This is a genomic window from Bacillus crepusculi (assembly GCF_014764715.1).
Taxonomy (GTDB): domain Bacteria; phylum Bacillota; class Bacilli; order Bacillales; family Bacillaceae; genus Bacillus.
This window is the reverse complement of sequence record NZ_JACXXE010000003.1, coordinates 115,344-173,014: the sequence shown is the minus strand read 5'-3', so window position 1 is coordinate 173,014 and position 57,671 is coordinate 115,344. Positions and strand designations below refer to the sequence as shown.

57 protein-coding genes, 2 pseudogenes and 3 riboswitches (2 of these 62 cut by a window edge) are annotated in these 57,671 nt (G+C 40.9%); of the genes and pseudogenes, 43 read left to right on the top strand and 16 right to left on the bottom strand.

Annotated elements, in window-relative coordinates; translation table 11 throughout:
* The 3 genes from IEE86_RS07680 to IEE86_RS19540 all read left to right on the top strand — a co-directional run.
* Nucleotides 1–1,561 carry the 3' portion of a PAS domain-containing sensor histidine kinase gene (locus IEE86_RS07680; RefSeq protein WP_191096676.1) on the top strand. It extends 650 nt beyond the left edge of the window, so only the last 1,561 of its 2,211 coding nucleotides appear in the window; the start codon falls outside the window, past its left edge; it ends in the stop codon at nucleotides 1,559–1,561.
* Between the two features lies 1 nt (nucleotide 1,562).
* Nucleotides 1,563–2,054: a methylated-DNA--[protein]-cysteine S-methyltransferase gene (locus IEE86_RS07675; protein WP_191096675.1), complete on the top strand. Its 492-nt coding sequence runs from the start codon at nucleotides 1,563–1,565 to the stop codon at nucleotides 2,052–2,054.
* 90 nt (nucleotides 2,055–2,144) lie between these two features.
* Nucleotides 2,145–2,279, top strand: coding sequence for a hypothetical protein (locus IEE86_RS19540; RefSeq protein WP_263479574.1), 135 nt, complete (start codon nucleotides 2,145–2,147; stop codon nucleotides 2,277–2,279).
* Nucleotides 2,280–2,303: 24 nt separating this feature from the next.
* On the opposite strand, the gene mtnA is transcribed toward IEE86_RS19540, so the two are convergent.
* Together mtnA and mtnK are read right to left on the bottom strand one after the other, a co-directional pair.
* Nucleotides 2,304–3,365 carry an S-methyl-5-thioribose-1-phosphate isomerase gene (mtnA, locus tag IEE86_RS07670; RefSeq protein WP_191096674.1) on the bottom strand — a complete coding sequence of 354 codons (1,062 nt, stop codon included), beginning with the start codon at nucleotides 3,363–3,365 and terminating at the stop codon, nucleotides 2,304–2,306.
* A gap of 6 nt (nucleotides 3,366–3,371) precedes the next feature.
* Complete coding sequence (mtnK, locus tag IEE86_RS07665) at nucleotides 3,372–4,565, bottom strand: S-methyl-5-thioribose kinase (protein ID WP_191096673.1); 1,194 nt, start codon at nucleotides 4,563–4,565, stop codon at nucleotides 3,372–3,374.
* 80 nt (nucleotides 4,566–4,645) lie between these two features.
* Nucleotides 4,646–4,803, bottom strand: a riboswitch (SAM riboswitch).
* Nucleotides 4,804–4,966: 163 nt separating this feature from the next.
* Between mtnK and IEE86_RS07660 the strand changes: the two genes are divergently transcribed.
* From IEE86_RS07660 to IEE86_RS07635, 6 genes are all read left to right on the top strand, one after another.
* Nucleotides 4,967–6,157, top strand: coding sequence for a pyridoxal phosphate-dependent aminotransferase (locus tag IEE86_RS07660; protein ID WP_191096672.1), 1,191 nt, complete (start codon nucleotides 4,967–4,969; stop codon nucleotides 6,155–6,157).
* 44 nt (nucleotides 6,158–6,201) lie between these two features.
* Nucleotides 6,202–6,303: riboswitch (SAM riboswitch) on the top strand.
* A gap of 101 nt (nucleotides 6,304–6,404) precedes the next feature.
* Complete coding sequence (mtnW, locus tag IEE86_RS07655) at nucleotides 6,405–7,625, top strand: 2,3-diketo-5-methylthiopentyl-1-phosphate enolase (protein ID WP_191096671.1); 1,221 nt, start codon at nucleotides 6,405–6,407, stop codon at nucleotides 7,623–7,625.
* Nucleotides 7,626–8,321 carry a 2-hydroxy-3-keto-5-methylthiopentenyl-1-phosphate phosphatase gene (locus tag IEE86_RS07650; RefSeq protein WP_191096670.1) on the top strand — a complete coding sequence of 232 codons (696 nt, stop codon included), beginning with the start codon at nucleotides 7,626–7,628 and terminating at the stop codon, nucleotides 8,319–8,321. It begins immediately after the preceding gene.
* Entirely contained in the window at nucleotides 8,285–8,923 is a 639-nt protein-coding gene (locus IEE86_RS07645) for a methylthioribulose 1-phosphate dehydratase (RefSeq protein ID WP_191096669.1), read from the top strand. The genes IEE86_RS07650 and IEE86_RS07645 overlap by 37 nt, the downstream gene beginning before the upstream one ends.
* Nucleotides 8,924–8,939: 16 nt before the next feature.
* A complete protein-coding gene (locus tag IEE86_RS07640; protein WP_191096668.1) occupies nucleotides 8,940–9,470 on the top strand; it encodes a 1,2-dihydroxy-3-keto-5-methylthiopentene dioxygenase in 531 nt (176 codons plus the stop codon).
* A gap of 300 nt (nucleotides 9,471–9,770) precedes the next feature.
* Nucleotides 9,771–10,013, top strand: coding sequence for an aspartyl-phosphate phosphatase Spo0E family protein (locus IEE86_RS07635; protein ID WP_191096667.1), 243 nt, complete (start codon nucleotides 9,771–9,773; stop codon nucleotides 10,011–10,013).
* 46 nt (nucleotides 10,014–10,059) lie between these two features.
* Here IEE86_RS07635 and IEE86_RS07630 read toward each other — a convergent pair whose 3' ends face one another.
* A complete protein-coding gene (locus IEE86_RS07630) occupies nucleotides 10,060–11,565 on the bottom strand; it encodes an ATP-binding protein (protein ID WP_191096666.1) in 1,506 nt (501 codons plus the stop codon).
* Between the two features lie 204 nt (nucleotides 11,566–11,769).
* Here IEE86_RS07630 and mhqR point away from each other — a divergent pair, with 204 nt between their 5' ends.
* Nucleotides 11,770–12,225, top strand: coding sequence for a MarR family transcriptional regulator MhqR (mhqR, locus tag IEE86_RS07625; RefSeq protein ID WP_191096665.1), 456 nt, complete (start codon nucleotides 11,770–11,772; stop codon nucleotides 12,223–12,225).
* 29 nt (nucleotides 12,226–12,254) lie between these two features.
* Here mhqR and motB read toward each other — a convergent pair whose 3' ends face one another.
* The 3 genes from motB to IEE86_RS07605 form a co-directional block, all read right to left on the bottom strand.
* On the bottom strand, nucleotides 12,255–13,019 hold the full coding sequence (gene motB / locus IEE86_RS07620; RefSeq protein WP_191096664.1) for a flagellar motor protein MotB: 765 nt from the start codon (nucleotides 13,017–13,019) through the stop codon (nucleotides 12,255–12,257).
* Nucleotides 13,012–13,806 carry a flagellar motor stator protein MotA gene (motA, locus tag IEE86_RS07615; RefSeq protein WP_191096663.1) on the bottom strand — a complete coding sequence of 265 codons (795 nt, stop codon included), beginning with the start codon at nucleotides 13,804–13,806 and terminating at the stop codon, nucleotides 13,012–13,014. Before motA ends, motB begins: the two co-directional genes overlap by 8 nt.
* A gap of 385 nt (nucleotides 13,807–14,191) precedes the next feature.
* Entirely contained in the window at nucleotides 14,192–16,294 is a 2,103-nt protein-coding gene (locus IEE86_RS07605; RefSeq protein WP_191096662.1) for an ATP-dependent Clp protease ATP-binding subunit, read from the bottom strand.
* A 245-nt stretch (nucleotides 16,295–16,539) separates the two neighbouring features.
* Between IEE86_RS07605 and IEE86_RS07600 the strand changes: the two genes are divergently transcribed.
* From IEE86_RS07600 to IEE86_RS07575, 6 genes are all read left to right on the top strand, one after another.
* Nucleotides 16,540–17,583, top strand: a complete 1,044-nt coding sequence (locus tag IEE86_RS07600; RefSeq protein ID WP_191096661.1) for a YkvI family membrane protein — start codon at nucleotides 16,540–16,542, stop codon at nucleotides 17,581–17,583.
* Between the two features lie 71 nt (nucleotides 17,584–17,654).
* Nucleotides 17,655–17,699: riboswitch (PreQ1 riboswitch) on the top strand.
* Between the two features lie 158 nt (nucleotides 17,700–17,857).
* A complete protein-coding gene (gene queC / locus IEE86_RS07595; protein ID WP_191096660.1) occupies nucleotides 17,858–18,514 on the top strand; it encodes a 7-cyano-7-deazaguanine synthase QueC in 657 nt (218 codons plus the stop codon).
* Nucleotides 18,515–18,955 carry a 6-carboxytetrahydropterin synthase QueD gene (queD, locus tag IEE86_RS07590; protein ID WP_191096659.1) on the top strand — a complete coding sequence of 147 codons (441 nt, stop codon included), beginning with the start codon at nucleotides 18,515–18,517 and terminating at the stop codon, nucleotides 18,953–18,955.
* On the top strand, nucleotides 18,948–19,679 hold the full coding sequence (gene queE / locus IEE86_RS07585; protein ID WP_191096658.1) for a 7-carboxy-7-deazaguanine synthase QueE: 732 nt from the start codon (nucleotides 18,948–18,950) through the stop codon (nucleotides 19,677–19,679). The genes queD and queE overlap by 8 nt, the downstream gene beginning before the upstream one ends.
* Nucleotides 19,680–19,694: 15 nt before the next feature.
* Nucleotides 19,695–20,192 carry a preQ(1) synthase gene (gene queF, locus IEE86_RS07580; protein WP_191096657.1) on the top strand — a complete coding sequence of 166 codons (498 nt, stop codon included), beginning with the start codon at nucleotides 19,695–19,697 and terminating at the stop codon, nucleotides 20,190–20,192.
* Between the two features lie 273 nt (nucleotides 20,193–20,465).
* Nucleotides 20,466–20,684 (top strand): hypothetical protein, encoded by a 219-nt coding sequence (locus IEE86_RS07575; RefSeq protein WP_191096656.1) that lies wholly within the window; start codon nucleotides 20,466–20,468, stop codon nucleotides 20,682–20,684.
* A gap of 124 nt (nucleotides 20,685–20,808) precedes the next feature.
* Here IEE86_RS07575 and IEE86_RS07570 read toward each other — a convergent pair whose 3' ends face one another.
* Nucleotides 20,809–20,997 (bottom strand): YkvS family protein, encoded by a 189-nt coding sequence (locus IEE86_RS07570; RefSeq protein ID WP_003211747.1) that lies wholly within the window; start codon nucleotides 20,995–20,997, stop codon nucleotides 20,809–20,811.
* A gap of 167 nt (nucleotides 20,998–21,164) precedes the next feature.
* Here IEE86_RS07570 and IEE86_RS07565 point away from each other — a divergent pair, with 167 nt between their 5' ends.
* The 6 genes from IEE86_RS07565 to IEE86_RS07540 all read left to right on the top strand — a co-directional run bounded on the left by IEE86_RS07565 (nucleotide 21,165) and on the right by IEE86_RS07540 (nucleotide 27,712).
* On the top strand, nucleotides 21,165–21,359 hold the full coding sequence (locus tag IEE86_RS07565) for a hypothetical protein (RefSeq protein ID WP_191096655.1): 195 nt from the start codon (nucleotides 21,165–21,167) through the stop codon (nucleotides 21,357–21,359).
* A 306-nt stretch (nucleotides 21,360–21,665) separates the two neighbouring features.
* Complete coding sequence (locus IEE86_RS07560) at nucleotides 21,666–22,328, top strand: cell wall hydrolase (RefSeq protein WP_191096654.1); 663 nt, start codon at nucleotides 21,666–21,668, stop codon at nucleotides 22,326–22,328.
* Between the two features lie 112 nt (nucleotides 22,329–22,440).
* The gene (locus IEE86_RS07555; protein ID WP_191096653.1) at nucleotides 22,441–23,757 is read left to right on the top strand and encodes a polysaccharide biosynthesis protein; all 1,317 of its coding nucleotides are present in this window, start codon (nucleotides 22,441–22,443) and stop codon (nucleotides 23,755–23,757) included.
* A gap of 54 nt (nucleotides 23,758–23,811) precedes the next feature.
* Nucleotides 23,812–24,300, top strand: coding sequence for an endospore biogenesis thiol-disulfide oxidoreductase StoA (stoA, locus tag IEE86_RS07550; protein ID WP_191096652.1), 489 nt, complete (start codon nucleotides 23,812–23,814; stop codon nucleotides 24,298–24,300).
* Between the two features lie 295 nt (nucleotides 24,301–24,595).
* The gene (locus IEE86_RS07545; protein WP_191096651.1) at nucleotides 24,596–26,515 is read left to right on the top strand and encodes a heavy metal translocating P-type ATPase; all 1,920 of its coding nucleotides are present in this window, start codon (nucleotides 24,596–24,598) and stop codon (nucleotides 26,513–26,515) included.
* 102 nt (nucleotides 26,516–26,617) lie between these two features.
* Nucleotides 26,618–27,712 carry a M24 family metallopeptidase gene (locus tag IEE86_RS07540; RefSeq protein ID WP_191096650.1) on the top strand — a complete coding sequence of 365 codons (1,095 nt, stop codon included), beginning with the start codon at nucleotides 26,618–26,620 and terminating at the stop codon, nucleotides 27,710–27,712.
* A gap of 54 nt (nucleotides 27,713–27,766) precedes the next feature.
* Here IEE86_RS07540 and IEE86_RS07535 read toward each other — a convergent pair whose 3' ends face one another.
* Nucleotides 27,767–27,910 carry a hypothetical protein gene (locus IEE86_RS07535; protein WP_180275569.1) on the bottom strand — a complete coding sequence of 48 codons (144 nt, stop codon included), beginning with the start codon at nucleotides 27,908–27,910 and terminating at the stop codon, nucleotides 27,767–27,769.
* A 93-nt stretch (nucleotides 27,911–28,003) separates the two neighbouring features.
* Between IEE86_RS07535 and IEE86_RS07530 the strand changes: the two genes are divergently transcribed.
* The 11 genes and pseudogenes from IEE86_RS07530 to IEE86_RS07485 all read left to right on the top strand — a co-directional run bounded on the left by IEE86_RS07530 (nucleotide 28,004) and on the right by IEE86_RS07485 (nucleotide 39,561).
* Nucleotides 28,004–28,993: a LacI family DNA-binding transcriptional regulator gene (locus IEE86_RS07530; RefSeq protein ID WP_191096649.1), complete on the top strand. Its 990-nt coding sequence runs from the start codon at nucleotides 28,004–28,006 to the stop codon at nucleotides 28,991–28,993.
* A gap of 55 nt (nucleotides 28,994–29,048) precedes the next feature.
* Nucleotides 29,049–29,903 carry a glucose PTS transporter transcription antiterminator GlcT gene (glcT, locus tag IEE86_RS07525; protein ID WP_318010265.1) on the top strand — a complete coding sequence of 285 codons (855 nt, stop codon included), beginning with the start codon at nucleotides 29,049–29,051 and terminating at the stop codon, nucleotides 29,901–29,903.
* A 202-nt stretch (nucleotides 29,904–30,105) separates the two neighbouring features.
* Nucleotides 30,106–32,205 carry a glucose-specific PTS transporter subunit IIBC gene (gene ptsG / locus IEE86_RS07520; RefSeq protein WP_191096648.1) on the top strand — a complete coding sequence of 700 codons (2,100 nt, stop codon included), beginning with the start codon at nucleotides 30,106–30,108 and terminating at the stop codon, nucleotides 32,203–32,205.
* Between the two features lie 93 nt (nucleotides 32,206–32,298).
* Entirely contained in the window at nucleotides 32,299–32,565 is a 267-nt protein-coding gene (locus IEE86_RS07515; RefSeq protein WP_003211078.1) for a phosphocarrier protein HPr, read from the top strand.
* Nucleotides 32,565–34,283 (top strand): phosphoenolpyruvate--protein phosphotransferase, encoded by a 1,719-nt coding sequence (ptsP, locus tag IEE86_RS07510; protein ID WP_191096647.1) that lies wholly within the window; start codon nucleotides 32,565–32,567, stop codon nucleotides 34,281–34,283. Before IEE86_RS07515 ends, ptsP begins: the two co-directional genes overlap by 1 nt.
* A gap of 114 nt (nucleotides 34,284–34,397) precedes the next feature.
* Entirely contained in the window at nucleotides 34,398–34,625 is a 228-nt protein-coding gene (locus IEE86_RS07505) for a transcriptional regulator SplA domain-containing protein (protein ID WP_003211490.1), read from the top strand.
* Between the two features lie 82 nt (nucleotides 34,626–34,707).
* Nucleotides 34,708–35,736 (top strand): spore photoproduct lyase, encoded by a 1,029-nt coding sequence (gene splB / locus IEE86_RS07500; protein WP_191096646.1) that lies wholly within the window; start codon nucleotides 34,708–34,710, stop codon nucleotides 35,734–35,736.
* A 115-nt stretch (nucleotides 35,737–35,851) separates the two neighbouring features.
* Nucleotides 35,852–36,874 (top strand): annotated as a pseudogene (locus tag IEE86_RS19655) (cache domain-containing protein); the annotation flags it as partial.
* Complete coding sequence (locus IEE86_RS19650) at nucleotides 36,866–37,813, top strand: methyl-accepting chemotaxis protein (protein WP_411955688.1); 948 nt, start codon at nucleotides 36,866–36,868, stop codon at nucleotides 37,811–37,813. The pseudogene IEE86_RS19655 and the gene IEE86_RS19650, both read left to right, overlap by 9 nt.
* 76 nt (nucleotides 37,814–37,889) lie before the next feature.
* Nucleotides 37,890–38,675 carry an SDR family oxidoreductase gene (locus IEE86_RS07490; RefSeq protein WP_191096644.1) on the top strand — a complete coding sequence of 262 codons (786 nt, stop codon included), beginning with the start codon at nucleotides 37,890–37,892 and terminating at the stop codon, nucleotides 38,673–38,675.
* A gap of 13 nt (nucleotides 38,676–38,688) precedes the next feature.
* On the top strand, nucleotides 38,689–39,561 hold the full coding sequence (locus IEE86_RS07485) for an NAD(P)-dependent oxidoreductase (protein WP_191096643.1): 873 nt from the start codon (nucleotides 38,689–38,691) through the stop codon (nucleotides 39,559–39,561).
* Nucleotides 39,562–39,763: 202 nt separating this feature from the next.
* Here the strand turns inward: IEE86_RS07485 and IEE86_RS07480 are convergent, their stop codons facing one another.
* Nucleotides 39,764–40,564, bottom strand: coding sequence for a CAP domain-containing protein (locus IEE86_RS07480; protein WP_191096642.1), 801 nt, complete (start codon nucleotides 40,562–40,564; stop codon nucleotides 39,764–39,766).
* Between the two features lie 337 nt (nucleotides 40,565–40,901).
* Between IEE86_RS07480 and IEE86_RS07475 the strand changes: the two genes are divergently transcribed.
* Together IEE86_RS07475 and IEE86_RS07470 are read left to right on the top strand one after the other, a co-directional pair.
* Nucleotides 40,902–43,028, top strand: coding sequence for a peptidoglycan D,D-transpeptidase FtsI family protein (locus IEE86_RS07475; protein ID WP_191096641.1), 2,127 nt, complete (start codon nucleotides 40,902–40,904; stop codon nucleotides 43,026–43,028).
* 155 nt (nucleotides 43,029–43,183) lie between these two features.
* Nucleotides 43,184–45,013, top strand: coding sequence for a PAS domain-containing sensor histidine kinase (locus tag IEE86_RS07470; RefSeq protein WP_191096640.1), 1,830 nt, complete (start codon nucleotides 43,184–43,186; stop codon nucleotides 45,011–45,013).
* Between the two features lie 25 nt (nucleotides 45,014–45,038).
* Here IEE86_RS07470 and IEE86_RS07465 read toward each other — a convergent pair whose 3' ends face one another.
* Entirely contained in the window at nucleotides 45,039–46,211 is a 1,173-nt protein-coding gene (locus IEE86_RS07465; RefSeq protein ID WP_191096639.1) for an aminotransferase A, read from the bottom strand.
* Between the two features lie 297 nt (nucleotides 46,212–46,508).
* On the opposite strand from IEE86_RS07465, the gene IEE86_RS07460 reads away from it, so the two are divergent.
* Nucleotides 46,509–47,393, top strand: a complete 885-nt coding sequence (locus IEE86_RS07460) for a cation diffusion facilitator family transporter (protein ID WP_191096638.1) — start codon at nucleotides 46,509–46,511, stop codon at nucleotides 47,391–47,393.
* 64 nt (nucleotides 47,394–47,457) lie between these two features.
* Here the strand turns inward: IEE86_RS07460 and IEE86_RS07455 are convergent, their stop codons facing one another.
* Entirely contained in the window at nucleotides 47,458–47,610 is a 153-nt protein-coding gene (locus IEE86_RS07455) for a hypothetical protein (protein ID WP_191096637.1), read from the bottom strand.
* Nucleotides 47,611–47,911: 301 nt separating this feature from the next.
* Here IEE86_RS07455 and IEE86_RS07450 point away from each other — a divergent pair, with 301 nt between their 5' ends.
* The 3 genes from IEE86_RS07450 (at nucleotide 47,912) to IEE86_RS07440 (ending at nucleotide 50,869) form a co-directional block, all read left to right on the top strand.
* Entirely contained in the window at nucleotides 47,912–48,451 is a 540-nt protein-coding gene (locus IEE86_RS07450; protein WP_191096636.1) for an RDD family protein, read from the top strand.
* Between the two features lie 125 nt (nucleotides 48,452–48,576).
* Nucleotides 48,577–49,887 carry an MFS transporter gene (locus IEE86_RS07445; RefSeq protein WP_191096635.1) on the top strand — a complete coding sequence of 437 codons (1,311 nt, stop codon included), beginning with the start codon at nucleotides 48,577–48,579 and terminating at the stop codon, nucleotides 49,885–49,887.
* Nucleotides 49,888–49,960: 73 nt separating this feature from the next.
* Nucleotides 49,961–50,869: a chemotaxis protein gene (locus IEE86_RS07440; RefSeq protein WP_191096634.1), complete on the top strand. Its 909-nt coding sequence runs from the start codon at nucleotides 49,961–49,963 to the stop codon at nucleotides 50,867–50,869.
* Between the two features lie 36 nt (nucleotides 50,870–50,905).
* On the opposite strand, the gene IEE86_RS07435 is transcribed toward IEE86_RS07440, so the two are convergent.
* A complete protein-coding gene (locus tag IEE86_RS07435; RefSeq protein ID WP_191096633.1) occupies nucleotides 50,906–51,367 on the bottom strand; it encodes a YkyB family protein in 462 nt (153 codons plus the stop codon).
* Between the two features lie 253 nt (nucleotides 51,368–51,620).
* Here IEE86_RS07435 and IEE86_RS07430 point away from each other — a divergent pair.
* Nucleotides 51,621–51,858, top strand: a pseudogene (locus IEE86_RS07430) (EamA family transporter); the annotation flags it as partial.
* 244 nt (nucleotides 51,859–52,102) lie between these two features.
* On the opposite strand, the gene IEE86_RS07425 reads toward IEE86_RS07430, so the two are convergent.
* Nucleotides 52,103–52,318, bottom strand: a complete 216-nt coding sequence (locus IEE86_RS07425; RefSeq protein WP_191096632.1) for a hypothetical protein — start codon at nucleotides 52,316–52,318, stop codon at nucleotides 52,103–52,105.
* A gap of 188 nt (nucleotides 52,319–52,506) precedes the next feature.
* Between IEE86_RS07425 and IEE86_RS07420 the strand changes: the two genes are divergently transcribed.
* Nucleotides 52,507–52,683, top strand: coding sequence for a hypothetical protein (locus IEE86_RS07420; protein WP_191096631.1), 177 nt, complete (start codon nucleotides 52,507–52,509; stop codon nucleotides 52,681–52,683).
* Nucleotides 52,684–52,757: 74 nt separating this feature from the next.
* Here the strand turns inward: IEE86_RS07420 and IEE86_RS07415 are convergent, their stop codons facing one another.
* The 3 genes from IEE86_RS07415 to IEE86_RS07405 all read right to left on the bottom strand — a co-directional run bounded on the left by IEE86_RS07415 (nucleotide 52,758) and on the right by IEE86_RS07405 (nucleotide 55,620).
* The gene (locus IEE86_RS07415) at nucleotides 52,758–54,035 is read right to left on the bottom strand and encodes an MFS transporter (protein WP_191096630.1); all 1,278 of its coding nucleotides are present in this window, start codon (nucleotides 54,033–54,035) and stop codon (nucleotides 52,758–52,760) included.
* Nucleotides 54,036–54,108: 73 nt separating this feature from the next.
* Nucleotides 54,109–54,606, bottom strand: a complete 498-nt coding sequence (locus IEE86_RS07410) for a L,D-transpeptidase family protein (protein WP_191096629.1) — start codon at nucleotides 54,604–54,606, stop codon at nucleotides 54,109–54,111.
* Nucleotides 54,607–54,762: 156 nt separating this feature from the next.
* Nucleotides 54,763–55,620 carry a metallophosphoesterase gene (locus IEE86_RS07405; RefSeq protein WP_191096628.1) on the bottom strand — a complete coding sequence of 286 codons (858 nt, stop codon included), beginning with the start codon at nucleotides 55,618–55,620 and terminating at the stop codon, nucleotides 54,763–54,765.
* Nucleotides 55,621–55,759: 139 nt separating this feature from the next.
* Between IEE86_RS07405 and fadH the strand changes: the two genes are divergently transcribed.
* A complete protein-coding gene (fadH, locus tag IEE86_RS07400) occupies nucleotides 55,760–56,524 on the top strand; it encodes a 2,4-dienoyl-CoA reductase (protein ID WP_191096627.1) in 765 nt (254 codons plus the stop codon).
* A 67-nt stretch (nucleotides 56,525–56,591) separates the two neighbouring features.
* On the top strand, nucleotides 56,592–57,671 hold the 5' portion of the coding sequence (locus IEE86_RS07395) for an EAL domain-containing protein (protein ID WP_191096626.1). Its footprint extends 141 nt past the window's final position; 1,080 of the gene's 1,221 nt are visible here — the first part of the coding sequence; the start codon lies at nucleotides 56,592–56,594; the stop codon falls past the right edge of the window.

The window sequence follows — 57,671 nt, the reverse complement described above, 5'->3', positions numbered from 1 at the left end:
AGAAACAGGGAAAGCAAAGGGAGAGCTGCCCGTTACCCTTCAATCTGGTCAGCACAAATTATTCGAACTGACGATTACATCAAATGTCATGAGCGGTTTTTATATGTCTATCATGCGGGATATTACAGAAAAAAGGTTAATGGAAGAGAAGCTGTTAAAAAGTGAAGAACGCTTTAGAGAAATTTTCGAAAATGCAATGGATGCCATCATCATATGGGCGGACGATGGAGAGATTGTGAGAGCCAACGAATCGGCCTGCCGTATATTTGAATTACCAATGCATCAGCTGATTGGCAAGAAACTGACAGACTTTCTCGTCAAGTCTGATAAAAGATATAGACCGACAAGAAGACGTTATATGAGGCATCATGAAATAAGAGAAGAACTCCTGTTTAGAATGGCCAATGGTCAATTTAAAGAGCTTGAGTTCACCTCAAAGCATGCGGTATTAGAGGGGCAGCACTTAACCATTTTACGTAATGTAAGTGATCGAAAAAGAATGGAGCAGGAGCTGCGTGAAAGTGAGCTCAAATTCCGTAAAGTATTTAATGGATCAATGGATGGCATTGTTCTTTTCGATAATCAATACCAGATTATTGATGTCAATCCTTCCGCAAGCGAACTGTTAGAACTAAAGGACGATCATTTAACTGAAATGAATCTCTTTCATATACTTGCGCCATATCAGGTTGAACATTTGGCGCAGCCCGCTCAGGAAATGTCATTAGATGAGATGGATAATGAAGTTCCGTTTGTGCTGAACCATCCAGATCAGCGCATACTTGAATTCTCCTTTAAACGCAATATTATTCATAACATGAATCTAGCGATCTTTAGAGATGTGACAGAGCGGAAGGAATTAGAAGAACGTGTGAGAAAATCAGATACACTTCATGTGGTCGGAGAGCTTGCCGCTGGCATTGCACATGAAATTAGAAACCCGATGACAGCATTAAAAGGCTTTATTCAGCTGCTTAAAGGAAATATTGAAGGGGAGTATTCGCTCTATTTCAATGTCATCACATCAGAGCTGAAAAGAATTGAATCCATCATTACAGAATTTTTAATTTTAGCGAAGCCACAAGCCATTGTGTATGAAGAAAAAAATGTCGTGCAAATTGTAAAAGACACGATGGATCTTCTGCACGCACAGGCGAATCTTGGTAATGTCCAAATGCACCTCAATGTGATGGATGAGATTCCGCCGATCTACTGTGAACAAAATCAATTAAAACAAGTCTTCATTAACATTTTAAAAAATGCAATTGAAGTGATGCCGCGGAAAGGAAATGTATACGTGAGCATTCAGCGGAAGGGCGAGGAGCATATTATCATTTCACTGCGTGATGAAGGCTGCGGAATGACAGAGGATAAGCTAAAGCGTCTTGGCGAACCATTTTATACAACGAAAGAACGAGGAACTGGACTTGGTCTAATGGTTAGTTATAAAATTATTGAAGAGCATCAAGGAACCATTGAGGTAGAGAGTGAGGAAGGTGTAGGGACGGTCTTCCATCTCACGCTGCCACTTAGGCAACAGAAACAAGAAGGAGAGCTTTAATGTGTATTATACAGTCTATCACGCACCAATCGGGGCATTATACATACTAGAAAAAGACGGTGTCATCATTGAAGTGAAGTTTGATGATGAACCGTTTTTGGCAAAAAAGCAGACAGCCGATCTTAAAAAGGAAGATACACCGGTCTTGCGAGAAGCAAAAAAACAGCTTGATGAGTATTTCAAGGGTGATCGTAAAGTATTCGATCTCCCGCTCAAGCAAGCTGGCTCTCCATTTCAAGAGCAAGTATGGGAGGCCCTTTCAGCTATTCCATACGGTGAATCAAAAAGCTATGCAGACATTGCAGAAGCGATCGGCAACCCAAAGGCTGTCAGAGCCATTGGACAAGCCAACAGGCGCAATGCTTTGCCTATTTTCATCCCGTGCCACCGGGTCATTGGAAAAGACCGGACTCTCACGGGCTATGCAGGAACGAAGACAGACATGAAAGCGGTTCTACTTGAATTAGAAGGCATCCCATTTGTTCAAAAATAAATCGATTGACCTGTTCCAAATGTTTATCAAGCGACATATCCTTTTACTAAGCTAAAAAAGTTGGTTGAGGGAAAAAAGGGGGCCGCTAGGATGTTTTGGGGCAAAAAGGATAAAGTGTATGCCATCACGTCACTATGTGTCAAAATGAACGTCTTGACAGAGGAACAAAAGAACGACATATTAGCCAAAACAATCGAAATAAAAAAGCGCGGTGCTCTTAAATGATGAGAACATCGCGCTTTTTTCATATTAGTGGGAGATGCTTTCAGTGAAAAGGGCATCAATCTCCTCTGTATAATTGGAGGTGATGATTCCTTTCTCTGTAATGATGCCTGAAATGAGATGGTGGGGAGTGACATCAAAGGCGGGATTAAATACCTGGACATCAGGCGGTGCAATTTGTACGCCGTTTAATTCCTTTACTTCCAGTGGATCGCGCTCTTCAATCGGAATATCTGCCCCTTCGCGTGTTGATACATCAAAGGTTGAAAGCGGTGCTGCTACAAAAAACGGGATGTGAAAATGATTAGCTAAAATGGCAAGACCTAACGTGCCAATCTTATTCGCCGTATCCCCATTACGGGCAATGCGATCAGCTCCAACAATGACAGCAGAAATTTGTTTTTCTTTCATCGTATGGGCAGCCATGTTATCTGTAATGAGTGTCACATCTACGCCGCCCTGCATGAGCTCCCATGTCGTTAGCCGAGCGCCTTGAAGAACGGGCCGTGTTTCACAAGCATAAATGTGAAGATCGAGATTTTTCTTTTTGGCTAAATAAAATGGAGCAAGCGCTGTTCCGTACCGGCTTGTTGCGATGGAGCCTGCATTACAAATGGTCATAATGCGGTCACCTGATTTAAAGAGCTGGAGGGCATTTTGACCGATTTGTTTGCATGTTTCTTCATCTTCAATTTGAATTTGAATGGCTTCATGAACAAGGTCTGTTTTGGCTGCATTCACAGAGGAGGCACGTTCAATACGCTGAAGCAGCCGGTCTAATGCCCAGGCAAGGTTCACGGCGGTTGGACGAGCACTGTTTAAATATTCCTTTAGCCGAGTGACTTCTTGTTGAAAGACATCAATATCTTCTGTCTCAATCTCTTGGGCACTGAGCGCAAGTCCAAAAGCGGCTGTAATGCCAATCGCAGGTGCTCCGCGCACTTTTAACGTCACAATCGCATCATATACATCCTCTTTAGTAGACAAATGCTCAAATACGGTGTCGGCCGGTAATTTTTGCTGATTCAATATTTTAATATGATTTCCTTCCCATTCGACGGAACGGGGAACTTCAAATTCTTTAGACAAAACCCGTCACTCCTTTACAGATTGCTGGAATAATGCGACGAGGTCAGACGCTGTTTCCACTGCATGATATTGTTTGATGAATGTTTTTCCGAGCGTAAGTGCTGCTTTTTTCTGCTGAATTCGTTTAGTAGGTGATGGAATCGCATCAAGATCAGCCGCATGAGCAAGACCAATGGTTCGGCGGATAAGCTCACAGCCGGCAAAACCTGTCGCTTCTTTTAAAATACGGTCAAAGGTTGTTTCTAAAAAGCTGTTTGATACACTAAACGCTTCAATGCTGTCTTCTTTCCAGGCCTTTGTAAACACTTCTTTAAATGTTGCCCATACATGAACAATATGATCAAAAAGGTGCTGCTGATCCTGCTCATTCTCATGAGATAAAGCATTCAGGAGCAGATTGGCAATAAAGTGACCGATATCGAATCCAAAGGGACCGTAAAAAGCAAATTCTGGATCAATGATCTTTGTTTCAGTCTCGCTTGCAAAAATACTGCCTGTATGAAGGTCTCCATGAACCAGTGTTTCCGCTGAGGTTAAGAAAATACGCTTCAGCTCTGCGGCTTTGGCTTGCACTTCAAGATCGCTCCAAAGCGCTTCGGCATCTTCTCTTAATTCCTCTTCGAAGTCATTCGTTTCGCTGTCAAAGAAAGGGTCTGTGAAGACAAGTTTTTCTGTGATATCACAAAGATCAGGATTCGTAAACTGCTTCACGAATTGTTTTTTTATTTTAGGATTGATGGCAAAGTCAGAGGTGTAAAATAGTGTTTTGCCTAAAAATTCACCGACATGATCTGATAAATGTGGATATTGTTTTCCGGCAATTAGCCCTTTTCTGACGATTTCTAGGTGTGATAGATCCTCCATTGCCGTCACAGCAAGAGCTGTATCAGAATAATAGACTGCTGGTACGAGGTGCGGCGTATATTCTGACTGCTTGATCAGTGCGGCACTTTCTATTCTTGCACGGTCTAATGTCAGCGGCCAGCTCTCTCCAACCACCTTTGCATAGGGCAGTGCCTGCTTAATGATCAATCCTTTTTCAAGTTTGTGATCAAAAATATGAAAGACGTAATTTAAATTCCCGTCACCGATTTCAGTACATGTCAAATGACTGCTTTCTTCGATCAAACCAAGTCTAATTGCGAGTGCAACTGCCGAGCTTTCTGTTAATTCTTCATATGATGCCGTAAGTGTAACCAATTGCTTCCCCTCCAAATCATATAAAAAAGCCTCTTTCTCCTGAGAGAAAGAGGCTTGATAGCATGTATGCTCAAAGCCTCTCTTATCTCTCAGCACATACGTCTGATGGAATTAGCACCGTGCCCTATAAGACAATTGTCTTGGCGCTTTACTTGCTGCGCCCCACTTCACAGTGGTATTAACGGTCGGTTGCTGTTGGGGTCAAAAGGCCAAATCCCTCGCCCAACTCTCGATAAGAGAAATCAATATGTCATTGTTTTGTCTGTGTGTATTTCTTAATTCAAGATATTATCAGAGCTGTGCTTCACATGTCAATCTTTTTTCAAAATTGCTTTACAATTCATAAAACGATCTATTACAGTGATTGTATTGTCATGTAACTTGAAGAGAAGGTGAAGAAAATGGAATTTCAGCAATCAGATGTGTTGAAACAATTACCGAAACAATTTTTTGCGTCGCTTGTCCAAAAGGTGCAGAAAAAAATGCAGGAAGGGGCCGATATCATTAATTTAGGTCAGGGAAATCCTGATCAGCCAACCCCGCCGCACATTGTAAAAGCCATGCAGGAAGCGGTAGCAAAGCCTGAAAATCATCAATACTCCTCATTCCGCGGGACAGCGAAACTAAAAAAGGCCGCCGCCGCCTTTTATGAAAGAGAATATGGCGTCACGCTTGATCCGAAGACAGAGATTGCCATTTTATTTGGGGGGAAAGCGGGACTAGTCGAATTGCCGCAATGCTTACTAAATCCAGGTGATACACTACTTGTTCCAGATCCAGGTTATCCTGATTACTGGTCAGGTGCTGTGCTTGCCGGGGCTCATATGGTCACAATGCCTCTTCTTGAACAAAATGATTTTTTACCTGACTACCAACAACTGTCAGAGGATGATAAGAATAAAGCAAAATTGATGTACTTAAATTACCCCAATAATCCTACTGGTGCGACTGCAAGCCGTGCATTTTTTGAGGAAACTGTTGCGTTTGCAAGTGAACACAGCATGTGTGTGGTACATGACTTTGCATATGGCGGCATTGGATTTGATGGGAAAAAGCCAATCAGCTTCCTGCAAATAGATGGAGCGAAAGAGACTGGTATTGAAATTTACACATTATCTAAAACGTATAACATGGCCGGATGGAGAGTCGGTTTTGCAGCAGGAAATTCCTCTGTCATTGAAGCCATTGAGCTTTATCAGGATCATCTGTTTGTCTCGCTGTTTAAAGCCACTCAAGATGCAGCAGCGGAAGCCCTTTTAAGCGATCAAACGTGTGTACAGGTGCAAAATGATCGATATGAGAAAAGGCGAAATGTGTGGATCGCTGCCTGCAAGGAGATAGGGTGGGACGTCAGTGCACCAAAGGGATCATTTTTTGCTTGGCTAAAGGTGCCAGAAGGATTTACATCTGAATCCTTTTCTGACGTATTGTTAGAAAAAGCACATGTTGTCGTTGCACCGGGGAATGGTTTCGGTGCTCACGGTGAAGGCTACGTCAGAGTAGGGCTTTTAACAAGTGAAGAGCGGTTAAAAGAAGCCGCCCGTCGCATCGCTGCCTTGAAGCTGTTTGAAAAAAAGCCATTGACAACATAAAAAAATGGTGCGATAATTCAGGCAATATTTAAGGAAATTGAATATTCTTATCAAGAGTAGGCAGAGGGACTAGCCCAATGAAGCCCGGCAACCGACTTCCATGAAGCACGGTGCTAATTCTTGCAGCAAGCGCTGAGAGATAAGATTCGGATGAACGACACGAAACAACCTCTTTAAGGCGCAGATGTAGCACTTGAAGAGGTTTTTTTATTGAACATATAAGGGCAGAAGCGAAAGGGGATTCCTAGTGAGTGAATTACTGGCAACATACGTATTAACACATCGAGAGAATGAACAAATGGACCGAAAAGCGGAGCAGATCGCGCTTGGATTAACAGTTGGATCATGGACGGATTTGCCGCAGCTTCAAAAGGATCAGCTTCAAAAGCATAAAGGCCGAGTCGTGAACGTGACAGAAAAGATTGCTTCAGCCGAAAATGGCTTGTATCAATCAGAGGTGACCATTGCTTATCCTGAGGCTAACTTTTCAACAGATTTACCAGCTGTTTTCACGACAATTTTCGGAAAGCTGTCATTAGATGGAAAGGTAAAGCTTGTTGATATAGCATTTTCGGAAGGGTTTAAAAGAAGTCTGCCTGGACCGGTATTTGGAATAGAGGGGATACGAAAGAGGTTAGGTGTGTTTGATCGTCCATTATTGATGAGTATTTTTAAAGGTGTGATCGGCCGTGATATGGCAGATTTAAAAGAGCAGCTCCGTTTGCAGGCATTAGGCGGTGTTGACTTCATCAAAGATGATGAAATTTTATTTGAAAGTCCACTGGCCCCCTTTGAAGAACGAATCAAAGAAGGAAAAAGGATTTTAAAAGAAACATACGAAGAGACAGGGCACCGTACGCTATATGCCGTCAATTTAACTGGCAGAACCTTTGAGCTGAAAGATCGAGCAAGAAAAGCAGCTGAACTCGGAGCAGATGCGCTTCTATTCAACGTCTTTGCCTATGGACTTGATGTGATGCAAAGCTTAGCGGAGGACCCAGACATTGCATTGCCGATTATGGCACATCCAGCAGTGAGCGGCGCATTGACTTCATCTCCTGAATATGGATTCTCGCATTCTCTTCTTTTAGGTAAATTAAATCGATATGCTGGCGCTGACTTGAGTCTCTTTCCCTCACCCTATGGGTCGGTTGCACTTCCGAAAAAAGATGCCCTGGGAATCTATGAAGCTTGCGTAAAAGAGGATACGGTTCAAAAAACATTTCCAGTTCCATCAGCAGGCATTCATCCTGGAATGGTGCCGGTTTTGATCAAAGATTTTGGACTTGATCATGTCATTAACGCAGGTGGAGGCATTCACGGACATCCGCGGGGAGCCATCGGCGGAGGGAAGGCATTTCGCTTGATCATTGATGCAGTGATACATGAAGAGTCCATCGAGGATAAGGCAGCTTCCTGCCAAGACTTAAAAGCAGCACTAGATCTTTGGGGAAGGGTAGCAGAATAAATGAAAAAACCAATTGTATGTTGTGATTTTGATGGAACGATTACGAAAAATGATAATATCATCCGCATCATGAAACAGTTTGCACCAAGTGATTGGACGAAGCTGAAGGATGGGGTCCTGTCAAAGGAGATCACCATTCAAGAAGGCGTCAGTCAGATGTTTCAATTACTGACAAGTGATCAGAAGGAAGCCATTCAATCATTTATTTTAGAGGATACAGAGATTCGAGAAGGATTTAAGCAATTTGTGGATGAGGTAAAAAAAGCAGACATTCCATTCTATGTACTTAGCGGCGGTATGGACTTTTTTGTCTACCCCATTCTCGAAGGTCTTGTCGATCGAGACGATATTTATTGCAATCATGCGTCATTTCAAGAAGAACATATTCAGATTGAATGGCCACATGCCTGCGACTCACAATGCCAAAATGGCTGCGGGTGCTGTAAGCCCTCGATCATTCGAAAGCTGACTCATGAAAATGACTTCATCATCATGATCGGAGATTCAGTGACCGACATCGAGGCGGCAAAACATGCGGATCTCACGTTTGCGCGCGACTACTTGCTCAATGAATGTCAAGAGCTTGGGCTCGTACATAAGGAGTATGACACATTTATCGATCTAAAAGCGCAATTTGTTCAAATAAAGGAAGTGAAGGAATGGCAGATGCAAAAAGCAAACGCTGGCAGGAGCTAGCAGACGTTAAACGTGAACTGGCACAAAGAGACTGGTTTTTCGGAACAAGCGGTAATTTATCAATCAAGGTGTCGGATGATCCAATCACGTTTTTGGTGACGGCAAGCGGCAAAGATAAACGAAAAGAAACGAACGAAGATTTTGTGTTAGTCAATGCGGCAGGCCAGCCTCATGATCCGAACGAGCTGCTTAGACCATCAGCTGAAACACTGCTTCACACATATGTGTATGAGCGGACGAAAGCAGGTTGCTGTCTCCATGTCCATACAATCGATAATAATGTGATATCTGAGCTGTATGGGGATAAGGGTGAAATTCGTTTTAAAGGAAACGAAATCATCAAAGCGCTTGGTTATTGGGAAGAGGATGCAGAAGTGTCGATTCCGATTATTGAAAATCCAGCTCATATTCCTCATCTTGCAGAGCAATTTTCAAAACATCTGACAGAAGAGTCGGCATCAGGTGCTGTGCTTATTCGCAATCATGGCATCACTGTCTGGGGAAAAACAGCCTTTGAAGCAAAACGAGTATTAGAGGCATATGAATTTTTATTTAGCTATCACTTAAAATTAGCACTTTATCAAAAGCAGCTTGTGAGATAAAAAGGAGGAAAAGCACATGGCGACGATTTTGATTCATAATGAAGAGAATACATTACTTGAAAGCGAGCAAGAGGTAGCAGCATATTTAGAAAAACAAGGGGTTATTTATGAACATTGGGAGATTGAAAAGCTGCCAAATCGTTTATCAGAAAAGTATGATTTAACGGATGAGGAAAAGGAAGAGATTTTGACTGTTTTCCAAAAGGAAATCCAAAGTATATCTGAAAAAAGAGGGTATAAGGCGCAGGATGTGATTTCATTATCTGATGCCACGCCGAATCTTGATGAGCTGCTCCAAAACTTTAAACGTGAGCATCACCATACAGATGACGAAGTACGCTTTATTGTGAGCGGACACGGAATCTTTGCTATTCAAGGCAAGGATGGCGTCTTTTTTGATGTGAGACTGAATCCAGGCGATTTAATTTCTGTGCCGCCAAATATTCGTCATTACTTTACACTTCAAGAGGATCGCAAAGTGGTCGCAGTTCGTATATTTGTCACAACTGAGGGCTGGGTGCCAATTTACGAAGAAGAAACGGTTTAATGAAAGGAGCTGATCTCCGCCTCATGCGGAATGATCAGCTTTTTTTTAGGAAATTAGACATAAAATGAGAAAGAAAATAGTTGATTTTCATCTTCTGCATAGGATAAAATTCTGTTTAATCAATGTGTCAGTCCTGTCCAAATTTGAAGTTTACCCCCAATTATGATTGGGTAAGAGGTCTTTAGGCTGTAAAAAATTAAATAAAATAAGCATATTTAATTTAATTTACAAATAAAGTATAATTTTGGTGTCGGATCATTTAGAGCATAGACAGACGAATTCATTGCGGGAGCTGAGATCATGAATATTTATGTAAGGAAAGAACAATTGCTGATGTCCATTGATGAGAAGAGAAAACAAATGGTAGAAGCTGCGCAAGTGGAAGGGTACACAGGTGAGACGACCATTAAATATAGTCAAGAACTGGACAACCTGATGAATGAGTATCAGTATCTTCTTTTTCATGAGAAACAACCTGTTGCATCCTTTCATGATCTTGTGTCCCAAATGAGTCTCCTATCTGTGAACCGTCCCTCTTATTGACATGAAAAACCGGTCTTGCATAAGCAAAACCGGCTGAATTCTTCAGCTATACTGAGTGAGCAGAAGGAAGCATGATCATGACAGTTGTTCCTTTATTCACTTCACTTTGAATATCAATTGTCCCGCCATACATCGAAATGATTCGTTTACACACGACAAGCCCAAGACCTGTGCCTTTTTCCTTCGACGTAATAAAGGGGAGGAAGATATGCTTTAGCATCTCTTCTGGTATGCCTTCACCCGTATCCTTCACTTTAATAATGACATGTTCTTTTTCTGCCTCAATCACAATCTTCAAATGACCGCCGTTTGGCATCGCTTCTAAAGAGTTTTTCGCTACGTTTAATACGACTTGTTTAATGTGATCCTTCGTACAATACACACCAACATCTTGAATCGTATTGATTTGCAAATCCACCTCGACATTATAAAGGTTCGCTTCAGAGAAAACGATCGGCATAATCTCACTTACAATTTCTTTTACAGAGTTATTCTGCCATTTTTCTGCCGTTGGTTTCCCTAATACAAGAAACTCACTGACAATTTGGTTGATCCGTTTAATTTCTTCCTCGATGACAGAAAAATAGAGCTGATCTTCTTCTGAATGATACTTCTTTTGCAAAAGCTGTATAAACCCGCTAATCCCTGTTAATGGGTTGCGGATTTCGTGTGCTGTACTTGCCGCGAGTGTTCCGATCAATTCAAGCTTTTGCGCCTCATTTTGGTGACGCTCCTGCTGGGTTTGTCGTCTTAAAATGATATATTGGACAAGTGTGAATAAAATATTCAATAAAATAAAAGCACTGGATAAAGGAATTAGCATCACAGACATCACTTCACTCGTTGAAGCGCGCTTTGGAAATACTTCCAGCTTCCAGCTGTTTTCATCTAAATATGTAGACACGGTGCTGTCATTTTCTGATGCTGGCTGCGGGCCACTCGTAAATACAACATGTCCATTTTGATTCAGCATTTTAAAATGAAGATCTGGGTTCAATACATTCATAATATTTCTTAAATAGTCAATTTGAATGGCGGCGACTAACACATTGGTGACTTCTTCGTTTTCATCCAGAACAGGGACACATATAGAGAGAATCCGCTGTTTTGTAATTCGGCTCACATAGTTATCTGTGATCACGGTCTGCTTGGTCACTTGAATGCGCTTAAAATAATCTCTGAATGATAGGTTGATTTTTTCCTTTAACGGTGTGGTACTTGCTGTGACATTTCCTTTTTTGTCTAGGAGATACAGGCCTGAAAAACGAGGTTCTTGTTTATAGATTTTCTCTAGGATGTTTTGTACCTTTTTCGTTTCAAGCGGCTGGTCAAATCCCATGGCAAGGGAAGTTAATCTCGCTTCTGTTTCGCTAATTAAATAATTCATCTGGTTTTTGTGAATATTTAACATAAGTGTAGCGGTTTGTTTGTTTTTTACATCGATTTTTTCAGTTTCTTTTTCGTAGATAAAATAACTAATGATTAGGGTTGGAATTATCACCAAAATAAGGTACAGCCTGATCTTCTTCCATAACCCTTTCAGTATACTCATCATTCATCGCTCCAACGTATTACCTAATAGACTTATTATAGCATTGAACCTATCTTTATTACGATGACTTGTGTAATTTTTAAAAAATTAGGTGATTCGTTCTGGTCTCATTTTCATGCTAAAGATAGGTCAACATATTGACATTTTACTTATTGTTTATTAATGTCACATTAGTGGGTTGCATTTCATAAAGGATGATAAAAAATGGAAAATCATAATGTTGAGAAATCTTTGAAATTATTTATTGTATTATCACGTGCCTATCGCTCAATTAATCATCACATGAACAAACATATTGTGAGGCACGGTCTGAATCCGACTGAATTTGCTGTACTAGAATTGCTGTATCATAAAGGGGATCAGCCGCTTCAGCAAATCGGGGATAAAATTTTGCTCGCAAGCGGAAGCATCACGTATGTTGTCGATAAATTGGAGAAAAAAGAACTCCTCAGTCGTAAGGCTTGTGCGGAAGACCGCAGGGTGACATTTGCGCATATTACGGAACAAGGACGAGCTTTACTTGATGACATCTTCCCAGATCATGCGAAAGAAATTCATGAGATGATCAGTGTGCTGAGTGAAGAAGAGAAGGATGCCTGCATCGAAATGCTTAAACATGTGGGGCTTCGTGCAAAGCATTTATATGATCATAAAGAATAAATGAAAAAGGAAGCCAGCGGCTTCCTTTTTTATTTTGCTTTTTTCTCAATCGGTAAAATCAGTACTTCTACACGTCTGTTTTTACTTCTTCCTTCAGCAGTATCATTTGAGGCAATCGGTTTGAATTCACCGAAGCCTTTTGTGCTAAAGTTCTCTTGGTCTAAGTCGCTGTTTTCAAGTAGAATACTTAAAAAGTTTACAGCACGAATGGCACTTAAATACCAGTTGGATTCAAATTCTGAATTTCTAATCGGTACATTATCTGTATGTCCGCTAATCACAATGTCACGAGCGGGATTAATGACGAGCAGCTTTGAAATTTCTTTTGCTAATGGAACATCCTGCGGTCGAATAACCGCTCTGCCGGAATCAAAGAAGATACTGTCTTCAATCGTAATGAGCAGACCCTCATCCGTCAGCTTTGTTTCGAGCTTGGAACCAAGTTTTTTATTTGCAATGAATGAATCTACTTGTTTTTTGACCTTTGTCAGAACTGCATGATCTCGAGCCTTTGCTTTGGCTTCTTCCTCTTCTTCTGCTGACTTCTTGGTTTGATTGCTGTTTTCGGTTTCCTCTGTGCTTTGCATACTGGATTGATCCATAACACCAGTGCCGCCAGTGAAGACAACATTGAAAGACTTGGCCATCTGTTCATATTTTGCCGCATCAATCGAACTAGAGGCAAAGAGCACAATGAAGAGGGCGAGAAGAAGCGTCAGAAGATCGGCATAAGGAATGAGCCAAGATTCATCTACATGTTCATCATCATCGTGTTTTTTACGTTTTCTAGCCATTCTGCTTTTCTCCTTCTTCAATGACAAGATTTGCACGTTCTTTTGCTGGTAAGTACATCAGAAGTTTTTGCTCAATGACTTTTGGAGATTGCCCTTCAAGGACAGAAAGAATGCCTTCGATCATAATGAGACGAAGCTTTACTTCTTCCTTAGATTTACGCTTTAGCTTGTTGGCAAATGGATGCCACAACACGTACCCGGTAAAAATCCCGAGCAGTGTGGCGACGAAGGCAGCACTGATTGCATGTCCAAGGGCTTCAATATCTCCCATGTTTGCAAGTGCGGCAATAAGTCCGACAACGGCACCAAGTACCCCTAGCGTCGGAGCGTATGTACCAGCTTGTGTAAAGATTAATGCGCCTGACTGATGTCTTTCAGACATGGCATCGACTTCTTCTGTTAAGACGTCTCGAATAAATTCAGCACTTTGACCGTCAACCGCCATGCTTAAGCCGTTCTTTAGAAAATCATCATCGACTTCTTCAAGGCTAGCTTCTAATGCCAAAAGACCTTCACGACGAGCAATTTGAGCCCAATTTGAAAAAAGAGGGATCATTTCTTGAATCGTTGGAAGCTTGTTATCTTTGAAAATTTTCCCGAATAATTTTGGTGTTTTCTTAATTTCACTAGAAGGGAATGCGATGACAACAGCTGCAACCGTCCCAACGATGATGATTAATATAGCCGCCGGGTTGAGAAGAGCAGTTAGACTCACACCTTTCAAAACCATACCGACACTCAGTGCAATAAATGCTAAAATAATACCTATTAACGATGTTTTGTCCATTATCTCACCAAATCCTTTAACTATCTTTTTCTATAGTTAATATCGGTGTCTTCTAGAAGGGTTTTAGTCAGAATATAAAATTAAGACAGTTTATGTGAAGAAATTTTGACGAAAGCGCTTTCTATAAGACATAAAAAAGAAACTCCCTCATATAAAAGGGAGTTTTCAACTTCATCTTTTTTGAGTCGCTTCATCTAAAAGCAATTCTTTTAATTTTTCTTCATGTATGATTTTGATCAAATCGTAGTTCCAATTGATCATGTGATCCATGTGATCCACCTCTTTTTCTTTTATCGTAAAGGAAAAGAGGCGGGGGAGCGTCAGCGTTCAGTTGGAACTTAGACGCCACAATATGATGGAACTGCTCATCCTCCTTAGGATGTACTTATCCTTTTTTCACAACGATTTCGTCGTGTTCAACATCCACGGTAAATCCAGAAAGATGTTCTTCTTCAAGCAAAATCTCCGTCATTTGATCCTCAATGTGCTCTTGAATGGTTCTGCGCAGTGGACGAGCACCAAACGCAGGATGATATCCAAGCTCTGCGATTTTTTCTTTCGCTTCGTTTGTTACATGGACTGTTAAATGTTGTTCTTTTAACTGCTCTGACAGCTCATTGAGCATGAGGTCAACAATTTTCACTAGATCGTCTTTATCTAATGAGTCAAATTGAATGATGCTGTCAAAACGGTTTAAGAATTCTGGTTTGAAGTAGGCGCTGAGTGAATCAATCAATGATTGTTCCTCAATGGCTTCTTCTTGATCAGACTGGAAGCCGACTTTGACTGTTTTATCCGTGCTGCCTGCGTTACTTGTCATAATGATGACCGTATCTTTAAAGCTGACAGTTCTGCCTTGGCTGTCTGTTAACCGGCCATCTTCCATGATTTGAAGGAACATGTGCTGGACATCAGGATGTGCTTTTTCGATTTCATCCAGCAAAATGATACTATATGGTTTTCTGCGAACCTTTTCAGTCAGCTGACCAGCTTCATCATGACCGACGTAACCAGGGGGAGAACCGATGAGTTTAGACACGGAGTGTTTTTCCATGTACTCACTCATATCTAAACGAATGATCGCATCTTTTGAACCAAATAATTCTTCAGCTAACGTTTTAGACAGTTCGGTTTTCCCAACACCTGTTGGTCCAACGAAAAGGAAGGAGCCAGTCGGTCTATGTTTCGATTTTAGGCCAGCTCTGCTTCTTTTCACGGCTTTCGCCACTTTTTCAACCGCATGTTCCTGTCCAATGACCCGAGCTTTTAAACGGACGTCAATTTCTTTCATTTTTGTTTGTTCGTCTGCTTGCAGTTTGCCGACAGGGATGCCTGTTTTTTGTTCCACAATGGCCTGGATGTCCTCTGCTGTGACGACATGTTCTTTTTGATCGGTTTTGTTTTGAAGTCTTGCTTCAATCGCTTCTTCTTCATCTCGAAGCTTTGCTGCTTTTTCATATTGTTCTTCTTTTAAAGCAGCCTGTTTTTCAGTGGCGATTTGTGCAAGACGGTTTGTTAATTCATCTTCACTTGCTACATCAAGAGAGAGGTTCGCTTTTGAACCAGCTTCATCCATTAAGTCGATGGCTTTATCCGGCAAGTGACGGTCTTGAATATACCGTGAAGATAATTGAACACACGCTTTAATGGCTTCATCAGAATAGGTGACACCATGATAGGCTTCATATTTATCTTGAATGCCTTTTAAGATGTCGATCGCTTCATCCTGTGTTGGCTCATCCACGATGACGGGCTGGAAGCGGCGTTCAAGTGCAGCGTCTTTTTCAATTTGGCGATACTCTTTTAAAGTGGTTGCACCTACTAGCTGCAGCTCGCCTCTTGCAAGTGCTGGTTTTAAGATGTTTCCAGCATCCATTGACCCTTCGGCAGATCCTGCGCCTACAAGAAGATGAATTTCATCTACAAATAAAATGATATTTTTACGGCTTTGTAATTCTTTGATTAACTGCTTCATTCGTTCCTCAAATTGACCACGTACACCTGTGTTCGCGACAAGTGAGGAGACATCTAATAAATAGATTTGTTTGTTCTTTAATTTATTTGGCACATCGCCACTCGCAATTTTTAGTGCAAGTCCTTCTGCGATCGCTGTTTTACCAACGCCTGGTTCACCAATAAGAACAGGGTTGTTTTTATTTCTTCTATTTAAAATCTCAATGACTCTAGCGACTTCTTCATCACGACCAATGACTGGATCGATTAAACCAGCATTTGCGCCATCAGTTAAGTTCCGGCCAAGCTCATCGAGTAAGCCTTTTTGTTTAGGCTGCTCCACGTTCGGAGCGTGTCCTGTTGACTCGGAGAAGAATGAGCTTCCTCCAAACAATTGAGGTCCCATTTTCATTTTTGACTGCTCCATCAAAGAGGTGTAGCAGTCTTCACATAAAACCATTTGGGTGCGGGACGAATTCACTTGCATATTCAGGCGAATAGTTGCTTCATTTACTTGACAATGTTGACAACGCATATGCCATGACCTCCTTAAATTAAAGTCTGACTTTATTTGACCAATGAATGTTAAATAAAATGGTCTGTTGTTTGACCATCTTTGACTATAGTATACTCTGACCTATTTTGACTTTCAACTGTTTTGCTCAAAGCCGGATGAAAAATCCTTTTTTGCATTTAATCATGGTTTGTCCTTCTTTTCAAGGAACTTGTCTCATAGGATAAAAAAGAGACAATCGAAAGTGATGGGTGCGGAGGGGTCATATGAAACGTTCAAATGAATCCGCTTTTCAGCTTGCCTTTGTATATGTAGGAACTGTGGTAGGAGCTGGGTTTGCGACAGGGAAAGAAATCGTAGAATTTTTTGTTCGTTTTGGCTGGATTGGACTATTCGGAATCCTGATGAGCGGTGCTATTTTTACTTTGCTTGGTGCAAAAATGATGCTTATTTCTAAACGAATTCAAGCGGAGTCTTATCAGGATATGAATCGTTTTTTATTTGGCACAGCTGCGAGTCGATATATTAATGTCGTCATGTTTTTTATTTTACTTGGAGTTACCTCAGTGATGCTTTCTGGCGCAGGTGCTATTTTTGAGGAGCAGCTTGGGATATCGAAGGAATATGGAATTTTTATGACGATCATTCTAAGCGTCATTGTGCTTTTTAAAGGGTCGAAAGGATTATTTGGTGTCAACGTACTCGTCGTCCCGATGCTGATTTTCTTTTCATTGATCGTCTTTCTTGATTCGTTTGTTTTTAGCAGCAGTGAAAGTTACGTTCTTGCACTGCAAATGGGGGAGGGCGAATGGATTCTTTCTGCTATCTCATATGGGGCCTTTAATTTAGCGCTGTCGCAAGCTGTGTTAGTGCCCGTCGCAAATGAAATGACATCTGAAGCCGTGATTAAAAAGGGAGCGGTGCTTGGGGGCGTTATGCTCACACTCATTTTGCTTGCTTGCTTTTTATCTCTTTCTTCATTAGATATGCTGGAGGCGTATGATATTCCAATGGCACAAGTGGTGTATCAAGTAGCAAACTCCATTCACCTCATTTATTTATTCGTGATCTTCGGTGAAGTCTTTACATCCGTCATAGGCAATTTATATGGGCTGGAAAGACAAGTCAGGGCGTATATCCGATTAAACAGCACCTATACAATATCTCTGATCCTCCTATGCTGCTATGTGATCAGTAAAATCGGATATGGGACACTGATCTCAACGGTTTACCCTATTTTCGGTTATGTCAGTCTCTTTTTTATTCTCTTTCTTTGTCTGAAAAAGGTGCCTGAATCTTGGAATAAGTAAAGAGGGGATAGCCTGCACGAAAAATATGTGGTACACTATGCTCTGTGAAAATTGAACAAAAATCCGTGAAAACGGGAGAGGTTCTAGCAAAACCCTCTATAAAAAACTAAGGACTTGCCGTATCCTTGGATGTGGCATTTTTTATTTTTTATGGCTGGGACACCTCATATACAAGTGATGGTGTCTTTTCTTTTGAGAAAATAGGGGTTTTTATGAGCCTTTCAGATGCAGCTTTGTGCGATTGTACTTATCTGCAAAAGGAGGAGAACAGAAAATGAAAAATGAAAAAGCAGTCGTTGTCTTTAGCGGGGGACAGGACAGTACGACATGTTTATTATGGGCACTTCAACAATTCGAAGAGGTAGAAACAGTGACCTTTCATTATAATCAGCGCCATCAAGAAGAAATTGATGTAGCCAAAAGAATCGCTGACAAGTTAGGTGTGAAGAATCATCTATTGGATATGTCTCTTTTGAATCAGCTGGCACCAAATGCTTTAACAAGAGATGACATTGATATTGTGGAAAAAGAAGGAGAGCTGCCTTCTACATTTGTTCCAGGGAGAAACTTGGTGTTCTTATCCTTTGCTTCTATTCTTGCGTACCAAATCGGAGCAAGACATATTATCACAGGTGTATGTGAAACAGACTTTAGCGGCTATCCAGATTGCCGTGACGAGTTTGTAAAGTCTTGTAATGTCACAGTGAATTTGGCGATGGAAAAACCATTTGTCATCCATACACCACTCATGTGGCTCAATAAAGCAGAAACATGGAAGCTAGCGGACGAGCTGAATGCATTAGATTTTGTGAAAAATGAAACGCTCACTTGCTATAATGGCATCATTTCTGATGGCTGCGGGGAATGTCCTGCGTGTAAGCTTCGGAAAAATGGCTATGACACTTATATGGAAATGAAGGAGGCAAAATAAATGCTTTCTCAAATTTATCCACAAACGAATCATCCATTTTCATTTGAATTGAACAAAGATATGCATCTATCTGCAGCACATTTCATCCCAAGAGAGGATGCCGGTGCATGCAGCCGTGTACACGGTCATACGTATACGATTAACATCACGATTGCAGGAGACGATCTAGATGAATCGGGCTTCCTCGTCAATTTCAGTACATTGAAGAAGCTCATTCATGGACAGTACGATCACACGCTACTCAATGATCATGAAGAATTCTCATCAAACGATCCATACGCGATGCCAACCACTGAGGTTGTGGCAAAAACAGTACATGACAAAGTCGCAGCGTATTTAGCGACCTTAGCGAACAAACCGACATGTGTTCAGGTCTTTGTCAGGGAGACGCCAACAAGCTACTGCATTTACCGGCCGAAACGAGTTGAGAGCAATGGCTAAAGCGATTCCTGTATTAGAAATCTTTGGGCCGACCATTCAAGGAGAAGGAATGGTCATCGGACAAAAAACAATGTTTGTCAGAACGGCTGGCTGTGACTACTCTTGCAGCTGGTGTGACTCATCCTTTACATGGGATGGCTCAGCGAAGCATGATATTCAGTGGCTTCAAGCAGAAGACATTCTGAAAGAGCTGAAACGAATAGGTGGACAGGCTTTCTCTCACGTCACCATTTCAGGAGGGAATCCTGCGCTATTAAAGCAAATGGAATCACTCATTGATTTGCTTCACGCAGAAGGAATTGATACAGCGCTTGAAACACAGGGAACGATGTATCAGGATTGGTTTTTAAAAATTGATGATTTAACCATTTCCCCAAAGCCGCCAAGCTCGAATATGAAAACAGATTTTACGAAACTAACACGTATCATAGATGAGCTAAAAAGCGGAAATAGATTGCAGCATGCAAGCCTAAAGGTCGTGATCTTTGATGATCATGATTTAGCCTATGCGAAGGATGTTCATGCGAAATACCCAGAGCTTCCTTTTTATTTGCAGGTAGGAAATGATGACACGACGACAGGTGATGATGCGTACTTATTGACGCATTTATTAAAGAAATATGAAGCGCTTGTCGATCAAGTAGCGCAAGATCCAGACTTAAATCGCGTTAGAGTGTTGCCGCAGCTTCACACGTTATTGTGGGGAAATAAACGAGGCGTATAGAAAGGAAGAGACGATATGACGACAAGAAAACCAGAAGAATTAGAAGGTGTCACTTTATTAGGAAACCAAGGGACCAATTATTTGTTTGATTATGCACCACAAGTGCTTGAAACGTTCCCGAATAAACATACAAATAGAGATTATTTTGTGAAGTTCAATTGCCCAGAGTTTACGTCACTTTGTCCGCAAACAGGACAGCCAGACTTTGCGACAGTTTATATCAGCTATATTCCAAATGAAATCATGGTCGAGAGTAAATCGCTAAAACTGTATTTGTTTAGCTTCCGTAACCATGGTGACTTCCATGAGGATTGCATGAATATTATCATGAACGACCTCATCGACTTAATGGACCCAAGATATATCGAAGTATGGGGCAAATTCACACCAAGAGGTGGCATCTCAATTGACCCGTATACGAACTACGGAAAACCTGGGACAAAATATGAAGAAATGGCATCGTATCGTATGATGAATCATGATATGTATCCAGAAACGATTGATAATCGCTAATAAATAGGAAAAGACATGGCGAATGACATGTCTTTTTTTATGAAATCTAAGCGGAAATATGAGGGTGAAGCAATAAAAAAAGAGAAGAGTCATGTCACTCTTCTCATACCAATAGGAATAGAACTTGCTAGGACGGCTGGGGGCTACCAGCTCGTAAATATATTATATATGACAGAACGTATGTTTGTAAAGGTAGGTCGTGCTTTTTTTTGCTAATCCCATTTGCTTTGAGATAAAATAGAGGCAATGAACGGAAAACGGAGGCGTTTTTAGTTGGCAAACAAAGAAGAGAAAACAGAGAAGCTGCTGATGGAGCTAAAAGAAGAGCTTCAGATGCTTGAACATCAAAACAAGGAACGATATAAATGGAGTGCCTCCACATTGCTTGGGGTGATTGCACTTTTAATTGATAAAGGCGTTATTACACCTGAAGAAGTTGACATGTACAAAACAAAAGCGGAAATGCAAACCTTTCACGCGCAAAAAGACTGACGCCCCTCTACATGGTTGTCAGTCTTTTTTATATGTGATTGTCAAAGAGAGCAGAGCTGTCAAATGAGGGCAGCTTTGCTTCGTATATATTTATGTAACGATAATCTAAATTGAGGATTGCAAATTAATGTACGGAGTCTTTGATGATTTTATAGTTTTTATGATTAACGACTGTTAGTGAGTCCAGTTCTAAATCTCTATAGTTGTCCATGATGGTGACGTCCACAATGACAGAGTTTTCATTCACTTTTTCAACTACACCTGTTAAACCATTTCTAAATTCGATCACATTTCCAATTTTTGCAATCTTCAACCGATCCCTCTCCTTTAAAAACAGATTTCATTCCCTATTAAAAAGTATTTTGCAATATTTTCATACCAATGTAAAGGATAAAGACGTTTTTGTTTCGTTTTCGTTGTACGCTTTTCAAACGAATGGTATATTTAATATTTGATCATGGCATTAAAGGAGCGGTTTTTATGACTGAAGAACAAATCCTCACAATACTTGAATCATTACGGAATGGGGCGGAGAAGCAAGTGACCATTCAAAAAGATGATTTTTTAACTTTCCGTTCTGTTTTGGTCAAGCAAGATGATTTTAAACATTTTCGCGGAATAGCCAAACATCGAGGAGATGTTATTTTTGAATATCTTAAAGAAGCAAGAAGCTAAAGCCTTTTCTCATGAATGAGAGAAGGCTTTTTATTTTGGTTCATTTGTCATACTTCAAACCATCCTGATACATATGAAAAGAAAATGTAATAACCCATAATCAGGAGCATAAGGATGATTATAGGCTAAAAAGAGACCTTTTTAAGCGCTAACATTTCCAGTAAATGCCCATTTCAACTAGGACATGCCATTTAATAACGGAATTTGGACAGGCATGCAAATCTTTGTGCGTGAAAATAGAAGAAGCTCTTGTTAGAGTGGACAAGTATCTTACGGCCTACATTGATTAAAGGGGGAATGAGGAGAATGATAAAAATTCATACAGCTCTATTTGCCATCCTTATGCTCATCTCAGCGATGAAAATGGACAATATACAAGAGCAGCAAGGCACATTAAGTCACAAACTTGCGCAAGCACCTGCTAAGCATCAGCTTTCATATATAGATCAAGATGATCACCACAAGATAATTCCGGCATTTTCAGAAAAGAAGCGTCAGCCGAAAGTCAACATGCTAAGTACGTCAACGAAAGAACAGTCTTCAAAACCGAAGCAAAAGAAACAGGTGAAGTCTGAAACAACGAAAGAGGCAAGCTCAAAAAAACAAACACGTTATTCTAATGAAGAAATGGACTTGCTATCTCGCTTGGTACATGCTGAAGCGAAAGGTGAATCTTACGCAGGAAAAAAAGCTGTGGCAAGCGTCGTCTTAAACAGAGTGGAGCACCGCTCTTTTCCTGATAGCGTCAAAGGCGTGATTTATCAGCGGAATGCCTTCCAGCCAGTATCGAATGGAAGCATTCATGATCAAGCAGATCAAGATTCCGTGAAAGCTGTGAAAGAGGTAGTGAAAGAACGTGACAGAACGACAAAGGCCATTTATTTTTATAATCCAAAAACAGCAACAGATAACTGGATTCGTTCTCGTAAAATTGTGGAACGCATTGGCCGTCACGTATTTGCTGTATAAAGAAAAGGAGCGATCAACAGGTCGCTTTTTTTTGTCTTCAATTATCAAAATATTTTCAGGACTTGTCTCATAGAATGTGAAAAGAATTTGCTTTTAGACAAGGGGAGGCTACATGAATCGATTTGTAAAAGGGGTTATTTTGCTATCTGTCGCAGCTTTCATTGCGGAGTGTATAGAGTTCTTAGTCAATATGATATTAGCGAGAGAGCTTGGAGAACATGGAATGGGTCTATATATGAGTATCCTTCCAATCATCATGCTTGTCCTTGTGATCGCTAGCCTAGAGCTGCCAGTCTCCATTTCTAAATTCATTGCAGAATCACACGAGCGGCTTCACAAAAGTATGCTCCGCCATGCTTTTAAAATGACGCTTGTCGTGACAAGTACAACAACGGGGATAGCAGCGATTGTACTGCCTTTTATTCCCGTGTTTCAATCGTATCATCCGCTTATGAAAGGCATGGTGCTGTCTCTTATTCCGATTATTGCGTTTACCTCCATTGCACGCGGTTATTTTATGGGAAAGCAGCAAATGGGCAGAATCGCCCTAGCCAATATGCTGAAAAAAACGATCCAGCTCATCTGCTTGTTTTTATTTTTCCATTGGTATTCCTTTGATATTGAAACAGCGGTACTCATCGCCATCGGTGTCATTGTTGCGAGTGATCTTGTCGTTTTTATTTATTTATACTCCCAATACGTCATGGCGAAAAATGCTGTGAATGTCAGGTCTGTTGAATTAAGAGGAATTGACGTGAGAAAGCGCCTGTTGGCCGTTTCCATTCCGACAACTGGCATGCGTATCTTTCATGCGGTCGCTAATGCCGTTGAGCCCTTTTTAATCAAAGGAGCGCTCGTTGCAGCAGGTATCTCTGGAACACTTGCTGTCGATCATTACGGCATGCTAGCTGGTGTTGCGATGTCGATCGGTTTTTTTCCAGCGTTTATTGCCCATTCCATCATGATTGTGATGATTCCGAATGTATCTGAGGCCTATGCCTTAGGGCAGTATGACCTTGTGAAAAAACGTGTCAGGCAAGCGATTCTCATTACGTTTGGGTATGGAGTGCCGGCAGTGATGGTGATGTATTATTTTGCTTATCCGCTCACGCAGCTCTTTTTTGACTCACCGCAAGCTGCAGTCTATCTGCAGCTGCTCTGGCCGTACTTTTTATGCCATCTGTTTGTGATGCCATTTCAAGCGTGTTTAATCGGTATGGGGCTGATTAAAGATGTGTTCCTACATAATATATGGGTGCATGTCGTCTCATTTTCTATGGTGTATTTCCTCGGATCCATTGAAAGCCTGAATATGATGGGGGTTATATTAGGGATGAACACGGGCATGCTGCTATTGACTGCCCTGCATTATGCAACCATTTGTAAGGAGCTCGGCGTTTCAATGTTTCTTAGAATAAAAAAAGCTTGAATGTCATCTTCATCAAGAGGGCAAGCTATAAGAAAACTGGGAAGGAAGATCCTGATGAAACGTAAATATCTACCCGCCAGTCTTCTCATGATGACCCTTCTTTTATTTCTGATGAACACAGAGGCAGAAGCGAAAAAACCTGTAATGGCGCCGAGAATAGAGGTGCCTACACTAACTGGTGAAACGCAAATCGTGCCGCCAAAAGGAAAACGAACGATCCTGCATTTTTGGACAACATGGTGCCCGTCCTGCAAAATGGAGCTACCAGCCTTTGAGCAGATCGTGAAAGAAAATCAAAGTGATGTGAACATTCTGACCGTTAATTTACTAGGTGCTGAACAAAGTAAAAATGCTGTCGCCCAATTTGTGAAAGACAGAAAGTTTACTTTTCCGATCGTTCTTGATGAGCACGGAGAAATGATGAAGAAATATCAAATCATCACGATTCCGACCACTTTTTTTATTAATGAAAAAGGAGAAGTGGTGAAAAACCATGTAGGTCCACTGACGAAAAAGCAAATCAAAGAGTGGACGGATTCATAAAACAAATGCTCAACTGTCAGAACCAGCGGCTATTCCGTTGGTTCTTTTTTAGTGTTCAATTGCTTTTCATCTGAATAAACTGTGCTCAGAAGAGAATAGAAGGGTCTGCAACAATAATGATAATTATTATCAAGAAGAAATTATAATAATTATTAATTGAAAATTAGTGAGAACCTGTTATAATGAGTTACAGACCGATAAAAAGCTTGAAATAGCAGAAAATATAGATGGAAAACGGAACAGGCAACGATTGGTGATGTGAAAATCATTATCAATTAGAGAGGAGAAAACAATCATGAATGAGAATACAGCACTTTATCAAACGACAAAACAAGAGGAATCGAAATGGTCCTTCCGCAAATGGGCACAGCATGGAGAATTACTGGCAGCAGGCATCTCGGGAATTCTCATCTTGATTGGATGGGTTCTAAAGGATGAAAGCATGTGGAGTATCCCTCTTTTCATCCTTGCTTTTGTCATTGGAGGATTTGCAAAGGCGAAAGAAGGAATCGAAGAAACGATTTCGTCTAAGACACTGAATGTTGAACTTTTAATGATTTTCGCAGCGATTGGCTCAGCTATCATTGGATATTGGGCAGAGGGAGCCATCTTAATTTTTATTTTTTCATTGAGCGGTGCACTTGAAACGTATACGTCAAATAAAAGCAAGAAAGATTTAACAGCATTAATGAGCATTGCACCAGATGAAGCAACTTTAATTGAAGAAGATGGTACGACCATTCAAATAGCCGCTTCATCATTGACACCAGGTGACCGTATTATGATCAAAGCTGGGGAACGCATTGCAGCAGATGGTGTGATTATAAGCGGGCGAACAAGTGTGGATGAATCAGCACTCACGGGTGAATCCGTTCCTCAGGAAAAAGGGCAAGGCGAAGATGTGTTTGCAGGAACAGTGAACTTAAATGGTTCATTAACAGTAGAAGTAACGAAACATAATGAAGAAACGCTTTTTCATAAAATTATTAAGCTTGTCGAATCCGCTCAAGAAAGTGTTTCGCCAAGCCAAGCATTTATTGAAAAATTCGAAGGAGCATATGTAAAAGGGGTGTTAATCACCGTCGCGATTTTAATGATATTGCCTCATTTTGTGCTCGGGTGGAGCATGAGTGAAACCTTTTACCGGGCAATGGTGTTTATGGTTGTTGCTTCACCATGTGCGCTTGTTGCATCGATTATGCCAGCCGCACTGTCACTTATCTCAAATGGCGCAAGAAACGGAATGCTTGTGAAAGGAAGCGTCTTTTTAGAAAAGCTAGGCACAAGTAGCATGATAGCTTTTGATAAAACGGGGACGATTACAAGCGGGAAGCCAGCTGTAGAACAAGTTGTGATAGCCAAAGGGCAAGATGCATCTGCTTTTTATCAGGCGCTCTATCAAATTGAAAGTCAATCAAACCACCCATTAGCTAAAGCAATTTCGGATATGGCAAAAGAGCACCAAACTGAAAGAGCAGCCCATGTCACCATTGAAGAAACCTCTGGTTTTGGTGTAAAAGCACAATTAAATGGAGAAACGTGGCGGATTGGGAAAAAAGACTTTGCTGGCAAGGCTTCAATGGCCCGCGAGATTGAAGAGACGGCTGATGATCTTTCGGCACAAGGATACACAGTGGTATATGTTCAAAAGGATCAAGAAGTTGCCGGTTGCCTTGGTCTTAAGGATCAAATCAGACCTGAAGCCAAAAAAATGATTCAAGAGCTAAATGCTTTAGGCATTCAAACAGTCATGCTGACAGGAGACCAGCAACAAACAGCTGAAGCCATTGCGCAGGAAGCCGGCATCCAAACCGTTGTGGCTGAATGCCTTCCAGATGAAAAGGTAAACGAAGTCAATCGATTAAAAAAACAAGGTGATTCGATCATTATGGTAGGAGACGGGATCAATGATGCACCAGCGCTTGCCACGGCAGATGTTGGGGTTGCAATGGGCGGGGGCACAGACGTTGCCTTAGAAACAGCGGATCTCATTTTAATGAAGAACAATTTAAATAACTTAACAAAAATGATCCGCCTTTCAAGAAAGATGAATCGAATCATTAAGCAAAACATTATTTTTTCATTAACAGTCATTTGTCTGTTAATTTGTGCGAATTTCTTACAAGTCCTTGATTTGCCTGTTGGTGTCATTGGGCATGAAGGAAGTACAATTTTGGTCATTTTAAATGGACTGCGTCTGCTCCGTGCATCTTAAGCAACACAAAAGCGCACCTGGCTTCTGCCAGTGCGCTTTTGTGCGAAATACAGTAAAAACTGATACAATAGATCAGTAGTAAAACGTGTGAGGAGGATCACGATGAACCGAATGAAGAGCTTGTCTTCTTGGCTAAAGAAAAAAGACATTCAAGGTGCATTTATACATACAAAGGAAAATGTATTTTATCTATCCGGATACTTCACAGAGCCACACGAGAGAGTGATGGGGCTGTTTGTGTTTCAAGAAGCAGATCCATTTTTCATTTTACCTAAGATGGAAGTCGAGCAGGCAAAGAATGCTGGATGGTCAGGTGATATCATTGGATATGAAGACCACGAAAACCCATTTGATTTCATTCAAACGGCAATAGAAAAACGAGGTGTACGAGCGACCCGTCTTGCGATTGAAAAAGAGTCGATTCCGCTTCAAAGAGCAGAACAGCTTGAGGCCGTCACCGGGGCAGAAACATTCGTCCGGGCAGAAGAGGAGCTAAACCAGCTAAGACTGATTAAAGACGAAACAGAGATTGCTACACTGAAAAAAGCCGCTCAATTGGCAGATGAAGGTGTAAAAATTGGGGTCAATGCCTTAAAAGAAGGTGTCACAGAAACAGAAGTACTCGCTGTCATTGAATATGAACTAAAGAAAAAAGGCATCCAAGGTATGTCCTTTTCCACAATGGTTCTATTTGGAGAAAAATCAGGCGAGCCTCACGGAAATCCAGGTCAGGCAGCCTTAAAAAAAGGCGATTTTGTGTTATTTGACCTTGGCGTGATTGTCGATGGATATTGTTCAGATATTACAAGAACATTCATCTACCAAGAAGCATCTGAAAAGCAAAAGGACATCTATCAAACTGTCTTAAAAGCAGAAATGGCAGCACTTGAAATGAGTCAGCCAGGCGTGAGAATCGGTGACCTTGACTTAAAGGCAAGGGGGCTAATCACAGAAGCGGGCTATGGCGAATTTTTCCCTCACCGACTTGGACATGGATTAGGGGTTTCTGTTCATGAGTTTCCTTCTATGAGCCAAGCGAATGATGATCTTTTGCAAGAAGGCATGGTGTATACGATTGAACCGGGGATTTATGTCCCAGGAGTCGGCGGCGTGAGAATTGAAGATGATGTTCTTATTACAGCAGATGGTCCAGTCACCTTAACCAATTATCCGAAAGAGCTGACGATCATCAAGTAAAGAAAAAAATCACGATGAACGTCCAAGTATTGGAAGTGTCATCGTGATTTTTTGTCACTCTTTTCGATCCTTATCAACAAAAAAATCATCAATTGATTGAAACGGTTTGATTTTATGTTCTTTTCCTAAAGGATGTAGTGCAAAGCGAGCAGAAAACAAAACAGCCATACATAATATGATCCATATGATGATACCCATCTTGAATTCCCCTTTCCATCCAGTGATTTGTTCAGCTCACATACATCTTAAAGTATGAAACGCTTACCATATCAAGAGAAAGTAGGAGGAAAAATGCCAAACATAAGGGAGATTGCGAAAAGAGCGGGCGTATCTGTGACAACCGTATCGCGTGTGATGAATCATCATCCTTATGTCAAAGAAGAAAAACGAGCACGTGTACTGAATGCGATGAAAGAGCTTAAATATACGAGAAATATTCAGGCTGTGCATTTAGCAAGGGGCTACACGAATATGTTCGGAATCGTTCTTCCGACGATTGATCACTCTTATTTCAGCGGACTTGTCACAGGTATTGCCGAGAAGGCACAGGCACGCGGCATGCACTTTGCTTTGTTTCAAACGGGGTATGATCCTTTAAAAGAAAAAGAAGCATTGATGAGCTTAAAGGAGCGGCGTGTGGACGGATTAATCTTTTGCTCAAATGCATTAAGTGATCGAGACATTTTAAAGTGGCAGGAATCTGGTCCTATTATTTTTTGTCATCCAGCGCCATATGATGACTGTTCAGCAGTGTCGATTGCACATGATCAAGCATTGAAAGAAGGACTTCGTCATTTAGTGGCTTGCGGGCACGAGCGAATTGCAATTGTTCTTGCTAGAACAGAAGGCGCAAATAGTCAGTCGCGCCTTCAAGCTTATCAAGATATGATGCAATCGCTCGGGCAGGACATTGATGAGGAATGGATCATCGAAGGGAAGCTAACGCTTTTTGATGGAAAGCAATTATTTGCAGAATGGCAGAAGATGAAGAATCGCCCCACTGCATTATTCATCACAAATGACGACGTGTCAGCAGGCTTTTTATTAGAAGCGCAGCGTCATCATATAAAAGTAGGGGAATCACCAGCCATACTCGGCTTTCAAAACGGACAATTGAGTGAGGCTTTAGGGATTTCCAGCATTGACATTCCGCTCAAACAAATGGGTCAGGAAGCATTTGATTTGTACGAACGGGCGTTAAAGGGAGAAGCCCCAAAAAAAAGAGTGCTGCCATTTCGCCTGATTGAGCGGACAACCACCGTATTGAAAAACAATCGTTGACGCACGTTTCATCTGTTTTGTACGATAAGAGGGATTGAATAAGAAGGAGGTGGGGATGTTCATGGAATCCTTCACCGTTGATAAAGCGTTAAATAATAATGTCATCATCGCAATACACCCTTCTTTGGGCGAAGTGGTTCTGATTGGAAAAGGAATCGGCTTCGGAAAAAAATCGGGTGATGTCCTCGACCAAGCAGCGTTTGAAAAGATGTTTGTATTAAAAAACACGAAAGAACAAACAGAATATAAACAGCTGCTTCATCACATTGATGAGAACATCATCGAGCTTGCCAATGACGTCATTTACCATATACGAGAAAAAATGGGTCATCGCCTGAATGAGCATATTCATATCGCACTGACTGACCATATTGCCTTCAGCTTTAAGCGAGTGCAGCAAGGGTATGATATTACCAATCCTTTTATGCTGGAGACACAATCGCTGTACCCGAAAGAATACGAGGTCGCAAAGGAAGTTGTTGAACTGATAAATGCGCGGCCTGATGTTGAAACAAAGCTGCCAGAAGGAGAGATCGGTTTTATTGCGCTCCATATTCATTCGGCTTTAACGAATCGGCCTTTATCTGAGGTGAACCGTCATTCTCAGCTCATCACGCAAATGGTCCAAGTCATAGAAGATTCATTTCATATGAAAGTAGACAGAGAAAGTATTCATTATTTACGCTTATTGCGCCATATTACGTTTTCGATTGAGCGTATTAAACGGGAAGAATCATTAGAGGAGCCAGAAAAATTGCTTCATCTATTGAAAAATGAATATCCTTTATGCTACAATACTGCTTGGAAAATGATCAAAATTTTGCAACATGCATTGAAAAAGCCTGTACATGATGCAGAGGCTGTCTACCTGACACTTCACCTGTACAGATTGACGAATAAAATTTCATAGTTTCCTTGAAACGTGTAACTGATTCGATCAGGCATGAGTGACTTAAGGTAAATACAGGATAAGATCCTGTTATTTGCGCAACCTTATATCACCATGCCTTTTTTTGTGTTTGAAAGTGAAATGTAAACGGTTAATTATGAAATGTACGTCAAGGAGCCACCCGAATGTATGTTGTAAGCGAAAACAAAAGGAGGTTCAACCAGTGTTTAAATCACTTTTTGGTGTGTTGCAAAAAATTGGACGAGCACTTATGCTTCCAGTTGCGATCCTTCCTGCTGCCGGTATTTTACTAGCACTTGGAAATGCGATGCAAAATCCGCAGCTGATTGATGTAGCTCAATTTTTAAACAATGATACAATTCAGCTTGTTGCAAGTGTCATGGAAAACGCGGGGAATATTGTCTTCTCGAATCTTCCACTCTTATTTGCTGTAGGGGTTGCCATCGGTCTTGCCAATGGGGACGGAGTGGCGGGAATTGCCGCGATCATCGGTTATCTTGTCATGAACGTGACGATGAGTGCCGTATTAATGGCCAACGGATCGATTCCGTCAGATTCAATCAAATTGGCCAAGTTCTTTAAGGAAAGCCATCCAGCGTATATTAATATGCTCGGCATTCCGACCTTGTCTACCGGCGTTTTTGGCGGGATCATTGTCGGGGTATTAGCAGCTTATATGTATAATAAATTTTACAAAATTGAGCTCCCGCAATATCTTGGTTTCTTTGCAGGTAAACGTTTTGTTCCAATCGTGACGTCCATTTCAGCACTTATTTTAGGACTTTTGATGCTAGTCATCTGGCCGCCAATCCAAGGTGCACTGAACTCGTTTTCAACAGGACTGCTTGCAGCGAATGAACCGCTTGCTGCCTTTGTATTCGGTGTGATTGAACGCTCACTAATTCCGTTTGGTCTGCATCACATTTTCTACTCGCCATTCTGGTATGAGTTCTTTAGCTATAAGAGCCTATCAGGAGAGCTTGTCCGTGGTGATCAGCGTATCTTCATGGCACAAATCAAAGATGGTGTTCAGCTGACAGCCGGAACATTCATGACTGGGAAATATCCGTTCATGATGTTTGGACTTCCAGCAGCAGCACTTGCGATTTACCATGAAGCAAAACCTAAAAATAAAAAGCTTGTAGCTGGAATTATGGGTTCAGCTGCACTGACTTCTTTCTTAACAGGGATTACAGAACCGCTTGAGTTCTCATTCTTGTTCGTTGCACCAGTATTATTTGCCATCCACTGTGTATTTGCTGGATTATCCTTTATGATCATGGATCTTCTAAACGTGAAAATCGGTATGACTTTCTCAGGAGGGTTAATCGACTTCTTCTTATTCGGTATCCTGCCAAACAGAACAGCTTGGTGGCTTGTGATTCCAGTTGGACTCGTACTCGCTGTCATTTATTACTTCGGATTTAGATTTGCCATTCGCAAATTTAATCTGAAAACACCAGGCCGCGAGGATGAAGCAGCAGATGGTGCAAGTGAGGCGAAGTCTGAAAAAGGTAACGACTTGCCGTATGAAATCCTTGAAGCAATGGGTGATCAAGAAAACATTAAGCACCTTGATGCTTGTATCACGCGTTTACGTGTCACTGTTAATGATCAGAAGAAAGTCGACAAAGACCGCTTGAAAAAGCTTGGCGCATCAGGTGTGCTCGAAGTAGGGAACAACATTCAGGCAATCTTTGGTCCGCGCTCTGATAATTTAAAAACACAAATGCAAGACATCATTGCAGGCCGCACGCCTCGTCCAGCGAAAGACCCTTCTGCAAAAGAAGAAGTCAGCCAGCAGGTCGAAGAAGTCATTGCAAAGCCGCTTCAAAACGAGCAAGGGGAAGAAATCTTTGCTTCACCAATAACAGGGGAGCTTCATCCGATTACAGATGTACCAGATCAAGTATTCTCAGGGAAAATGATGGGTGACGGTTTCGCCATCTTGCCAAAAGAGGGAACGGTGGTTTCACCGGTCAAAGGGAGAATCTTAAATGTGTTCCCAACGAAACACGCAATTGGCCTGCAATCTGATGGTGGACTTGAAATTTTGATCCACTTCGGTATTGATACGGTCAGCCTCAAAGGAGAAGGATTTGAAGCATTTGTACAAGAGGGAGATCAAGTAGAAATCGGTCAAAAACTTTTAGAGGTTGATATTGATAAAATTAAGTCAGAAGTACCATCTTTGATGACACCTATTGTATTTACAAACTTAGCTGAAGGACAATTTATTGACCTTCAAGAATCCGGTGAAATCAAAGCTGGCCAAGAAAACATCATGAAAATTTCAAAATAATTTTCATAACTGCCGTTCTTGTTAGATGACAAGCTCGGCAGTATGATATAATATTGTGGATGTATTAATTGTATAAAAAGGAGATTGATAAAAATGGCTCAACAAACATTCAAAGTAACTGCAGATTCTGGAATTCACGCACGTCCTGCAACAGTTCTTGTACAAACTGCTAGTAAATATGATGCTGATATCAACTTAGAATATAATGGTAAAACAGTGAACCTGAAATCTATTATGGGTGTAATGTCTCTAGGAATTGCGAAAGGTGCTACGATCACAATCTCTGCTTCTGGTTCTGATGAAAATGATGCACTTGCTGCGCTTAAAGACACAATGAAAAGTGAAGGCCTAGGCGAGTAATGCAACAACTGAAAGGAATCGGTGCTTCAGCAGGCGTTGCGATTGCAAAAGCATATCGTCTGGAAGAACCAGATTTAACAGTTCACCAAAAAGACATCAATGATCCAGAGACAGAAGTGAAACGTTTTGAAGAAGCAATTCATGTGTCTAAACAAGAACTTGAAGCAATTAAAGAGCATGCGCTAAAAGAGCTTGGCCAAGACAAAGCAGATATCTTTTCTGCACACCTTCTTGTGTTAAGTGATCCAGAGCTGCTAAACCCAGTAAAGGATAAAATCAAATCTGATAAAGTAAATGCTGAATTTGCTTTAAAAGAAACAGCGACTATGTTTGTCACAATGTTCGAAGCAATGGACAATGAATACATGAAGGAACGTGCAGCTGACATTCGCGATGTAACAAAGCGTGTCACTGGACATTTGCTAGGCGTTGACATTCCAAACCCAAGTATGATTTCTGAAGAAGTCATTATCATTGCAGAAGATTTAACACCGTCTGATACTGCTCAATTGAACAGACAATTTGTCAAAGGTTTTGCGACAGATATCGGTGGTCGTACTTCTCACTCAGCCATCATGGCAAGATCAATGGAGATTCCAGCAGTTGTTGGAACAAAAGAAGCAACAAAAACGGTGAACAACGATGATCTCATCATTGTTGATGGTATTACTGGAGACGTCATCATTCAGCCTTCTGAAGATGAAGTGAAAGCGTATCAAAAAAAGCATGAAGACTTCTTAGCTCAAAAAGCGGAATGGGCGAAACTTGTTGACCAGCCAACGGTCACAAAAGACGGCGTTCACGTAGAGTTAGCTGCAAATATCGGAACACCTGAAGATGTAAAAGGTGTGCTTGAAAATGGCGGCGAAGCAGTCGGATTGTACCGTACAGAATTTTTATACATGGGCAGAGATCAGCTTCCAACAGAAGAAGAACAGTTCGATGCGTATAAAACAGTTTTAGAGAAGATGGAAGGCAAAGCAGTGGTTGTTCGCACACTTGATATTGGTGGCGATAAAGAGCTTCCTTACTTGCAGCTTCCAAAAGAAATGAACCCGTTCCTTGGCTACAGAGCGATCCGCCTTTGCCTAGAGGAGCAGGAGATTTTCAGAACACAATTACGCGCCTTACTTCGTGCAAGTACATATGGAAACTTGAAAATCATGTTCCCTATGATCGCGACGTTATCAGAATTTAGACAAGCAAAAGCCATTTTACTTGAAGAAAAAGAAGCATTGGTTGCCGCTGGTACAGACGTATCTGATTCGATTGAAATCGGGATGATGGTAGAAATTCCATCAACAGCTGTTATCGCAGATCAATTTGCAAAAGAAGTCGATTTCTTCAGTATTGGAACAAATGATTTGATTCAATATACAATGGCTGCTGATCGAATGAACGAACGAGTGGCTTATCTCTATCAGCCATACAATCCAGCGATTTTACGTCTGATTACGCTTGTTATTGAAGCAGCGCATAAAGAAGGTAAATGGGTTGGCATGTGCGGTGAGATGGCAGGAGATGAAATCGCCATCCCGCTTCTACTTGGATTAGGGTTAGATGAATTCTCAATGAGTGCAACATCTATTCTTCCTGCAAGAACGCAGCTAAGCAAGCTGTCTAAGGAAGAAGCTGCATCATTTAAAGAGCATATTTTATCACTTAGCACGACAGAAGAAGTTGTTGACTTCGTCAAGAAAACCTTCCAAAAAAACTAGGTGAATCAAACCAGACAGGATAAACTGTCTGGTTTTTTTGTCGAATTTTATCATTTTAGGTCATATCGAGCAGAGAGAAGGGCATCCTAAAATAAAAAAATGGAGGTGACGAGATTGCCTTTTTCAGACTATAAGCCAGGTGATCAAGTGTATGTCATTTATCGAAATCCACATGCAGCAAATGTAGCTCAAATTAAAGAAGCAGAAATCGTATCACATCCATATAATGAAGAAGAACTAGCCCTGTTTTTATTAGAAACGTATCATCCATTAGCGCCAGATGATGCCGTATTTCCAACATACGAAGAAGCAGAAGCTCTTTATCAAGACTTGTTTGAATAAGGGAGATATTAGAAAGGATAAAAGCCATTCTTAGCGGTTAAAGTAACCGTATGGAAACCTTAAAGGTAAGGATGTGCTAAATATGATCAAACCTTTCGTCCCCCAGCTTGTTTATATTGAACCTCGGGCGCTGGAGTACCCGTTAGGACAAGAGCTGAAGGAAAAGTTCGAAGGTATGGGAATTGAAATAAGAGAAACAACTTCACATAACCAGGTGAGAAATATCCCCGGGAAAAATGACTTACAAAAGTATCGTAATGCAAAATCAACGCTTGTCATTGGTGTGCGGAAAACATTAAAGTTTGATACATCTAAACCATCTGCGGAGTATGCCATCCCATTTGCGACAGGATGTATGGGACATTGTCATTATTGCTATCTGCAAACGACAATGGGAAGTAAGCCGTACATTCGCACGTATGTCAATGTAGAAGAAATATTAGATCAGGCTGAGCAGTACATGAACGAGCGTGCGCCGGATATCACAAGATTTGAAGCCTCTTGTACCTCTGACATTGTAGGGATTGACCATTTGACACATACACTGAAGCGAGCAATTGAATATTTTGGACAAACCGATCTTGGTAAGCTTCGCTTCGTCACAAAATTTCATCATGTCGATCATCTATTAGATGCAAAGCATAACGGGCGAACAAGATTCCGCTTTAGTATCAATGCAGATTATGTCATTAAATATTTTGAACCCGGAACATCACCGCTGGATCAGAGAATTGAAGCGGCTGTCAAGGTGGCAAAAGCAGGCTATCCACTTGGCTTTATTATTGCTCCGATTTACATTCACGAAGGCTGGCAGGAGGGGTATAAAATTCTCTTTGAAAAGCTTGATGCCGCCCTTCCAGAAGATGTGAGGCATGATATTACCTTTGAAATGATTCAGCACCGCTTTACAAAACCAGCGAAGCGTGTCATCCAAAAAAACTATCCGAAATCAAAATTAGAATTAGATGAAGAAAAAAGAAGATACAAGTGGGGTAGATACGGAATTGGAAAATATATCTACCAGAAAGACGAGGAAAAAGAACTAAGACAGACGTTAGAATCATATATCGAACAGTACTTTCCGTCTGCAAAAATTGAATATTTTACTTAAAACAAGCCTTATCGGCTTGTTTTTTCTATTTAAATTTTCTTGCAACTATTGAATGCGGTACCAATTTTGCCGATATACAAAATAAGATGCGAAAGTAGGATGTAGGGGTGATGAGATGTTTAAGAAACTTCAAGTGAGGATAGCTGTTTTTATCTCAGTTATTTTAATTTTAACTGTCGTGGCGGTTCAAGTGGGTTCCAACATAGTGTTAAGACCACTCATTGAACGAGATGCAAAAACCTCCACAGCAGCAACGGCAGAAAGCATGAGAGACATCATAGCACTAAAGCTTGATAATTACGGTAATACGATAAACAAACTGGCAACAAGTACACTTACTGAGGATTTTGCGCAGAAACAAACAAAACAAACATTGGCATTTGAAAGCGATGAACTAAAGGGATTACAGGAGCAGGATGAACTCATTTCGCTTGCTTATATTGGAACAAGTGATGGCAAAATGTTCGCTTTCCCAGAGTCCGATTTTGGCGAAGGATATGATCCTTCTAAACGAGATTGGTTTATTCAATCCGCTGAAAAGCCTGATGAAGTGCTGTGGACAGACCCATATATTGATAAAGCAACGAATGAAATGGTTGTCTCAGCCACTAAGGCAATCGTCCAGAATGGAAAAGTCATTGGGGTCGCTGGACTTGATTTGAAGCTGTCGTCCATTCAATCCTTTATAAATGAACAAAAGATTCCTTATATGGGAACCGCTTTCTTAGTTGATGGCACAGGCACCATTTTGGCCCATCCAACAGAGCAAGGGAAAAATATATCAAAGGTCGCTTCTGTGAAAAAAGCGATCGACAATTCTGGAATTGATGATAGCAAGCAGCTGACTGTTATATCTAAAATTAAAGAAGCCAATTGGACGATAGGAGTCAGCTTTGAGAAAAAGAAACTGCTTTGGATCACTGAACAAATGAATCAGACAAGTATCATCATTTCTGTCATTGCCATTATACTTGCCATGATTTTAAGCTTTTTATTAGCAAAAAGCATTACAACACCAATCAAACGTCTAATAGAGCATGTTCGTAAAGTGTCTGAAGGCGATTTAACCAGCTCGCTTGATACAAAATCCCAGGATGAAATCGGTTTCCTCACGAAAAGCTTTAATCAAATGACAGAGGGGATTAGGGATTTAATTGAAAAAGTAAAAGGTGCTTCAGACCAGGTTGTGAAATCAACGGATGAAGTCACGCAAATTTCAAATGAGACCTTGCTGTCTAGCGAACAGATTGCAACGGCCATTCAAGAGGTAGCTGCAGGGGCGACTAAGCAGGCATCAGAAGCTGAAACAATTAATGAGAAATCAGAGCATTTGTATGAAAAAGTACGTCATATGGGCGAGCTTGCCACGCAGATGCAAACCAACTCAAAATCATCTGAAGATGCGAGCTATAGAGGGCTCGATGCGCTAGGCCAGCTCGTCCAAAAATCAACACAAGCGAATGAAGAATCGAAGAAGGTAGAGCAAATGCTGCTTGACCTTGAGCATAAAACGAAAAATATAGAAAACGTCGTGACAGCGATCTCTGAAATCTCAGATCAAACGAATTTACTTGCTCTGAATGCAAGTATAGAAGCAGCGAGAGCAGGAGAAAGCGGACGAGGTTTTGCAGTAGTCGCAGAAGAAGTCAGAAAGCTTGCTGAGCAATCTGCACAATCAACAAAACATATTAGTGAAACCGTGAAACTCATTCAAGATGAATCGAAAAAGGCAGCTGAAGCCATGACGGCAGCAAGCAAGATGAATGAGGAACAAGGTGATGCCATCAATGCAACAGGTGAGGCACTCAGCAGCATCACAATGGAGATGCAGGCACTTGTCGGCTCCATTGACAGCATTCATACACAAATCAATGAAATGACAGAAGAACAGCAAAAAATGAATGATTCCATTCAGAGCATTGCGGCCATTTCAGAGGAATCTGCGGCTTCAGCTGAGGAAGTACATGCTTCTACGGATGAACAAGTACAAGCTTTAGAAAGAACAAAAACCTCGACTGAAATGCTGAACGAATCAAGCGAGGCATTACGTCAAGCGGTTGACCGGTTTAAGCTGTAATCGAAAGGAAAGGAACCTTGCAACGTGAGCAAGGTTCTTTTTGTATGCTAAAATAAGAGCAAAAGGAGGTGTTGACATGGATGTCAATCTATCTGGAAAAAAAGCATTGGTCGCTGCGAGCAGTCAAGGGATCGGAAAAGCAATAGCCTTTGCTTTAGCAAAAGAGGGCGCAGATGTGATGCTCTCAGGAAGACATGAGAAGACGCTGAAAGAAACAGTCAAAGCCTTGTCCCCGCATGTAAAAGGGGAGCTGACTTATCAAGTATGTGATCTATCTGACGCCGAGCAAATCAAGGCGCTTGTCGAGGCAGCGGCGGGTGATGAAAAGCGTCTAGACATTCTTGTGAACAATACAGGCGGTCCTAAAACAGGGACGCTCGAAACCTTAACTGATCAAGATTGGATGGAATCATTTCAGCTTCATTTACTAAGCTATATTCGATTACTAACAGAGGCTTTGCCTTATTTAAAAAAACGCGGCGCACGCGTGTTAAATATTGCGTCGATGTCGGTGAAAGAACCGATTCCAGGCTTAATGCTGTCGAATACATTTAGACCGGCGATTGCTGGATGGACAAAAACAGTCGCTCAGGAGCTTGCGCAAGATGGCATTTTGATCAATACCTTAGCTCCGGGAAAAATTGAAACAGAGCGCGTCAAACAGCTGGACAAGCACCGCGCACAAACAGAGCATCAATCGGTTGAAGAGATCAAAGCACAAGCAGAACGTGCGATTCCGCTTGGCCGGTACGGACAGCCACAGGAATTTGCGGCATATGCGGCTTTTCTTTTATCTGAAGCCAATACATATATGACAGGTCAAACACTGATTATTGATGGTGGATTGACAAAGTCTCTTTAAGGAGGAACACGTGATGGCACAAATCAAAACAGTTGGTTTCATTGGAATTGGTGTTATGGGACGCAGTATGGCAGGACATTTAATGGACGCAGGCTATGAAGTTCTTGTCTATACAAGAACGAAGACGAAAGCAGACACATTGATTCAAAAGGGCGCTTCATGGAAGTCGACAGTGAAGGAAATTGCAGAAAGTGCGGATGCTGTTATCACGATGGTCGGGTACCCATCAGATGTGGAAGATATCTATTTAGGAGAAGAAGGGCTCGTGGCACACGCTTCTCCTGGTACTTACCTCATTGATATGACCACATCGAAGCCTCAGCTAGCAAAAGAAATTGAAATGAAAGCGAAGGAAAGAGGTCTATTTGCGTTAGACGCGCCAGTATCAGGTGGTGATGTTGGAGCAAAAAATGGAACGCTGGCCATTATGATTGGCGGAGAAAGATCAGCCTATGAAGCTTGTCTGCCTCTATTTGAGCAAATGGGTGAGAATATTCAATACCAAGGACCGGCAGGAAGCGGCCAGCATACAAAAATGTGTAACCAAATTGCCATTGCAGCAGGCATGGTGGGTGTTGCAGAGGCAATGGCCTATGCTGAAAAATCAGGTCTTGATCCAGAGCAGGTGCTAAGTAGCATCACAACAGGAGCGGCAGGAAGCTGGTCCTTGTCAAACCTTGCGCCAAGAATGCTAAAAGGTGATTTCGAGCCAGGATTTTATGTGAAGCATTTTATCAAGGACATGGGCATTGCACTTGAAGAAGCAGAGTTGATGGGAGAAGAAATGCCGGGCCTCTCACTTGCGAAATCACTTTATGAAAAGCTTAGCGAACAGGGCGAAGAAAACAGTGGAACGCAGAGTATTTATAAGTTATGGGTAAAATAAAAAAATCTGTCCCAGCTCGGGACAGATTCAGCGTGTAGACAAACCTTCGCATTCTTTGTCAGTCCTGCGTTCCGGTGCTCACGAATGTCCAATTCGCTCCGCTCCGGTACTCGTCCTTCCTAGACTTCAAGGGCTTTCTATCACGCTGAAAATAAGACAAAGGGCTAAAATCAAGATCATTTTAGCCCTTTGTCAACAATTATTATTTTCCGATGAATTGCTGCGTCCAGTAGTTGCCAGATTTCACATAACCAACACCGATATGTGTATAGTTTTTGTTTAAAATGTTCGCTCTGTGGCCTTCACTGTTCATCCATGCTGTCACAACTTCTTGAGGGGATTTTTGACCTTGGGCAATGTTTTCACCTGCTGATTTGTAAGTGATACCGAATTGCTTCATTTGATCAAATGGAGATCCATAAGTTGGGCTTGTATGAGAGAAATAGTTTTTATCTTTCATATCTTGAGATTTTGCGCGAGCAGATTTGCTTAATTTAGAATCAACAGAAAGCGCCTTTAATCCTTGTTTTGCACGCTCTTTATTTGTAAGCTCTACCACTTCTTTTTCAAATGCATTTAAGCTGCTGTCTGCTTTCGTTGCAGTGGTGTCTTTTTGGTCAGCTTTTGTATTGCTGTTGTTGTTTGTGTTTTCTTTTGCTGGAGTGCTTGGTTTAGAAGCAGTTGGTTTTTTCACTGAATCTTGTTTTTGTTCATTTTTCGCTTTGTTTACTTCTTTCACCACTTTTGTTCCAGTAACAGGTTGACCGCTTTTGATCAGCTTGTTTAATAGAGCTTCGATCTCTTTTTGATCCTGCTTGCTTAGCTTGTTTACATCTGAAGAGATATGTAATTTTGCCGCTAATGTATGAAGATCAATGGCTTGATGCTGTACGTGTATGACTTGTTTCAGGTTAAGCTCCTTCGCATCAGCTGAATGTCCTCCAGTGAACGTGATGAGTGCAGCAGCTGTTAGCGCTGAAAAAAAGAATGATTTCTTCTTCATATTGTAACTCCTCCTAAAATCTTTGTTTTGTTTTCTCACAGAAAATCATAACATGGACTTTTTGTTATAAACGTTCCAGCATCCTCCATTGACAGGCGCCTGTTTGTCATTTTTGTTAAAGTCATCGAAAGAGCCTCTTCATATCAAAGAATAGGAAATTCTTCCATTTAAACAAAACGACATAAACATACCAATATTTTAAAGTGTTAGTATATTTTTTTTCAGAATAGGGATTGACAGCTTTTTTTCACTTGTTTCGCTGTAACAACTATTACAAAAGTGTTACAATAATGAGTGATAATTGTAAAAGATTGAAAGGATGAGAGGAGCTACATAAGTGGGAGAGAAACAGCATCAAGGTGCTGCCGAGCAGAAAAAAATGAAGCGCCGGAACGCCTGGAGAATTAATCTCTTTTTCTTCGCTGTATTTAGTTTATTTGCTGTACTTGTGATCAAGCTAGGTGTGCTGCAAATCGTCAATGGTGAGGATTATAAAAAGCAAGCAAACCGAACAGAGGTCAAAACAGCATCATACCCGTCTCCAAGAGGAAAAATGTATGACGCGAGAGGAAGAGTCGTCGTTGATAACGAAAGTGTACCTGCTATCGTTTATACATCAGAAAGCGGTGTGAAAGCGGAGGATAAGATTAAGGTAGCAAGAAAACTTGCGACTTATATAAAAATGGATACAGATTTTTTGAGAGAGCGAGACATTCGAGATTTCTGGTTGGCGAGCCACCCGAAAGAAGCCGATAAGCTCATTTCAAAAGCGGAAAAAAAGGATATTGATGCAAAAGATGTTTATCCGCTTCAAGTAGAGCGTGTGCCAAAAAAAGAAGTAAAGGCTATTAAAAACGATGCAACCGAAAAAGCAGTGGCAGCGATCTACCGAAGATTTACAGGCGGCTATGCCTTTGAGCCTCAAATTGTGAAAGCAATGGACCCAAATGAAGAGAAAAAAGGGGACGAAAAGGTTGCTTTACTCGATGAAACAAAGGAATCAAAACAGACATCATCAGTGAGTTTGACATACGAAGAAATTTCACTCGTGTCAGAGCATCTGGATGAACTGCCTGGTGTGAATGTCATCAATGACTGGACAAGAAAATATCCGTATGAAAAGACCCTCTATAATGTACTTGGCGGTGTCACCACACCAGAGCAAGGAATCATGAAAGAGCGTGAAGATTACTATATGGCAAGAGGCTACTCGCGAAATGACCGGGTAGGAAAGAGCTATTTAGAATATCAATACGAGGATTTTTTGAATCCAGAGAAAGCGACCGTTCAATATACACAGGTTGGCGGTAAGCTCCTCGATGAAATTAAGCGGACAGAGGGGCGAAGAGGACTTGATCTTGCGCTGACGTTTGATATGGAGCTGCAAAAGGAAGTCGACAAGATCGTCGAATCAGAGCTTAGGTCGGCTAGCGCAAGAAACTATATGATGGACCGGGCATTTGTTGTGATGATGGACCCTAACACAGGGGACATTCTCGCCATGTCAGGCAAGAAAATGGACGGCAGAGATGTCACAGATTATGCGATCGGGACATTTACAACCCAGTACGAAATGGGATCTGTCGTCAAAGGAGCCACAGTACTATCTGGCTATCAGGATGGGATGTCACACAATCAATCTTATATGGATACACCGCTCTACTTTGCAGGGAGTGGGGGAAAGGCGAAGAAGTCTTACAGCAATCTTGGGTGGGTCAATGACCTTCGGGCGCTTCAAAAAAGCTCGAACGTCTATATGTTTCATGTAGCGATGAGAATGGCAGGTATCACCTACCAAAAGAATGGCCCATTACCAGCAAGACCTGAGCACTTACAAAAAATGAGAAACTACTATGCGCAATTCGGCCTTGGCGTGAAAACAGGAATCGACCTGCCGCAGGAATCAAGCGGAATGCAGACGCATCCTAAGACGGTCGGCGGGCTCTTACTTGATGAAGCAATTGGGCAGTATGACACGTATACACCGCTTCAAGTTGCACAATACATGTCGACAATCGCCAATGGAGGCAACCGTGTTCAGCCAAGAGTGGTGAAAAGTGTTCACCTTCCAACGAATAAGGAAGAAGTAGGCCCGGTGGTGAAAAAATATGAGCCGAAGGTGCTAAACACGATTAACAATTCGAAGGCAGATATTGACCGCGTCAAAATGGGACTGAAAATGGTCACATCCGCTGGCGGGACTGCCGCTGGCCGGTTCGGTCAGCATGATGTAGCAGGAAAAACAGGCACAGCCCAAACCTTTTACTATGGTGCCAACCGCAGCTGGTGGGGAAATGCCACGTACAATTTAACCTTTGGAGGATATTATCCTTCCTCTAATCCAAAGGTGGCCTTTAGTGTCGTGACACCCTATGTCTCAGATAAGGACCCTGTCATTAAAACCATCCCAAGTAAAATTGTGGATAAGTACGTTGAATTACAAAAGAAATATGAAAAGCAATAAACAGCAGAGAGCACAGCAAGAGAATGTGCTCTTTTTTGCTGAAAATATGGACGTTTCCCTCGATGACGGAAGGAAAATACGGGTTTTCTAGCGAATCTTTTTTATACATCAATCTAAGGACAACCCTAAAAAATGAAAAGGAGGGTCGGACGACGATGGAACAAAAAATGAAAGATTCGAATCAGCTGTATTCGAATATTGATTTACATGCCGTTCTTTCTTCTAATGGCCGCTTTCTCTACATTTCTTCCAACTGTAGGCAGCTATTGCTCTATGAACAAAAAGATTTACTAGGGTGTTTTTTGAAAGACTTTGTTCATACTGAAGATCAATTTCTCGTCGAAAGTTATTTCTACAATCAGCACATGCTAGAGACTTGCCACTTTAGACTGCTTAGAAGTGATCTGACAGCTGTTTGGGTCGAAGCAAGCATTGATTTTGTTGCTTGTGATGGGTTAGACAACGAATTAGGTAGAGAAATGATCCTGAAATTGAGGGTGCTGGACTCTGAGCCAAAAAAAGCCGCATTTCAAACAACATCAGAAGTGTCAGAACAGTCGTTAGGCAGTCTGCCGGCTTTCCAAAATGTCAGTGAAGCTGAAAAATTGATTGCTGTGCTGCCAAATCCGTTATGTATTACGATAGTAGGCAAAATTGTTTATGCGAACGATGCGATGCTGCAATTAATGGGGGTATGCTCAAGAGATGACATGATCGGCAAGTCCGCATTTGATTTTATTGCCGAGGAATACCACGACATTGTCAGAAGCCGAATTACAAGGCTGCAGCAAGGTCTTCCAGTCGGAATGATTGAGCAAATATGGAAAAGGAAAGATGGGAGCAGCATTCACATTGAAGTAAAGTCATCGCCTACGATCTATCAAAATCAGCGGGCAGAGCTTTTGCTACTAGTGGACATCTCATCTCGCAAAAAATTCCAAACCGTCCTTCAAAAAAGCCGAGAGCGGTATCAGCTGCTTATCCAAAATTCAATTGATACGATTGCGGTCATCCATGATCATAAATGGGTGTTTATGAATGAATCGGGCATTAAATTATTTGAAGCTGAGCATTACGATAAATTAATAGGTAAGGATATCTTTCATCAAATTCATTCTTGTGATCAGCAAAAAGTGAAAAAGAGCTTATCGCGTATTATTGAAAGAGCATCAGATTCTGAGATTGTGACGATGAGCTGCCATACGTTTAAGCACAAGCTGATTTATACTGAAATGGTATGTATCCCAACCACATTTTTTGGAGAAACAGCCGTTCAAATTATTTTAAGAGATATATCGGAACGAAAGCAGACCGAAGAGCTCATGCTGCGCTCTGAAAAATTATCGATTGCCGGCCAATTGGCAGCGGGCATTGCACATGAAATAAGGAATCCATTGACCGCCATTAAAGGCTTTTTGCAGCTCATTAAACCGAAAACAAAAGATCGTGATCAATATTTTGATATTGTTTTCTCTGAGCTGAGCCGGATTGAAATTATATTAAGTGAGCTGTTAATGCTGGCAAAACCGCAGCAAACAGCATCGATGCAGACGCTTGATTTGAAAAAAATCATTAGCGAAGTTACGGCTTTGTTAGAAACACAGGCTAACTTAAATGGGATTTTGATGAATACAAGTGAGATTGAGGAGGATCTCCTGATGAACGGGGATCAAAATCAGCTCAAACAGGTGTTTATCAATTTAATCAAAAATGCTGTAGAATCCATGCCGGACGGAGGAAAGGTAGACATTACGGCCAAAGCAGAAAGAGATGGGATTCTTGTCACCATTAGAGACGAAGGAGTCGGCATTCCTGAATCAGTCATGAAACGAATAGGGGAACCCTTTTTAACCACAAAAGAAAAAGGCACTGGACTCGGCCTCATGGTGACATTTAATATTTTAGAAAATCATAACGGGACGATCAGTGTCGATAGTCAGCCTGAGAAGGGTACCGTGTTTCACATCATGTTTCCTTCAAAATAAAAACAACGGCAAGAGAGCCGTTGTTTCATCCGTCTGTGGAAGGGATTGAACGTTTTTCAAGTACAAATTGTTCTAGACGGTCAAGTCCTTCTTTGAGCGTTTCAAGTGAATAGGCATAGGAAAGGCGCACATACCCTTCGCCGAGGGGAGAGAAAGCAGAGCCAGGTACGACAGCAAGTCTTGTACTTTCTAACAGCTCCATGCAAAAATCAAATGAACTCATTCCAAACGATTCAATGGAAGGAAAAATATAAAATGCGCCAGAAGGTTTAATGACCGGAAGCCCCATAGAAATGAGCCGATCATATACATAATCGAGCCTCTTCTTATATTGCTCTCTCATGATGAGTGCATCATCCACACCATTTGTCACAGCTTCAAGTGCCGCCTTTTGTGAGACAGCCGAGGCACAAGACACGTTATATTGATGTACTTTTAATACATGTTTAGCTATTGGAGCGGAAGCAAATAAAAAGCCAATTCTCCATCCGGTCATGCTATGAGATTTTGACAGTCCATTGATCACAATCGTCTGTTCCTTTAGGAAAGAGGCAATTGAATGATGCGGACGATCGAATGTCAGCTCACTATAAATTTCGTCGGATAAAATAAAGATGTCCTTTCCTTCAAGCAGAAGGGCAATTTCTTTCAATTCTTCTTCTGAAAGTGTGACTCCTGTTGGGTTTGAAGGGTAAGGAAGGACAACACATTTTGTCTTTTCCGTTAATGCATCCTCAATCAGCTTGGCATTTAATTTAAAACCGGCATTCGTTGTGTCGATATGGACGGGCGTCCCGCCGCACATTCGAATGATCGGTTCATAGCCAGGATAAACAGGTCCGGGTAAAATGACCTCATCACCCTCGGTCAGAATGGTTCGAAACGCAGCATCAATTGCTTGACTTGCACCTGTTGTGACAATGATTTCTGACTCTGCATCATAATCAAGATGGACTTTCTTCTTGATGTAACGCTGGATCGCTTGTCTTAGCTCTAGGAAACCAGCATTATGAGTATAAGAGGTAAAATTCTCGTCAATGGCTGTTTTGGCAGCTGTTTTGACATGATGCGGCGTATAAAAATCTGGCTGACCTATCGTCAATGAAACGACATCCTCATATGACGATACGAGATTTGAAAATGTTCGAATGCCTGAAATTTCAATACCCTTAACTCTTGGATTCAGCAAATGCTCCATTTCTCATCACCTTAAAAAATTTATGTTTTATCCTATTTTACCATTCACTGCATAAATGTCACCTGCGGAAGGGCACTGGATATCGTTATATGTAGTCTATTCTCCTATCCATCACAGCATGAGTGATATTATTGAAGAAAGAGCAACATTTATTATAGCGTAACCTGCTCGGAAAATACAGGCTGTGATGAAGATGATTAGAAAACGTCAAAACTGCGTAAAATGAAAGAACGTGAGAATCAAGTCATGAAAATGGTCAAAACAGACATACGATCTCCTGAAGGAGGAGGACGATAGATGGAACAATCAGCGAAGACATCGAAAATAGCGTTTCTATCCGTCATGAGTAACACATTTGTTGTGATCCTAAAAATCATTGTGGGGCTGTTAACTGGATCTGTTGCTGTTTTATCAGAAGCCATACATTCCTTTCTCGATTTAATGGCATCTTTTATTGCATTTATCTCTGTTCGTATTTCAAGAAAGCCAGCAGATTCAAAACATCCTTATGGTCATGGAAAAGTCGAAAATATTTCTGGAACGATCGAGACCCTGTTGATCTTTGTTGCTGGCATTTGGATTATATATGAATGTGTTCACAAATTAATGCATCCAGAGCCTGTCAAGCTACCTGTGCTTGGCATTGTGGTCATGCTAATAGGCGCACTCATCAATTTTATTGTATCGAGGGTTGTGAACAAAGAGGCAGAGAGGGTACATTCTGTTGCCATGAAATCGAATGCGCTACATCTTTTAACCGATGTGTATACTTCATTAGGGGTGGCATTCAGTTTATTGCTTGTTGCATTAACAGATTGGTATTTCCTTGATCCGATTATTGGGATGGTTTTAGCCCTCTTTATTATGCGAGAAGCCTTTAAACTCATGAAGGAAGCCTTTCCACCACTTGTAGATGCCCGGTTAACACCGGAGGAAGAACAATCAATTGAAGCGATCATTCAAGCATTCAGCCAAGAATTTATTGAATATCATGACTTTCGAACAAGACGGTCTGGTGCAGAGGAATATATTGATTTTCATTTGATTGTGGACGGGAAAACAACCATTGAAGATGTTCACCAATTATGTGATCGAATCGAAGAGAGGATTCAGCATGCCTTTCCGCATGCGCAAATCTTTATTCATGTAGAACCTGAAAGTGAAAGAAGTGTACAAACGTAAAAAAGGCGATCAACCTTTTCCTAAGGGTTGTATCGCCTTTTTTCGATTCGTCTATGAAATGAAATCAATATCCATAAGCAGTATCGTAATCCTCATACCAAGAGATATAAGCTGTGTCATCATTTAATAAACCATGTTTCATGTCTAAAAAATCAGCTTCGCAAATATCTTCAATCACAGTCATTTCGTTGTTCTTTAATAGTACGACAGTTCCCATCATGAACACCTTTCTTTAAAAAATCCTTGACTATTGTACCATGTGAAGCGCGATTGTCAACAGAAGAATGAGAACAAGACGAAAATATCACAAAATGTTAAAAAATCAGGAGGTGAAAGAACTAGAAATACCATGATTTTCACAAATTTTCAGTATTTATTCACATAAATCGATCTTGAAACACTGATCTAAAATATATGTAAAAGTGTAAAGTTCCATTGATCTTGCTATATTCATAAGATATAATAACGAATGATTATAAGAAATTTATAGAAAACATACATAATAAAGGAGAAATAGGATGGAAACAAACATAACAGAACCACACATTCAGGAAAAGAAGCATCCTGAACTAGCAGGCGTTGGCTATCGTTTTCTTGCTCATCTTTTGGATGGTGTCATTATCGGTGTACCGTATGCCTTCATTATGTTTATTTTAGGAACACTTTTTTTTGTCTCAAGCCCAGAGGCAGCATTGATGCTAGAGGACGACAGCTATTACTATTCCACAACCGTCATGACGGATGAAGAGTGGGCTGTCATGATGGGACTTATCTTTTTCTATATAGGAGCGATCTTGATCGGTATCGTGGTGACATGGCTTTATTACGCCATCATGGAATCATCAAAGCTGCAAGGAACGCTTGGCAAGATGGCTCTTGGGATCAAAGTGACAAAAGTAACGGGCGAAAAAGTAACCTTTGGACGAGCAACAGGCCGCTTTTTTGCAAAAGGCTTTTTATCTCCAATCTTATATATTGGCTACATCATTGCCTTTTTCACAGAGAAAAAACAAGCACTTCACGATTTGATTGCAAGTACCATTGTTGTGAAGAAATAATGAAAAAAAGCACCTCTGCTATATCGGAAGAGGTGCTTTTTGCATAGATCGCTTGTATGGAAGAGGGAAACAGCACATAAAATAGAATGATAGTGAAAATTCAGGCAGGGAAGGGAGATAATCTATTGAAAAGAGGAAAAAAGACCGTTCAGAAAAAAGGGGCAGGCTTCGGGCTGTTTTTGACAGCACCAGTTTTGGCCTGGGCACTCTATGATTTTGCAAATACGATATTTTCATCAAATATGATCACCATTTTCTTCCCGTTTTATTTGCAGGAAACGATTGGTGACAGCGCGAGAATGGACCAGATCGCCAGTACCTTTATTTCTTATGCGAACGCACTCGCTAGCTTTTTCCTCGTGATTTTTACGCCTTTATACGGTGTGCTGATCGATCGTACAGGGAAAAAGAAGCGGTACATCACGGTGTTTACCCTGATTTGTATTATCTGTACGTTTTTGATGGGAATCTTTGCTGGGACTGAATTCTCAAGCGAATGGTTTGGTCTGCCTGTCTCCTTATTAGTAGTGGTTACCTTGTTTGTCATCGCAAAATTTTTCTATCACTCTAGTCTTGTTTTTTATGACACCATGCTGCCCGATCTTGGGACAAAGGAAGAAATTCCTCTGATTTCTGGATTCGGTATTGCAGTTGGCTACTTAGGTACACTTGTCGGCCTTTCTGTATATTTACTTGTCGGCAATGACCAGTTTCATGAAGCCTTTATCCCAACAGCTCTTTTATTCTTTCTCTTTTTTCTCCCCTTTCTCTTTTTTGTAAAAGATCCTCATCCGCTGCCGCAGCAAGTGAAAAAGTCGTCTTTTTTTAGCGGATATAAAGAGATTATTCGCACGTTTAAAGAGATGAAGCAATACAAGCCAGCTTTTATCTTCATGATCGCTTTCTTTTTTATGAATGACGCCTTACAAACGGCGATTGCGATGATGGCTGTTTATGCCAAAATTATCATTGGCTTTACCGCCGGACAATTTATTTTGCTTTATCTTGTGTCGACCATTTCAAGTATCATTGGGTCCTTTCTATTTGGCTATATCACAAAAGCGATAGGAGCAAAGCGCTCGATAACAGTCGTCTATGTCATTTTAATTGTTGCGCTGATTCTAGCTGTGACAGCTTCAGCAGAATGGGTCTTCTGGGTAGCAGGTAGCTTATTCGGCATTTCACTTGGCGCAAGCTGGGGGGCATCACGCATATTGATTATTGAGCTGACACCGAAGGAAAAGCGAGGACAATTTTTTGGTCTTTTTGCATTTTCAGGGAAGGTGTCTTCAATTGTCGGACCCATCATTTATGGCTCAGTCACACTGATGTTTGCAGAGCACGGAAATCTCGCAAGCCGTCTTGCACTAGGGTCATTACTGATCCTTGCAGCGATAGGACTTGTGATTCATCAATTCGTACGAGAGAAAGCGTAAAGAAACGTCAACTTTTTACCCATGCTGCCGATATAAAAAGTACAATCTTATATTGAAGAATAGAGGGATTTCCGTGGCTTTAAACAAACAAGAAATTTTACTTGACTCTGGTACAAATGAATTGGAAATTGTGAAGTTTGAAATTGGTTCAAATCAATTCGGCATTAACGTAATGAAAGTAAGAGAAATCATTCAGCCAGTTGAGGTGACGGTGGTACCGCACTCTCACCAAGACGTAGAAGGTATGATTAGTTTACGAGGCGAGATTTTACCAGTCATCAATCTATTTTCCTTTTTTAATGTCGAGTCAGATCAGTCCGAACAAGAGAAATATATCGTGACTGAATTCAACCAACGGAAATTTGTGTTCCATACAGGAACGGTGTCACAAATTCACCGCGTCAGCTGGGAAGAGATTGAAAAGCCAACTGCACTCAATCAAGGAATGGACCGGCATTTAACAGGCATTATTAAGCTTGATGGAAAGATGATTTTCCTTCCAGATTACGAAAAAATCATTTATGATATTGAATCTGCTTCTGGAGTAGAGACGTATCATATGTTTGACGGTGAGAAGGATGAGAGAAGAACAGGGAAGAAGCTATATGTTGTGGAAGATTCTCCGCTGCTCATGCGTTTATTAACAAATGAATTAACTGAAGCAGGCTATAAAAACATTGTGACCTTTGAAGATGGCAAACAAGCATATGACCACGTCATGGACCTTGTTAGCAAAGGAATCAGTGTAACAGAAGAAATTGATATGATCATTACAGATATCGAAATGCCAAAAATGGATGGTCATCGATTAACAAAACTGTTAAAAGAAAACCCTTTAACGAGCTCCATTCCAATTCTGATCTTCTCTTCGCTCATCACTGAAGACTTGAGGCATAAAGGGGAAACAATTGGTGCTGATGATCAAATTAGTAAACCAGAAATTCATCAGCTTATTGAAAAGGTTGATCACTTTATTATTTAACGAAAAAACCACTCGGCATGAGTGGTTTTTTTCTGTTTAAAAATAACTTTCCCCGAGTCGTTTGAAGACGGGTTTTGTGTAATGTGATTTTTGTTTTGTGGCGGCAGGTTTTTCTTTTAAACCAACATACGTTTGAAGGATTTGTTTTGCTCGGTTTAATGGCATATTCGCCTTCGGATTGCGATATGATTGATTTAAATTTCCTAAGTGTGGCAAAAATTCGAAGTCTTCTTTTGTTGGTGGCAGGTGAAAATAATAATCTCCAATTTCAATCAGCACGTCGGACTGTTGTTGACTATATTTTGGATTATTAGAGAAATGTAGGCCCACTTTTCTTCCTTTACCTTCTTGCAAGAGTTTTTGCAGCGCACGTTTTTTCAAAAGATAAAGAAACTTGGGATTTGGTGCGGTTTTAGCATGGCGGTTAACAGTATAAATGGCTTTTGCGATATTTTTTGCTGTAGGTTCTATGTCTTTAGTATGAGCATAATCGTCCATTTTTTCTCTCCTTTGTCTTTCGTCTTCCTGTGCTTAATATAAATTATACGATTTTATTAGTAAATTGCAAATAGAGTTATTGTAAAAAGTAATAGGACGCGAACGCCTTTTATTGAAAATAGCCATTCCTGATGATGTTGAAACGTGGTTGAACGTCTTATCAAACACACTACCATCCATCCGCCTTCGTGTTTCATCTAGCTGTTGAATGCGACTCTTTTCATTTTCTATATGCTAAAGGTGTCGTATTAGAGCGTATGTCTATTTATTGTTTGTCACCATATTCGGAACGATAATCGCTTTTTGGTTGGTTTTACATAAAAAGTTTGCAATATTTATCCCCTAAAGAGTCAAGTTTAATTGGAAGTGTCGAGCCTCTTGTAGCAGTCGTAGTCACTTTGTTCTCGTTAAAAGAGCCATTTCAATGGATGGGTACAGCTTGTATAGTATATATGATTTTATTCATGGCACTATATCAGCTAAACAAATAAGCGTTCATAGCAGGAATAAAAGAGAGATCCAATGTTGGCCTTGAGGTAATTTTTTTGGGGGGATAAGAACTGATGGAAATGAAATATATATAAAGTGAACTATTAGAGCTAGATAACTACCTATTTAAATAAATGGGTAGTTTCTCAATTTGTCTTTATTTCCTATGTTGAATCCTATAATTACGTTTGAAACCTTAACCATATGCCTGATAACAGAGTCGAACATATGGCTTGAAAAAATGGACTATTTTGTATGACTAGAATAAGCGCAATAAAAACAGCCATTAAAATCAGTTTCATTTGTCATTTGTTTGGCTTCTTCAATAGCACTTTCACCATTCATATGTAGACCAATTAATGTACGACTTGTAGCATCACCTAAAAATGCACAATCTTCTGTATGTACCACATACTGTCCATGATCATTTTTTGAATGAATGAAATAATAACTTTTTAGCATACCCCTCACCTCCAACCTGACCATCCTACTATAAAACTTCCAATCATGTAAAGGATTTTTATTAAAATTGTTACCATTTTATACATATTCCTGTAAAAAATAAAGAGTGATGAATGATATGTTATATAATGGATATGAGAGGTCTTAGCTCAATAAGATGCATATGATAAAAGAAAGGAATGTGTAGATTGAAGGACATTTTGACTCCTTTATTCATCGCTTTGGTCGTTGGAGGGATTGTGTATGTAGTAGACGATCAGCCAATCCACCCTTTACTTCTTTTCCTCATGTTATTTATTAGCATTTATGTAGTCGAAAGAATCGTTGATTTTGCTTCAAATCGGTTCAATCAACAGAAAAATTAAAATTCCTTAGACACAAAGACATTTAAGCGATCAAAAAAGGACTTTCTTTTGAGAAAGTCCTTTTAAATGCTCATTTATTGAACTCCTTGGCCTTTTAATTCACGCTGCACATCTAAGTCGGCAGCTTCTCTGCTGAACTTTGGCAGTGTAATGAAGTAAAAAAGGAAGACGAGTAAAATTATAAAGCCCATTCCGTAATAAATATAAGAAACATTTGTGATAAGCTTTGGAAATAGTACGGCAATCAAACCTAATGTCAACGATTGGGCAAACATGGTGAGCGGATCAACCCACCCTGACACACGTCCCATCAGACGAGGGTGGACGATTCTCGGCAACCAGCCGCCGATGACGATGTTGACTGGACCAATGCATGTACCAATGACAAATGATGTGACATAAAATAACCATAATGTATGGGTAGAACCAAGTACAAATATAAGAATGCCTGCAATCAGAATTGGAATCGACATCAGATATTGCATCTTTACTCTTTTAGCGAGGACAGAGCCCATTATGCTTCCAACAAGAAGCCCTGCACCGATTGCGATTGTAAAGAAAGATGTGTGCAATTCAAAATGATCTGGTGAAAGACCATATTTCATTGTAAACATTGGAAGGACTGCAAATGCGCCATTGACAAGACCGAAAACGAAGAAGCCAAAAATTAAGGAAGCCAGTAATTTATTTTTTAAAATATAAATAATGCCTTCTTTAAAATCCTTAAGAGACGTTTTAATGGTCATACTTTTCCAGCCTGCTTGTCCATTTGGCTGACGCGCTTCCATTGGAATGTTACATGACCGAATCAGGATGCCGGAAATAATAAAGCTGATCAAATCGATCGTAATGGCACCATGAAGCCCAATGGTTTTATACATAATGGCACCGATTCCAACTCCAAATACCATAAATAAACTAAATAGCATTTGATTTAAGCCGGCGGCTTTTGCATATTGATCTTTATTTAAAATCGCCTGTACGAGAGATGCTTCAGCTGGATAGAAGAACTTCGTAATGGCACTTCGTATAAACAAGATCAAGAAAATAAGTGGAAGTGAATTAAAATAAATGACGATAAATAAAACAATCGTCAGCCCAGCTCGTATCCAATCACAATTCTCTGCGACTTTTTTACGATCAAAACGGTCTGCGACCACACCAACCATAAAAAAGACAAAGATCGTAGGGAGTGAATACATGAGCTCTGCCAATGTGGCGTAGGCCGGCTGATGACTAAAATGGTCGAGCAAATAAAAGGCAAACGCCATATTGCCTACTGTTGTCCCCATTTGCGAGGCAAGTGCTGCAAAAAAGAGACGAACAAAATTTCTGTTTTTAAAAATATCCATAAATACGCTCCTTAACCTGAAGATCCCACTTTATATCATATAAAATTTTAACGATTCATACAATTGATATCTCTTACTGGCTAATTGTCACAGGGGTTCCGTTTGGAACGAGTGAAGCAAGTTCGATGACATCCTGATTGTACATACGAATGCACCCTCTAGAAACAGCTTTACCAATTGAAGACGGGTTATTCGTACCGTGAATGCCGTAATGAATTTTCGAAAGGCTCAGCCAATAGGCACCAAAGGGACCTCCTGGGTTTGGCTGTCTGTTCACAACATAATAAGAACCTGTCGGGGTCATATTCAATATTTTTCCTGTTGCAATCGGGTACGAGCGAATGAGCTGTGATCCAGAAAACAAAACAAGACGTTTCGTTGAAATCGACACAGACATGCGGTAAGGAATTGTGCTAGGATCCGGCAAACCAGGAATCATGATGACCTCATTTTGTTCAGGTTCGCGGGCTCGAAGTGACGGATTTGCAGTCTTTAAGGCATCTGTCGTTGTTCGGAAATCAAGCGCTATAGAAGCAAGTGTTTCTCCACTTTTTACCGTATACGGTAGCATCAAAGGACACTCCTTTTGCTAAAATAAAAGAAGCCATGATGCCCGTCACTAGATATACTATATGGACGGAATCAGGCCAAGTAAGGTTTCTCCTAACATTTGTCATGAGAAATACTTAGATTATACATATGCAAAAGAGGGCGGTTTGGCTTCTGTTTACACACGAGAGGTCAAGGTGAAAAAGGTTAATTCAGGCTTGGCTAAAAATCGAAGCGGCAGTCTTGTTGTCCCGAGTCCACGGTTGACATAGATGCGGCGCTGATAGCTGCCGTATAAACCTTCTACATATGTATGGCCGTAAGGTGCTGTGAGAATTGGTCCATAAAAAGGAAGCTGTACTTGGCCGCCATGCGTATGTCCAGATAGTTGCAAGTTAATGGGCACTTCGTTCAGCTCTAGTGCAGCATCAGGCTCATGTACGAGCAGTAACGTAAATAAATCAGTGGATACTTCCCGTTTGATAAGGTCATAATCGGGTATGCTCATCATGAGGTCATCCAGAGCAGCAATCTGAATGTGCGCGCCTTCTTTTTCTAATAGAAATACATCATTTTTACATAATGTAAATCCACAAGCTTCCATTGTTTTCTCATAAAGCTCTACGCCAAATGGCCCGTAGTCATGATTTCCGCATATTGAAAGCTTACCAAACGGAGCATGCAGCTTCGTCAAATAAGCTTTGGCTTTTTCATGTTCATCAACCGATGCTTGAAAATCAACAAGATCACCTGTGAACACAATGAGGTCTGGAGACTCAGCATTGATTTGCCGGACGACGCCTTCTAGTTCCTTCGCAGGAAATGTATCACTTAAATGAACATCGCTAAATTGGGCTATTTTAAACTGGTCAAATGAAGCTGGAAGCTGAGCATCCCGAATGGTCAATGACACAGCATCGATCATGCGCGGTTCGATGTACCTGGCATATCCGTATCCACATGTTGTAGCCAAAAAGCTGAGAATACTAGCACCAGCTGCTCCTTTTAAAAACTGTCTGCGGGAAAGTTTCTTCATATAAGACTCCTTTAAAAATAAAATTAAGTATAGCATGATATTTGTTAAATCTCCCATATGGTGCATAGAGGGGAAATCATGGTATGATAGAAAAATAATGAATGAATAGTCATTCAAAATGTACAAAGGGGGAGAACAAATGACGAAACAAACAGTGATTGTCACAGGAGGATCAAGCGGAATGGGGAAGGCGATGGCTGCCCATTTGGCACTCGGAGGCTGGAATGTTGTGATTACTGGTAGAACAGAAGAAACGTTGGAAAAGACCGCAAGTGAAATCAAGCAGGAAGGCGGATCGGTTGCTTACTTCCAAATGGATGTGCGAAACCCAGAGGATGCCGATCAAATGGTAAAGTTTGCGGTAGATACATTTGGCGATGTGGATGCGCTCATCAACAACGCGGCGGGGAACTTTTTGGTCCCGGCAGAAAAGCTGTCTCCAAACGGCTGGAAAGCGGTCATTGATATTGTGTTAAATGGTACATTTTTTTGCAGTCATGCAGTGGGCAATTACTGGATTCGTCAAAAGAAAAGAGGAAGTATGATCAACATGGTTGCCACATATGCATGGGGAGCTGGTGTTGGTGTCGCCCATTCAGCAGCAGCAAAGGCAGGCGTTCTATCTCTTACTCGAACGCTTGCAGTAGAATGGGGAAGGCAATATCGAATTCGCGTGAATGCCATCGCACCAGGACCCATTGAGAGAACAGGCGGGGCTGATAAACTATGGGAATCTGAAGAGGCAGCGCAAAGAACTTTAGATAGTGTCCCTCTTGGCAGACTGGGCACACCAGAGGAAATTGCAGAGCTTGCGGCCTTTCTATTATCTGAACATGCGTCTTATATTAATGGAGATTGTATCACGATGGATGGGGGGCAATGGCTCAACCAATCACCATTTTGAATGACCGTGTAAGACCTGCTTTTGATGTGGTATAATCACACAAAGAGAGAAGCAGGTGGTGATGAAAATGGTCGATCCATTGGATATTTTAACGAATATTGAAGATGTTTTCCCGCACTATCAAGCAATATTCAGTGCGGAAGAGCAAAAAGTGATAGGCTATGAAATTCTAGGAAGAATGAAGCTTGAGTCGGAAACGGTTAGCCTAGGCTCCTTCTTTACGGATTCATCTATTCCTGACGAATATAAATTGGAAGTAGATCAAAAAGTACTTAGTCAAGCACTTGATCTCTTCACAACAGCTGATGAAGATTTGCTTATTTTTATTAATCATGATGCCAATATCCTTATGCTTGATCATGGCGAAAGCTTTTTAGAGCTTTTAAAGGAATATGAAGCAAAAGGCATTCAGCTTAACCGGTTTGTCATTGAATTTACTGAACATACGTTTAGCGGCGACATTGAACAGCTTTACCATACGTTAACGTATTATCGTACATATGGTATTAAAATCGCTGTATCGAATATAGGAAAAGAAAGCAGTAACCTTGACCGGATTGCCCTGCTTTCACCCGATCTATTAAAGATAGATTTACAGGCATTAAGGGCATCATCGCCTTCCCCTTCCTATGAGTATGTCTTGTACAGCATTTCATTGCTTGCGAGAAAAATAGGGGCGGCCTTAATTTATGAGGACATTGAAGCAAATTTTCAGCTCCAGTATGCATGGAGAAATGGCGGGAGATACTTTCAAGGGTTCTATCTGCATGAGCCAACGGCGGAATTAATCGACCGCAACAAACGAAAGGATCAGCTGAGAGAAGAATTTCAACAATTTATTGCCCATGAAAAAAAGAAACTTCAAGCTGTTTACGAACATTCTGAAACATTTTATAAGCGAATTCACCAAGCTGTCACGACCTTAAAAAAATCATGTAGCACAAATGATGAACTCATACAAAAACTAGCACTCGACCTAACAGATTGTAGCTTTCGGATTTATATGTGTAATGAGGAAGGCTTTCAAATCACCGGAAATGTATTTAAAAAAGAAAAAGAATGGCTGTTTCAGCCGGAGTATATAGAGAAAAATTGGAGCTGGCGTCCTTATTTCCTGGCGAATATTCTTCAAATGAGAATTAGCGGG

Bases quoted from the DNA above. Each gene is read 5' to 3' on its own strand.
- IEE86_RS19540 (WP_263479574.1), top strand. From the start codon at position 2,145: ATGTTTTGGGGCAAAAAGGATAAAGTGTATGCCATCACGTCACTATGT.
- IEE86_RS07660 (WP_191096672.1), top strand. From the start codon at position 4,967: ATGGAATTTCAGCAATCAGATGTGTTGAAACAATTACCGAAACAATTT.
- IEE86_RS07650 (WP_191096670.1), top strand. From the start codon at position 7,626: ATGAAAAAACCAATTGTATGTTGTGATTTTGATGGAACGATTACGAAA.
- IEE86_RS07645 (WP_191096669.1), top strand. From the start codon at position 8,285: ATGGCAGATGCAAAAAGCAAACGCTGGCAGGAGCTAGCAGACGTTAAA.
- IEE86_RS07640 (WP_191096668.1), top strand. From the start codon at position 8,940: ATGGCGACGATTTTGATTCATAATGAAGAGAATACATTACTTGAAAGC.
- IEE86_RS07635 (WP_191096667.1), top strand. From the start codon at position 9,771: ATGAATATTTATGTAAGGAAAGAACAATTGCTGATGTCCATTGATGAG.
- IEE86_RS07630 (WP_191096666.1), bottom strand. From the start codon at position 11,565: ATGAGTATACTGAAAGGGTTATGGAAGAAGATCAGGCTGTACCTTATT.
- mhqR (WP_191096665.1), top strand. From the start codon at position 11,770: ATGGAAAATCATAATGTTGAGAAATCTTTGAAATTATTTATTGTATTA.
- motB (WP_191096664.1), bottom strand. From the start codon at position 13,019: ATGGCTAGAAAACGTAAAAAACACGATGATGATGAACATGTAGATGAA.
- motA (WP_191096663.1), bottom strand. From the start codon at position 13,806: ATGGACAAAACATCGTTAATAGGTATTATTTTAGCATTTATTGCACTG.
- IEE86_RS07605 (WP_191096662.1), bottom strand. From the start codon at position 16,294: ATGCGTTGTCAACATTGTCAAGTAAATGAAGCAACTATTCGCCTGAAT.
- IEE86_RS07600 (WP_191096661.1), top strand. From the start codon at position 16,540: ATGAAACGTTCAAATGAATCCGCTTTTCAGCTTGCCTTTGTATATGTA.
- queC (WP_191096660.1), top strand. From the start codon at position 17,858: ATGAAAAATGAAAAAGCAGTCGTTGTCTTTAGCGGGGGACAGGACAGT.
- queD (WP_191096659.1), top strand. From the start codon at position 18,515: ATGCTTTCTCAAATTTATCCACAAACGAATCATCCATTTTCATTTGAA.
- queE (WP_191096658.1), top strand. From the start codon at position 18,948: ATGGCTAAAGCGATTCCTGTATTAGAAATCTTTGGGCCGACCATTCAA.
- queF (WP_191096657.1), top strand. From the start codon at position 19,695: ATGACGACAAGAAAACCAGAAGAATTAGAAGGTGTCACTTTATTAGGA.
- IEE86_RS07565 (WP_191096655.1), top strand. From the start codon at position 21,165: ATGACTGAAGAACAAATCCTCACAATACTTGAATCATTACGGAATGGG.
- IEE86_RS07560 (WP_191096654.1), top strand. From the start codon at position 21,666: ATGATAAAAATTCATACAGCTCTATTTGCCATCCTTATGCTCATCTCA.
- IEE86_RS07555 (WP_191096653.1), top strand. From the start codon at position 22,441: ATGAATCGATTTGTAAAAGGGGTTATTTTGCTATCTGTCGCAGCTTTC.
- stoA (WP_191096652.1), top strand. From the start codon at position 23,812: ATGAAACGTAAATATCTACCCGCCAGTCTTCTCATGATGACCCTTCTT.
- IEE86_RS07545 (WP_191096651.1), top strand. From the start codon at position 24,596: ATGAATGAGAATACAGCACTTTATCAAACGACAAAACAAGAGGAATCG.
- IEE86_RS07540 (WP_191096650.1), top strand. From the start codon at position 26,618: ATGAACCGAATGAAGAGCTTGTCTTCTTGGCTAAAGAAAAAAGACATT.
- IEE86_RS07535 (WP_180275569.1), bottom strand. From the start codon at position 27,910: ATGGGTATCATCATATGGATCATATTATGTATGGCTGTTTTGTTTTCT.
- IEE86_RS07530 (WP_191096649.1), top strand. From the start codon at position 28,004: ATGCCAAACATAAGGGAGATTGCGAAAAGAGCGGGCGTATCTGTGACA.
- glcT (WP_318010265.1), top strand. From the start codon at position 29,049: ATGTTCATGGAATCCTTCACCGTTGATAAAGCGTTAAATAATAATGTC.
- IEE86_RS07515 (WP_003211078.1), top strand. From the start codon at position 32,299: ATGGCTCAACAAACATTCAAAGTAACTGCAGATTCTGGAATTCACGCA.
- ptsP (WP_191096647.1), top strand. From the start codon at position 32,565: ATGCAACAACTGAAAGGAATCGGTGCTTCAGCAGGCGTTGCGATTGCA.
- splB (WP_191096646.1), top strand. From the start codon at position 34,708: ATGATCAAACCTTTCGTCCCCCAGCTTGTTTATATTGAACCTCGGGCG.
- IEE86_RS19650 (WP_411955688.1), top strand. From the start codon at position 36,866: ATGACAGAGGGGATTAGGGATTTAATTGAAAAAGTAAAAGGTGCTTCA.
- IEE86_RS07490 (WP_191096644.1), top strand. From the start codon at position 37,890: ATGGATGTCAATCTATCTGGAAAAAAAGCATTGGTCGCTGCGAGCAGT.
- IEE86_RS07485 (WP_191096643.1), top strand. From the start codon at position 38,689: ATGGCACAAATCAAAACAGTTGGTTTCATTGGAATTGGTGTTATGGGA.
- IEE86_RS07480 (WP_191096642.1), bottom strand. From the start codon at position 40,564: ATGAAGAAGAAATCATTCTTTTTTTCAGCGCTAACAGCTGCTGCACTC.
- IEE86_RS07470 (WP_191096640.1), top strand. From the start codon at position 43,184: ATGGAACAAAAAATGAAAGATTCGAATCAGCTGTATTCGAATATTGAT.
- IEE86_RS07465 (WP_191096639.1), bottom strand. From the start codon at position 46,211: ATGGAGCATTTGCTGAATCCAAGAGTTAAGGGTATTGAAATTTCAGGC.
- IEE86_RS07460 (WP_191096638.1), top strand. From the start codon at position 46,509: ATGGAACAATCAGCGAAGACATCGAAAATAGCGTTTCTATCCGTCATG.
- IEE86_RS07455 (WP_191096637.1), bottom strand. From the start codon at position 47,610: ATGGGAACTGTCGTACTATTAAAGAACAACGAAATGACTGTGATTGAA.
- IEE86_RS07450 (WP_191096636.1), top strand. From the start codon at position 47,912: ATGGAAACAAACATAACAGAACCACACATTCAGGAAAAGAAGCATCCT.
- IEE86_RS07435 (WP_191096633.1), bottom strand. From the start codon at position 51,367: ATGGACGATTATGCTCATACTAAAGACATAGAACCTACAGCAAAAAAT.
- IEE86_RS07425 (WP_191096632.1), bottom strand. From the start codon at position 52,318: ATGCTAAAAAGTTATTATTTCATTCATTCAAAAAATGATCATGGACAG.
- IEE86_RS07415 (WP_191096630.1), bottom strand. From the start codon at position 54,035: ATGGATATTTTTAAAAACAGAAATTTTGTTCGTCTCTTTTTTGCAGCA.
- IEE86_RS07410 (WP_191096629.1), bottom strand. From the start codon at position 54,606: ATGCTACCGTATACGGTAAAAAGTGGAGAAACACTTGCTTCTATAGCG.
- IEE86_RS07405 (WP_191096628.1), bottom strand. From the start codon at position 55,620: ATGAAGAAACTTTCCCGCAGACAGTTTTTAAAAGGAGCAGCTGGTGCT.
- fadH (WP_191096627.1), top strand. From the start codon at position 55,760: ATGACGAAACAAACAGTGATTGTCACAGGAGGATCAAGCGGAATGGGG.